Raw genomic sequence first — 57671 nt, 5'->3', positions numbered from 1 at the left:
CGTGCCTGGTGCTCGTTGGCGAAGATCAAAGACGGCCAGGTGGAGGTGACTTATGTCAACGAAAACAGAACGAATTGAGCGCACAGCGCGAAAGATGAGTGTCGAGAAGCATCGGCTGGGCATGGGCTGGCACTTTGTGTGTCGGTATAACCCGCCGATCGTCCATCGTCTCCAGCGAGATGACGGAACGAGCTACGACTGGGAAGAGGAAGGCGAGACCTCCGAGGGCTGCATCATGTGGCTCGCGGACCAGTTCTGTCGGCGGGTCCTCGGCGGCATGGCGGCGCATGAGGTCTACCGACTCGCATACCGGGACCGCGACGGTGACGGCTTCGATGACGAGTGGCTTGAGACCGACGCGCTTCGCGACGCGTGGGCAGAGTACACGATTTCGCCGAAGCGTTGGACGGCAGCGGCAACCCGCAAGCTGTTCGAGGATCTCGAAGACGTCAACTACCACAGTTTTCTGGAAAAGCTGCTTGAGCTTGTTGAAGAACGGGCACCGCTTCTCGCCCGCTCCGTTAGCGCTTGGTGCGTGGAGGTGTCCCGATGAGGCGCTGCACGGGAGTCATCGTCGGGATGCGCCAATGCGGCGGATGTGTCGAGATTGTAGTCGATGGTGCCGAGCCCGGTGCATTTCCGATCGACAACAGCTGCTTTCGGATGATCGCAAGCTGCGAAGGCACCGATTGGATCGGCCGGCCAGTCGAATACGAGGACGCCCACATGCGGTTCCTGGACTCGAATACGGAGGATGAGGATCTGGAGATGATGCAACCTGCATCGGACGGAGATGCGGCGCGAGGCATGGGCGCTGCGACTCTTGATCAACAACCATGCCGGAGGACACGAAAATGAAGACCATCCGAGCGAAAGTTAACGAACGTTTGCTCCAAAAGGCGAGCAGGCTGTTCAACGGAACGCTGGAGGGCCGCGTGATCGAGATTCTGCAGAACGCGCGGCGCGCCGGCGCGACCGAAGTGCACATCACGAACCAGGACGGCCTCGTGACCGTCCGTGACAACGGGAACGGAATCGGGGATTTCTCCAAGCTGCTCGACCTGGGCGGCACGGGCTGGGACGATGACTGCGATGTGAGCGAGGACCCTGCCGGGGTCGGGATCTTCTGCCTGGCACCGCGCGAGGTGACGATCCGGTCGAACGGCAAAATGGTCGTAATCAGGGAGAACGGCTGGACCGGCACTCCGATAGAGATTATCGACGATCCTGAGCACGTCGGAGGCACGGTGCTTCAGTTTCGTGACGATCCATGGGATTCGGCCGCGGTGGACCGCAACGCCGTGTTCACCGGGCTGCGTGTGACGGCGGACAGCAGGCAGTGTCCGAGTATGCCCTTCGTTTCAGACGCGGCGACACATCATTCGGAGCTCGGCTGCCGAATCGAAGTGCGCCCGTCGGAACAGCTGAATCCGTGGCACCACTCGGCGAAGCGCGAGCGCTGGATGTGCACCAACGTGTTGGTCAACTTCCACGGCCAGGTCGTTGCGTTCGACGATCATCCGGTGAGCGTGCAGCGCTTGCACTACCTGGTGGACCTGACCGGCGAACCGACCGGCATCCGGCTGATGCTGCCGGCGCGGACATGCCTGATCGAGAATGAGGCACTCGATTTGCTCAAGTCCGCGCTGGAGCTCGAGGCCTTTCGATTCGTGGAACGCCAAAGTGAGCACGAGCTGCCGTACAAAGAGTATCTCCGGGCGCATGAACTGGGCATCAAACTGCCCGAGGCGAAGCCGGTCTACTTGATCGGGCTGCTGTCCAGCGATGAGCCACCGGAGCCGGTGGAGGTTCAGGTGCCAAAGGGCTTTCCGCTTCAACGCTGCTACCGCTTCGACGCGGACCGCGCGAAGGAAGACTCAGACGAGGCCAATGTCCATCTGTTGGCGGCGCTTGGTTCACATGAAACGCCGTTCGTACCGGTCGAGATTCGAAAGGCCTACGACGGGTACTCTTGGGCAATGATAGGAAGAATCGAGAACGTGGGCGTGCAGGTCGGCAAGGTCCTCCATGAGGACTCGGTGTGGTCCGAATGGCTCGTATGTGTCGAGTCGATTCGCATTACGGCGCGAACGAGCGACGGCTCGGTGTTTGAATCACCGGTGTGCATGGGCCTGCTACCCGGAGATGAACAGAACCAGTGGTCATCGAACTACAAGGTATGCGTGACGCCCGAGGCTCGGGAACGACTGATGGCCTCGGAGATCTGGCATCACCTTGGCGGCTGGTGCGAAGACGGCGACACCTACGATACACAGGCGGAGCAGGTTGAGCAGGAGTTGGATCGATTCTGGCGCGACATGGTCGGACCGGACGAACATCTTCGCGCAGCACTGCTGGACGCCACATATCGCATCACGCCTGAATGGCAAGTCGTGACCATCACTTCGAACGGTACCGTCGACATTCAATTCGCAGACGGAACAACGAAAGCGATCCAACCACCACCCGCCACCCCTTCGTAGCCTGCCTTCAGGCAACCCGACCGTAATCAGAAGCCCGGCGTGACTGAACGACGTGGATTCCCTGCGCGCGCAGGGTCCGTTCGGCCGCCGGTTCTTTTTCATCAGGAGTATTCTCATGGCAGATCAATTGAAGTGTCCGCTCTGCGGGCGATCGGAGAAAATGACGCTCATTCCGCACTTGCGGAACGAGCACAACGTCGAACCCGAGGCGATTCAGGCGCAGTTTCCAGAGCAAGCCCTGGCGACAGGCGAGTTCGGGGCGTTCTTGCATGATCGCAACGTCAACCGAGTTGCCGGTGTCTTGCGTTACCAGATTGACGTGGCCGGCGCCGCAATGACCGCGAGCTTCGGCATCGAGCACCCTCTTGTTCCGCGGGAAGATCCGACATTCGTGTGGACGGAGCCCTGCCGAGACGTGGCGGAGGCGGTCGAGCACAACGAACGCGTGTTCATCTACGGCCCGAGCGGCACAGGCAAGAGCTCGCTGGTTCGGCAAATCGGCGCGCTCACGCAACGACCGGTGCGGCGGGTCTCGCTCAACGGCGAGACCAGCGTGGGCGACTTCATCGGGCACTGGACCGTCAATGAACGAAAGGAGACAGTTTTCGTCAAGGGCATCCTGCCCCAGGCATTGGAACAGGGTCAGATCCTCCAGTTGGACGAAGTCGACGCCATGCAGCCGGAGGTGGGCTTCGTTCTACAGCAAGTGCTTGAGCCCCGTGGACACCTGCTACTTACGGACACTGGAGAGGACATCGCTCCGCATCCGGATTTCCGGCTGGTGGCTACAGCCAACACGTTGGGATTCGGATCCGACTCGGGGCTTTATTCCAGCGGAACGCACGTGCTCAACTTCAGCTGGCTGGATCGCTGGGACGTGGTAGTGCGTATGGATCACCTACCGCCCAAGCAAGAGATCGAGCTGCTGCGTGCCCGACATTCAAGGCTGAACAAGGACCTGATCAAGTGCATGGTCAAATCGGCCGGGGATCTGAGGAAGGCGCACGCCGAAGAGCAGCTAACCACGGTGCTGAGCACGCGGCGCTTGCTTGCGCTCTGTGCTCGGCTGGATCGCGGAAACGACTTCGATCGGGCCCTTACGGTTTGCGTGCTCAACAAGGTCCCGCCGGAGGATGTCAAAGTCGTCCGCGAGACCTTTGATCATCACGTCGGTCCCCTGGCGCAGAAGGTCACCGCTTCTTAAGCGCCAATCGAAGACTCTGAATCACAAAGGGTTGCGCCCGCAATGGCGATGCGGCGGGCGCGGCCCTTTTTTTAGCGCATCGCAAGGAGCAAGAGAAAATGAATTTCAATCTCTTCGAAAGCCAGCTCGAACGGCTGGCTCGAACGTTGACTGATCAGTTCGGTGTTCGCGTGATCTGCCGCGGCGAGGAGGCCTGGACGGACGGGAAACAAATCGTCCTGCCGTCGCTTCCGGAACCGATGGACGAGGCGCTCGAGCGTATGGTGGTAGGGTTCTTGGATCATGAGATGGCCCATGTGGCCTTCTCCGATTTCGGGGTCGTGAAGCGATTCTCGCAGCGACATCCCGGATACGAGGCTATGCTCAATGTGGTCGAAGATGCGTTGATCGAACGCCGTGCGATGGAACGGTGGCCCGGCGTGCGTGCCAATCTGGATGCGATGTTTCGACAGATCCGCGATCGAATCGTGCGACTCGTCGGGCAGCGCGCCGCGTTCGGCAAGTTTTGTACGGCGGTCTATTTGAAGCTGTCGCATCACAAGGACATGCTTAGCCTGGAGGACCTTGTCGCGGGCTACGACGACTTGTTCGCGTGGTTCCCAGCAATCCACGACACCGATGGCGCTGCTGATCTGGCAGGCCAGCTCCTCGATCGTTGGTTGAAGCAACAGCCGCCAACTGAAGCAGGCGCGCCAGGTGAATCCGGTGGCGACAATCGTGAAACGCCCGGAACGGATGACGGCGGGGCCACTCCGAGTGATCGGACTGCGTCAAGCGAAAGCGGATCCGAGTCGCCCCCGCCTGAGTCATCAACCGAATTCGACAGAAAGGAAGAAACCAGCGGCGAGACGCGTGAAACGTCTTCGGATGATTCTGATCCGGGCTGCGATGGCGAGCCGGAGGATGATTGCTCGACAGATGACGCAAGCGGCGCATCCGCATCTGAGTCGGGTTCGGCACAGGAAAATGATACCGAATCGACTGACGGTTCTGGAGAGCTACGCAAGGTCAACCACGGCAGTTGGATCGGTGAAATCGCAGCCAAAGCAATCGCGGAGCACGTCGCTCAGCTCAACACAAACTCCGAGTATCGCGTCTACACCAAGGAGTTGGATCGCATGCAGCCGATTACTTTTGCCGGCGAGCGTGAGGTGGCCGAGTTACGGAGCCGTCATACGGATGTGATCCGCCGGCTGCGCCGAGGTCTCGCCAATGCGCTGCGTTCGCAGGAGAAACGTTGGTGGCGCGATGAACAGGAACGAGGGCGGTTGTCGCCCAAGACACTGCACCGGCTCTGCATGGACAGGCCTCGCGTTGATGTGTTTCGAACGCGCGCCATGGTACAGGGTCGCTCGACCGCTGTTTCGATATTGATCGATTCGTCGGGCAGCATGACCCGAAACAAGATGGAAGTCGCCCGTGATGCGCTGCGGGTCCTGCTGGAAGCACTTGCGGAGCTGAAGGTCGCCACGGAGGCGCTCACCTTCACGACCGGCCGAGACTTTGACTTGTTCAAGGTCGCTCAGGAGACCGGCCAGGACCCGACCGAGATACGCACCCGTTACAGCCGCTTTGCGAATCTGGAGATCGGCCTGGTCAAGCAGTTCAACGAGCCGGTCAAGACTGGCCTGCGCCGCTTGCCTACGATCAGCGGCACCGGCCTAACGCCACTGGGCGAAGGCATGCAAATAGCCGCACGCCGTCTGATTCAACGACCGGAGAGCCGGCGAATTCTCGTTGTGTTGACCGACGGCCGCGCCGGCTGCGAGGCCTGCGATGACGCCGCCGTTCGGCACGCACAGTTTGTGGCGCAACAAGCCATCAAAACAGGGATTGAGCTGGTTGGCGTCGGGATCACTGATGAAAGCTTGCGCGCGATCGTGGCGGACACGATTGTGGTTCATCGAATCGAAGAACTTCCGGCTGAGCTGTGCAAGCTGCTGAGCCGCACGCTTATGAAAGGACTTCGCCATGTTGGATGAACGTACAAAGCTAATGTTGGATGTCGCGAGCGAGCTTACAGCGGCCGACATAGAGTTTCTGAGGGCTGGCGTGCTCGCACAGTCACCGCCTCGTGCGATTCCCCAATCTGATACGGAGAGGCAAGCACGTGGCCAGGCTACGAGCACATCGTGGCAGACGTCATCGAGTATGTCCGCAGGTGAGTATGAACGGGGCCGCACTCGCGAGTCCAAGATCTCCACGGCCTGTGTAGGCACCGAGCGCGTTAAGCACGCCTGGTGGCCAGTCGGGACGGAGGTGGTCGGCCGAATTGGAAGTGAGGAATTCACAGCGGAAGTCGTTGAGAACCCGCAGGTCAAGAGCGGACGAAGCATCCTGCTCACGTCCGGCTCAGCGAACGGACGGTTGTGTATCACGCCAACGCGCGCCGCGCTCGAAGCGACGGAAGCCTATCGGCAGGCCAATGGCTTAGGCCGCGGCGGTGGCGTGACCAACGGATGGCTGTTTTGGCAGCCGAGGGCCTGACATATGGAGGGAAGCACACGCTGCGCGCTGCGGAGCGTGTGCTTCCAGCGGAATGAGGTGAGAATCATGAAGAATCAAGCAAGAGAGGCGATTCGGATCGTGGTCTATGTAGACGGCGGGATCGTTCAGGATGTCTTGAGTGACACCGCTGGCGTACAAGTGATGATTGTGGACTACGATAACGAGCGCGCAGGCGACCCGAAATCATCGCGATCCTTTGAATCGGTTACTGTGGATGAATCGATGATCGAGCGCACGGTCAACGGAACGGAGGGCTAATCCCAACCCCGGTCTCCGTACACCGTTTCTTTCTCCCTTCCTTTTTTCGCGGCCGAGCTTGTTGGCCGCGATTCCTCCCTCGAGCTAGCGCCAGCTATGTCCACCGATCCGCGCTAGACAGGAGCAAAAAACGAGTTGCTCACTTGCGCGGGCGCCCAAGGTGCGCTATGCTTGAAGTAGTGGCGTTGTCTGGGAGATAGTTTCATGAGTCTGACCATTCGGAAGTTGGCCGTTGCGGTTTTCATCACGGTCGTCCTGATGCTGGCCAATGCGGCAGTGATCACGCGGTGGCTGCAGGAGGCGGGCATCGTCCCATGGGCGCAGCACATACGGGAGGCGTACTTTCCCGGCCCGACGCTCACGATCGTCGTAACGCTGCTCATCCTACTGCCTTCAGGGGCTGTGGCAGCAATACGGGTACGGCGCTGCAGCGTCTGCGATTGTATCATGTTCCGCCGCGGAAGATACTGCAGTCAATGCGGTAGCCGGATCAACATGAGTGATTGCCCACCGAGTACCGACAAGTAGTGAAGCTCATGACGGCATGGCACGGCCCGTAAACTGGATGGGTGAGCGACCGGCCATACGGAACCGGCGCGTCTCGCACGATACATCCCGCTCGATTTCACGGCACGTCGTGTCATCAAGAAGTGTGATCGTAGTTTGCGATCCGGGACGCGTGTCGAATCCCCATCCGACCATTACCCCACCTCGGTTTGTCAACATGAAGCGATCATGCAACCGATCGGTTGCCGAGGTATTCCCTCTGAGGACACCGCCTTCCCATAAGTATATCTCTGCGTTTACATTGGCGGGAATGAGCAGTTCGATCTGCTCGCGACATTCATCGGCAAGGTAGTTGTGCAGGCCGTCAAAGCTGTTGGTCATGTGCAACTCGACCAGTTTGAGATCTGGCGGCGTCTTGTTCGCTTCAAGGAGCATGGCTCTTAACGGTTCCGTGAACGAACGACTGCCGATGTCGAAGTTCGGCTCTATTATCACGACTTTCCGTGCCAGCTGGAGCATAGGGCGGAGAGTCTCGACCAATGCAGGAATGGTCCGTTGTATCGTCACCGACCTCGGCGGGTTCCACAGGGTTTCATCAGAAAGATCGTCCTCGACGTTCAACGTAACGGGCGAATCGGTAATGCGTTGATTGGAGAGAATCGCACGGAAGGGTAGCCGGGCATGTTCATCGAGTGCCGCTTGGATCCAGGTGATAGTCGCAGGCGCTTTTCGTTGACGGTCGATGAATCGGCCTCGCTTTATCGCAGCGTCGATCAAGATTTCAACGCGCTTTTGCGCGTGTGGTCCACAACCAGCGATCGCACAGGCCTTAACCGCCGCGTTAAGCCAACCACCGCAGGGCATGTGCGACACAAGGCGCGGCGTATCCGATCCACACGCAGCCATAAAACGTGCGACTCTGTCGAGGCTATTCATAGCCGCTGGGTCGATCGCAAACTCGTGTAGCATCGCGGTACGTCACACTTCAGGTAGTCGTTCCTCGAAGAACCCCTGCGGCCAACGGTCAATGAACTCGCCCGTTTCATCGATGCGAAGACTTGTAACTCGGATACCGGCATCCGATAGGTCAAGAAAAACAACCGACAGGTCCGACGGCGACAGGCCGTGAACATCCGGCGGAAGTGCATTCTCTCCCGATTCGCGAATTCGGCGGAGAAGGCGGAGGAGTAGATGTTCGCTATGCGTTTCAAGCACGACCGGGAACTCTCCGCGCTCGACGGCCTCGATCAAAAGGTCGCCGATACCCACCTGTACGGCGGGGTGCACGTGAAGCTCGGGCTGTTCCACGGCGGTTAACGGTCGGTTCTGTTCCAACAAGGCTACGACGACGGGAACAATCTGCGAAATCCCCTCTCCTACATCGTGCGGCAACAGCGCGACGCCGGACTCTCGGTCAACCAAAAACAACCGCCTACGAACGGGTAGCTGCTGCAAGTACTGTCGGGCCTCCTCCAAATCGGTGTCATCGAACGCGTGGCCGAGCATCAATTGTGACATCAACGGATTGTCAACCTCGAGCTCCTTGTATTCGGTCATCCTTAACCAGCAGCCGGCCGCCAAACGCGACGGTTCGGACAACCACTCACCCACTTCCTCCAGAACATCGCGGTTTCCATTGTAGAGCGTGTCCCAAGCGGCGATCCCGGTTGTCCATCGTGAGGGATCGGGAAAGCGAGGCGCCTCGAAGGCACGTGGCGGCTTCTCTCGTAGCGGCCCGATGTACCGAAAGGCCCGCAGAACATCTCGAACGAGTTTGCCAGGGCCGAGCACCATGCGATTTACGACGTGCATCATAGATTCTGCCAGTGGCTGCTTCTCCAACTCCACGTCCTCGAAGAGCTTCGGGCAAGATAGGCCGGAATCGAGACTCGGCAGAGCCTCGTGTCGCGCCTCAACGGGCAACTCAAACCACTTCGGGGGCGCATCGGGGAGCACATCGTCCACCATCTGCCGCCATTCTGTCGGCGTGTCCGGATCCGCACTGTCGGGTTGCGCATTAAGCCACGGGTGCAAACGCTCAACCAAGAGCATCGCTTGGTGCGGGGTATCCGGCGTCGCAGCGAGCGTGCCAACGCGCGAGCCATCAATATCAACGAGATACTGCTTAACATATGGTCGCTCAGCAGCCCGGCTCCATGCGATTACAATCTCCACCTCGGCCGTGCGAACGTGATTCAGAAGATCAAGCAAGGTCTCGCCATACGGCTGCTCTGACGATCGACCAAAGTACGGAAGCATCTCACCCTCAGGCAAACTGAGGGCAAAGCGCAGGTGGATCTCGCGGTCCAAGTCCCTGTTGTGGACGAAGTTTCTGAATCCTCCGAGGTCTATGAACTCGCCGCCCGCCTCTGTCCGGTCGGCGTCGAGATTCTGGCGTACGAGAACCTCGCGTGCGTAATGGAGGGCGTGGATGATCGTGCTCTTTCCCGAGCTGTTGGCACCGAACAGTAAGGTGATTGGCTTGAGATCGATGCGAATGCGGTCCGCAATCCCCTTGAAGTTTTCGATTTCGATGGCTGTGATCATGCGTTCACCGATCTAGAAAAAGGCCCGAGCCTGCGGGATACATCACGATCACGTGCTTCGTGACGCGTGGTACTCGCACATACGGGTATATCGATCTGCAAGTTTCTGGTCGGCGGCCTCATTGAATCGCTCACGTTCCTGATCCGCGAACGCACATGCTCCATCGCGAAGCATGTTCCAACTATCCTTGTTCGTGGCAAACTCAACAAACCCGCGCCCCATGTAGTCGAGAATCCTGTGTTGATCGAGGTCGATGCCGATCAATCTCAGGCATGTCTTCGCGATTTCACGATTCGTTTTCGATTCCCGAGAATCCTCGGGATCTGCTGCCTGGGCAACAAGGTACTCGTGAAGTCTATCTCCAACGAGAATCCGGGGATACTCGGCCACCGTGCTCTCAAGGTTATGGACGGAGCCGAGAACTGGCCCGTAGATCCCTGCCTCGTCGATCTGCCCAGCCATGCCGATTTCGATGGCGCCGCGGAACGCGCAATCCTGGTTGAGCGCCGCCAGCATCAGGGTCCCACAAGTAAACAAATGAGCTAGGACCGTCCCGCAGTTTGCGTGGCCGTATTGATTGACGATCGGCGAGTAGATCACAATCGTGTCGGAGAATTGCATGAAGTCCAGTGTGGTATGTGCAAACTCACGATACGCGCGACCCTCGTCAGGGAGTGTCTTCGCAAACTCAACCGGCAGCGACCGTGATTCCAGCCAGAGATTGAACTTCTCGCTGAACTGGTCGCGCCAAACGGTTACCTTGCCGAATGTTGCGCGCACCGCTGCGACAAACTCGTCCGTGTCGTACTCAGTTTCGGGAAGAAAATCCCATTTCTCAAGTTGCCTTTGCTGGCCCAGGAAGTCGATCAGCGTGACGATGTGATGCCCGAACTTGACTCCACCGGTTTGATTGTCAAGACCTTGATCGCTTTTGTCGGTCATCAGGTTAATCTCTCGAAGTTTGTGGCGGGCGCGGGATCGTAGATCATGGTCATGCATTCGCCTCAAGCATCAACATGTCCATCCCCTGAATTTCCGGGAGGGATCCGCCGATGATGCCCTGCAAATCGCCGTACATTCCGGCCGTGTTAGCCACCGCCTGCTCGATCTGCTTTTCCCGTTTGGCCCAGTGGTTCTGGATCGCCCGCTTCTCTTTGTCCAGATCCTGCTGCATCGTGGCGAACGCCTCGGCAATCCCGGCCACGCGGTTGCGAAACTCCGGGCTGGCCAGGTAGTTGTACACCTGTTCCATCTTCCCCTGTTGCCCGGCCAGCGCTCGGCGGGCCTTGGCCGTCTCAAGCAACCCACTGCGCAGTGCCATCGCCAGGCTCACAGCGCACGGCCAGCTGCAGACCCACACACCATCAATCTGCGAAAAAGTCTCCACGCCGTCGGGCAGGTGCGCACTAACGATCACGGTGACGTCAGCCTTCGCCTCGCGTTGATCCTTGCGCAGCTTCGGCAGCCACTCCTTCTTCCAGCTCTTCGTTCGTTTTGATTCCCAGAGGATCGAGCCGGCATCGACACCGGCCGACGTCCGCACACGCTGCATCACGTCGGCGCCGGCCACGCCTTTGCCGATCTCCGCAAAATCGTCAGCGGGGAATCGGCTCGCAAGCATCTCCTCAAGCGCCAGCTCCTGGATCTCGCCCTGCGACTGCTGAGAACCCTGCTCGGCACGACGCTTGGCCTCGTCGAGCTGCTTCACCAGATCGGTGATCTTCTTGTCCTTCTCGGCATCCTTCAATCGATGATCCTCATCCGCCTTCTTGAGCGCTTCGTCACGAATCTTGTCGCGTTCTTCAGTGAGACGCCGTTGTACTGAAAGCTCCAGTTCTTCCTTCTCCGCGTTCAGGGCTCGTTCGCGCTTCCGCCATTCGAGTTCCTGCTTGTTGGCCTCGTCGAGTTTACCGCGCAGCTCGGCCTCGCGTTCATCACGATCCTTCATTTCGACGGACAGCTCGTTCTTCGCTTCGGCCTTGGCCCGGTCAATCAGTCCTTGTCGCGCAGCGTCGAGCTTCTGGCGAGCCTCCTCCTCCATCCGGTCCCGCTGCTGGGCAAGCTCACCTTCCCGATCCTTAAGTTCCCGTTCCCTCTTGCGAAGAGCTAGCTCCGTCTCCTCGGCGGTCTTCACCTTGTCGCGCAGCTCCGTGATCTGCGCGTCCCGGTCCTTCAGTTCGACACCCAGCTCCTCCTTCGCTTTCGCTCTGGCACTCGCCTCGAGCTTATCGCGCTCGGCAGCGAGTTGCTTGCCGACCTTCGCGTCGATCGATTTCTCCGCCTCATCGATCTCGAGCTGGCGTTTCTCGATCTCGCGTTCCCGTGCCGTGAGTTGTTGCCGCTTGACGTTGACGTCCTTCTCCAGTTCACGGCGAATTTCGTCGCGAAGCTGGGCCGACATGACTTCAGTAATCTCGATCTCGTTGTCACAGTTGGGGCAGGTGATGGTGCTGCTCATTTTATTCTCCTTGCCATCGTGTCAGTCATCTTTACCTGCCTAAGGGCAACCGCCGTGCCACTCCGCCACCATGACCACGGGAACCCTCCAGGGCCTCGCAGGCCCATTCGTGCGCATCTGCCCGCGAGCAACAGCACAAGGCGACTTGTCCGGATGCAAGCCTGTTTGTACACGTCAGCTACCGCTGCCTTTCTCCTCGTCGGGTGCCGGCGTTCCTTCGCGCAGTGCTCCGAGAAGCAACAGGGCATGAAACACTCGATCCGCTATGGGTGTTCCAATCTGTGCCCCTGGTAGAAGGCCATGGCAGATGTTGTTGCGTGCGTTCCAGCCGCGCTGGTCGGTGAACAAAACGCGCAGATAAACTGACACGCGATCAGTTAGCGCGGCAGTCAATCGCTCATCCCGGAGCAGCTTATCGAGGTTTCTCAGATTCATTCCTCCATGGCGACCGCGTTCGAGTACCGGCCCGCCAAGTCCGCCGACCAAGTTCCTCACGGCGCCCTCGATTTGCGGCACCAGAATGTGTACCGCCAATGCGCACTGGCCGTTAAGGTACGCATCGACCCCAGCGCGAATCAGGTCGCGCCGATCCTCGGTGAGCGCTGGCGATAGATATAGAAAATCAAGAATGTCGTCCGGAGAAACAGCGTACTTCTCGCCCATCTTCTCGATGGTCGCCCGAAGGAACGGGACCCAGAAGCCCATACTTTCTCCTATCTCGTGGGCGACCTGTCCCTCCATGTCGTTCTCTGGCGATCCGACATCGGCGATGACTCTCCCGTCCCAATCGATGATCCGCTTGGTGAAAAGTGAAAAGAGCGGAGACTGTTCGGCAGTATCGAGCACCTGCTTCTTGGCGTCCTCGGGATCCGGCAGGAATTGGACAGCGATGCGCGCCAGGGTCGTATGCAAATCACCGGCGGTCGTAGCATTGAGGAACTCATCAACCTCCTCTTGGGTAAACTGGACGCTATGACGAATTGTAGCCATATTCTCGTGCGACCTGCCGGCCAACTTCCGGAGTCGAACCTCCAGGGCGTCTGCGTCTTGTTTCCGACCGAAGTCGAGCAGCACCTTGTGGACCTTCTCCAGCCAAGTGGCGCCCAGCATCGGCCAAGCCTCGCTCGAGATGCGAATCCATGCATCGGTGTAAAGGCGTAGGACGCGTTGAAGGTCGTCACCGCGCTTTTTGCGCCGATAGTAGTGCGCGAGCCGCAGTGCCGAAGATTCGGTGCCGAATGGGTCAAACTTCGGCGGCTCACCTGTCGCTACGCACACGAGGTGTTTCTCGAGTCCAGCGATCACGCCCGCTTCCTGTTGCTCACTGAGCTTCACCTTATGGTCGCCTTCAACAAGAAGGTCGAATGCAAGACCGCGAGCCGCATCACCGTCGTTATCTAAGCTCTTCTCCTCACAAGCGATAATGGCGTCGCACACTCGCTTGATTCTCTCCTGGTCGTTGAGCCGGACGGCAAGATCTAAGGCTCGTGTCAGTTTGACACGGACATCACTCATGAAATGAAATAGCCGTTCCTCGACGAGTTGAACTGTCTCGTCAATAACCACGTGTGCAAGCTGGTAGTCCGGCTTCTTGCCTGTGATCTTCTCTGTAAAATCAAAGATCAGATCTGCGTATCTGGCTCGAAGTCGCGGGTGCTTCGCTTTCTCGAGGCGACACTCCCAGTACTTGAGCATGCTCTCCGACACGCTCTTGATGCTGGGGCGCTCGACGCGTTCCCCGCTCTTGGTCTGCCACTCGTTCTTGGGTCCGTAGTACGTTCCCCACGGTGACGGCTCCTCTGGACACGTGGTGGCAAAGCTAAACGCCATCCCCTCGGCAAGTTCATGTTCGCTGAGCTTTTGAACATCCCCACGCGCGTGCGCCAGGGTCTGTATGGCTTCCGTGATCTCGACTTCGTCGAAAGGCGCGGTCTGCCCGTCGAATCGGTCCAGAACTTCGTCAAGTTGGCATTCGTCGATGTTCAAGATCAGTTCCAGAGCACCTTGGTTACAGTCGGCAAGCACGCGGTCCGCCGCGATTCCATCACCTTAGAAGGGCGCGTTCGGGCTCTCAGGTATTGCTGACAAGAGGACATTGCTCAGCTCGTTCATTCCCAGGAAATCACACGCCGATTCTGAACGCACGTCGATTTGATCATCGTGTCCTTCGTCAAGCTCCAAACGATCCTCGATATCCTGTCGCCTGGCGCGACGTTCTTCCTCGTCAGCACATCGCGCCACGACGATAAGTTTTCTGCTACCCTCATCCCGGAGGCTTTGGGTCAACATCTTGTTGATATGGGCATCTCCGAAGCCATATCCTACAGTGACGATTAGCTTCGCAATCAGCGTGAACTTGCGAAACTCATACGCATAGAACAAATAAGGATCGGCGGCTTCCAGCTTAAAGTCTCGGCCGAAGATCACTTCCATTCGTTCGGGCTCGACGGTTGCGACGTGCTCGACGCGGTAAAGGTTCTTCGTCGCGTCGTCACGCTTCCAGTTGATCGAGCCGTGAAGCTTGTACAGGAAGGCCTGCGGCAAGGGGTTAGGTGACGACTCGCTATCCTCAAACCTTTCCCAGTCCCAGATGTGGCTCGGACCGTACCCTGCGAAACCAGTCTCAATGTGAAACTCAGGTGATTCGAGCCGTTCAACAAGCAAGTCGTAATTCAGCGAGAAGATTCGGAGCGGGTAGTTGAGATCACGTTGAAGCTGCAGTAAGCCCCGATAGTAGTCGGCCGGGGTTGTATCGTCTGGGCATACCCAGCCCTTCAGCTCTCGCAGGATCAAGCTGCGGAGGGAGCGGACACCTGCGAAGTCCCCCTGCGCCAAGGCGACGAGGCGGGAGTTCCAGGAGGCGATAAATGGGTAGAGCGGGTGATCCTCGTTACGCTCCAATTCATAAAGGGTGTTCACCAGGGTCTCAATATTGTAGAGCACGTCCGCGTTGAATTGTCCTTTGAGCCCTGCGGCGTAGTAGATTGCACTCTTCACGTGGTTGTACAGGTCGTAGTACGGCTTCCAGTCATCATGCGACGTGAAGAGCGATTCGATTCTCTCGATCATCTGCCCTGATGTCGGAATACCCGCCTCGGCGCTTGCGCCGGCGCCGAAGAGCAGGATTATGTCCTTAGAGCGAGTTGTCATCACGCGACCTCATAAGAACCACGGACGCAGATCCTGGACAGCCGGAAGTGGCAGGCCACGCTCGTGGAAGTCATGGACGAGATTCGCAACGAGGTGACAGTAAAACACGGAGACGGGAGCACTTTTTGCATTGAAGCCCCTCCAATTCGCTCCCGACAGATTGACCAAGTCCTGAAGCAACTCATTGTCCGTGATCGCATTGTCGTCGCTGACGCGAAGGAACTTGAGGTGCGTAGGACCCGGGAATGCCTTGGTAACGGTAGGCTTATCAGGGAATATGCCCTCAAACCAGACAAGATACTCACCAGGGCCAAGCCGCACAGCGGTGGCTTCAAACGGTACTAGGCTATTGACCGCTCGATTGACTCCGAAGAACCGATGGCGGTGATTGACTTTGACAACGGCAAAACGGCATTGAGTGCGATCCGTCTTGCCGGCCGCCTGAGCGACAGTCTTGTGAATGGCGTCCATCTCGCGGTGGCGAAGCTTGAACGACGTGTGAATCACGACTCGGGAAAAGCGCTGCGACGTCTCCGCCAATACCTGCGCGAGGCTGGTTCGCAGCTGGTCCAGGTACGAAAGCTCGTCACTCGCCTCCCCCAGTATTTGGATCCGCTGGAACAGCCCGCTGCTATCAGTCATGACGGAGAACGCGAAGTACTTCTCGACTGTTATGGATTCGTCTTTTCGGCGCAGTTTGTGTGATTGGCTGATGCCGATGATAACCGAAGGCTCACCCGTCGGGCGCACCTTCCAGGGTTGTCCACCGGCCTTACAAAAGATCTGCAACGCAATGTTCGCGATCGACCACTTGAGCGTGTCGTCATCTTGGATGACGGGAAGCGTGCAGACCTGGGACGGTATTCCTGCATGCACGAACGTGGCCTTGTGCGTCAGATACGCGTTCTCGTCATCATCTGGCAGAACAAGAACGGGCAGCACTAGGCCATCCTCTTCCTTGACGCGTGCGAGCGCGTTAGCCATCGCTGCCTGGGAGAAGTCGGGCAACACGATTGGATCTGAATCGAGCGTTAGGTCCGTCTTGAAAAGGGCACGAAAGCCGGGAAACGCGAACCTCTCCCGGCCACCCGATCCGCGTAGCGACATTGCTAGTTTCCGTGCCGCGGTGCGGTCCTGCTCTCGAAAGAAGAACAGTAGCCGAGGCGATGTTTCCAACGGCTTCATGGGCCCGTGCTCTTTCAGGCCCACGAATTGGCTCCGCGATTCACGTCCGGCGCCGAAGACGTATGAACGCGATCGCAGGCGGAATGCCCGCAAGTCCACGAATTCGTCTGAGATCCGCATGGGCACGGAAGCTCCTGGCACAGAAAGCGACGCGAGGAGGGCCTTCTGCGTCTGTAGGAATGCCCGAATTCGACTTGTTCGGTCGACGTAGTAGTCCAGGTTCCGATGAAAGTTCCGATCCAGGCTGAGGCTCAACTGCTGTACGCGGCGCGAGAACGGAACGTCGTCGGCGAGCCGGAAATGAAAGTCTACAAGATATCCAAAGCGTCCTGTCGCTCGCAGGTAGTACGGCTGAACAACGAGTAGCTCTTGTCCTTCCCGATGCCGCGCCATGACGAAGCTGATCTCGTCCACGAAACCGCGATCTGGAATGTGAAACTCCTCCGACTGGAGCTTCTGCGTTGCAGCATCACGCATGCACCGGAACAGCAAGGCGCGCGTTAAGTCGTGGTTGAACGAGGGCTCCACTGGAACACGTTCGAAGGAATCCGTGGGCGTGAAGCTCACCCAGTAAGATGCTCGCTCTTCAAGGTCTGAGCCCGAGACAGGCAGCGAATGCGACATACTCTCGGAGCTTGGTCTTTCTTCCTGTGGATCTTTGCGGAGCCGGCGGTACACCTCGAAGCTCGGCAGTTCACCGACGATCGGCAAGAAGTTGACCTGGATTTGATAGTCGTCCGCCATTTGCCGTTCTCGCTTTTTTCCGCGTCGTTGCCTCTATAACATCCCTCAGAACACCCGTTGATCGAGCAGATGGATAAGATCACCACCGTCGCGGGATGATCCAAGGTGCCCAGCCCTTGTCGATCGGAGTCCGTCCATCATATTCAGCATCGTTCGCCAGCGGCCTTCATGCATAAGCCTTCCAGAATTTGTGGCCTTTATCCGCGCGATGCTCGACGAATAAGTGCCAAACTTCGCCGTCGCCGCGCACGTAAGAACCTAACCATTCCGCGTTTCGGCGTGGGGGCATCGCTTCATTGGTTGCCAGCAGGAAGAAATCAGCATCCGTGGTTTGTTCCTTATCGTCAACGAGTAAGTAAACACAGGTGTCCTCACCTTCTTCTCGAATGTAGACGGGGCGAATGATCGCGTTAGCTACTTTTGCCGTGGTGGTCAAATTCTCTTCCGGAAAATGTAGCGAAACTCGTTTCACGATTTCGGACATGGGGCAACTCCTACAATATTCATAGCTCTTCACTGCGGCTACTAAAGGTGTCCACAATCCACTCGTCCCAATTCTCGAAGTCGCTCGCATTCTCCGGCGCCAGCCGTACGGCCGATGCGATGCGATCGACCAGAATCTCAGGCAGCGTAAGTTGCTCGTCAGTGACACATATGGAGAACTGATCACCCGGCTCAAAAACGATGTCCCGCGGTATGCCTGCCTCGTGGGCCAGCTCGCAACGGATGAACGTGTAAAGGAGTTCTTGGAGTGGCCACATTTCGCCTCTGAATTTCAGATTGAAGTTCTCCGGCCCGCCGATCAGGCGCATCTCGTCATGCACGAATTGAGTAAAGGCGACGCGGTCACCTCTGGGTTTCTTCAGCCTGTTTTCCTTGTCGGAAGATGGCCAGTATTTGCCCATTTCCATGTTTCCATGAATGTCGGAAACATTGGGCTTGTGCGGTGGTGCTGCGTTGGTCTTTGACCCTCGGCCAAAGAGCCCGTTGATCGCTCTCCGCACTAGAGAACGACGCCGATCGTAAGCGTGCCGCCCCTTAGGATAGCGTTTCCGCGATGTTGCAGCCGCTGCGACAAGCGCCGAGAGAAGGGCGCCCTCGCGCCGGCCAGTGTGCCACAGCACAACTGCATCTTCGATCCTTGCCCGGATGCTCATAGCTCTCCTCGAGACGCTCGCTGTACAAGCGAGTTGAACGGTTCCGTGGCCGATATCCAGTCAATCGCCATTTAATGCGCCCCCTAGTCCGGCCGGCGCGGCGCTACTCAATACGAATCTCGTGCGGCGTTTGTCGATCTTCCCGTTCACTTTCATGGCCGCGCTGCCTTCAGCAATCGCTCCATCAGCTTGATCAGGTCCTCGCCGCGAAGGTGCTTTAGCTTGTTGACGATCTCGTCTTGCCCCAGATCATCCTCGCGGCCAAAGTAATCCTTTGAGAGTTCAGCGATGATCTTACGTCGTTCCTCATCCGGCATCTCAGCCAAGTATGGGCTCAGGGACGCCAATTCCAGTTCGATGCGGCGGTTTCGATGCTCATTTCTGCGGTGACGCGTGGATTCGTGCGCGCAGTACCATGCCGGCGCTCCGAAAGCGATCGCCGCGAGTAGACGGAACAGCGCTATTTCCCAGTTGAAGTCCTGCGCGGTGATGTTTCGCACGATGAGAACGACACACACAACCATCACCAACATGCATCCTATGGCGATCCAGCGAAAGAGGTCAGCGATCTTCTTCTCCGCGTTCGCCACGCGCTGGTAGTTTCCAGTTAGGCCCGTGTTCCCGATCAGCCCCACAATCTTGGCCGCTTCTTCGAGATTGACCTTGAGCTCGTCGAGCACCTCCTGGGATTCTGAGCGATGCTCTGAAACAAGCGTATCGAAGGCGGTGCGCTGTTCATCCAAGAGCTTCTTCGCCGACTCGCGGATTTCGTTCGTTACTTCTTTGTGCTCAGTTTTGAACTGCCCGAATCGCTCGGCAAACTGCTGCGCCCGCTGGCTCTCGGTTTGCTCGAATCGGCCATGTTGCTCGTTGAACTTGGTGTTTCGTTCTTCCGCCCTCTGAGAGAACTGCGTGGTTTGCTCATTGATCAGGGTGTCGATGCGTTTCTTCTGCTCAACGATCTCGCTCTCGAAGGCACCGACCTTTTGACCCAATTGGCTGACCTTCTGGGCGACCTGTTGATGCTGTTTTTCGATCTTCACGGCACCGGCGCGCAAACCATCGACTACGGATTCAGCGGCGCCTTGTAGCTTGGCGATTTGCTCGGCATATGGCCTATCGCCATCCGCCAGCTCGTTTCGCGGCAGCAAGTGGAGGACGTTCAGGAGTTGGTCGGCCGGTTGGTTGAGGTGGTTCCAATCCTTCTTTTCAACAAAGGCATCGAAATGGGCAGACATGTTCGAGATGGCGCCCTGCACCTGATTGAGCGCCTGCTCTGTAACAAGTTCCGGATCGACGGTCTCAAGTACGCCCTTCGCGAGACTCACGATCTTGCAGAACCGGGCGTATCCTTCGGTTTGCGCGGTATCGTCCAGTTTCAGCTTGGCGGAATCGATCTTCTGTTGGAGCTCTTTCAGAGAGTTCTGCAGTGCGTGGTTTTGGAACCTATTATCGAAGTGGCTCATAGCTCTCCCCGAAATGCCCGCTGTGCCAACGAGTTGAAGAGGTCATCGCCAGCATAGCATATTTCAGCGTGGCGGCCCTGTATTTTGCGGATGCCTTTCACTTCTTTGGCAAATGCCTTCTGCAAGGCTATGGGAGGCAGCGGGACAGGCAAGTCTCGCAACTGAGTTTTATTGATGGTCGCGAGATTCGATGTCTTCTTTGCGCATCTGAGAAAATACGCCTTGCCAAGGTGGCTTCGGATGTAATGCGCAAAGTACAGCGGCAGAAGTAAGTTCCTGTTGCACCGAACGCGAAAGATATGGTTCTGATGAATGCAATCGGGAACATCATGTTCCCAAATCGTGCCACGCCCGAGCTTATCGAAGTCACCACCTTCTGTCATAAGGACATCGCCGTGTTCGAGCCGCAGCGATTCAACATCGGATGGCAGGACTTCTATTGTCTTGATCTCCGAAAGGTCGAGATACCCGTCCTGTACATTTGCGACGCGGATGTAGGGAACGATGACAGTCTGCTGACCATTGAATCGACGCCCCTTCGTAACGCCGGACGCGATATCCGCAAGATCTTCGTCGCCGAGCCTGCGCATCTCTTCGACAGGCGCACGGAGCCAGTCGTCGAAGGTCGTGTAGAATAAGCTCGGGATGAGGTCACCGGCCAGCTTGGCGGCTTCTTGGCGCTGTTGCCGGATGGCGTCGGCCTTGTCGAGGATCTCCGCGATCCGCTTCTGCTCCTTTAGACTGCGCTTCGCATCATTCGGAAATGGAATTGGGATCTTGAATTCCGCGACTGCGGTCGCGGGAACGCGCTTTTGGCCCGCAGAGCCTGTGAATCGCTGCTCGGCGTAGTGCCTGAACGCTGGATTCCAGACCATGTAAAAGAGGTATCGACCGTCAAGCGTCGGGCCGGGACGAAGAACGTGGAATTCGGTCGAACCGAACGCGTGTTTGTTTTTCAGCCGGGTCACGTGCGCCGCCTTACCGTTTTGCATGCACGGCGTGATCTTCGCGACTAGCACGTCGCCCTCAGAGAAGTACGTATAGCCCTTCAGTAACTCGCCGACTGGGCGCTCCTGGCCGTTGTGAAGACGACCATCCTCTCCGACATCAGTCATTGGCACGAAACTGACAGGGAGCTCAGGGCGCTCGCTTAGTTCCCGCGGTGTCGAAGGGTTTAGCTCAGTTACGTCTTGCAATGCCGCCATACGCATCACTTCAGCATTCCCTCCAGCTCAGCAAGCTCTTTGGCCTCTTGTTCGTTCAACTTGGCCAATCGCTTCAAGATTGCTTTCGGCGGGTCGAACTCGGGCTCCTCGTAGACGACCTCCTTGTAGCGGTTGATGGAAAGGTCGTATTTGGCTTCGCGGATATCCGAAACCGGAACGAAGAACGCTTTGTTCTTGCGATCGGCGAACGATTTCTTGCCATTACCGTTACTCCACCTATTCCACTGCGCCATCACATCGGGAAGATCATTCTCGTCGACGGGCGTGCGCTTATCGTCCAGGCTGAGCCCGTCGGCCTGCACATCGTAGAAGAACACGTCGCCGGTCTTACCCCCCTTGGCGAAGTACAGAATGGCCGTCGATACTCCGGCGTAGGGCTTGAACACGCCAGCCGGCAGCTTGATCACCGCGTGCAGCTCATTGTCGTCCACGAGCATCTGCTTGAGATCGCGATGGGCCTTGGACGAACCGAACAGGACACCGTCCGGGACGATAACTGCACATCGCCCGCCCGGGTCCTTCAGCATGCGCAGCATGAGCGTCGGAAAGAGCAGCTCGGTCTTCTTCGTCTTGATCTTGCCCGTTAGTGACGAATGCACGTCACTGTGATCGAGGCTGCCCTTGAACGGCGGATTGGCCAAAATGACATCGAAGTGGTCGGAGGCCGTCTTCGGAAAGCGCTCGGGAAAGGAGTTGCTGAGCGCATCCTGGTAGTCGATGCTGGGATTATCGACGCCGTGGAGCATCATGTTCATCACGGCGATGCGCAGCATGGTGGCGTCGAAATCGAAGCCGTGGAACATGTCGCGCTGAATATGTTTGCGGTAGGGTTCAAGTTTGTCGCCGGTGTAGATGTACTGCGGATTGCCGCGATCGTCCTTGACCGGTCGGCCGTCTTCGTCGAGTTGTTCGATGCGCCCGGCCTTGGACGTGTATTTCTCCAGCAGATAGGTCATGGCTGCGACAAGAAACCCGCCGGTTCCACAGGCCGGGTCGCCAACGGTTTCGTCCGGCTTGGGATCGACCAGTTCGACCATGAGGCGGATGATGTGGCGCGGTGTGCGGAACTGGCCGTTAATCCCGGCGGTCGTGAGTTTGCTGAGGACGTATTCGTACAGATCGCCCTTGGTATCGCCCTTGTCGAGCGGGAGGTTGTCGATCATCGAGACGGCCGAGACGAGCAGACTCGGCTTTTGAATCATCAGCTGGGCGTCCTTCATGTAACGCCCAAAGGTCGATTCCTCGCTGGCCATGTCGCGAAAATGGGGGAACACCTCGTCGCGGATGCGCTTGAGCATCTCCTCGCCGCCGAGGCTCTTGAATTGCGACCAGCGAAGGAGTTGCTGCTTCTTGTTGAATGGCGTTGTTGCCTTCTTGCCGGTGCGAGCTGCCTTTTTTTCTTCCCGGGCTGCCGCGAGATCGAGCAGCCGGAAGAACATGAGGTAGGTGATCTGCTCGATGACGGTCAGCGGGTTACTGATGCCGCCAGTCCAGAATTCATCCCAGAGCTTGTTGATATCGCTCTTGAGTTTGCCGGTAATCATTCGCTTTCGCCTCCTTGCGCGGCCGGGTTGAAGGCCCCGATGATGTCAATGAGTTCCTGGATCGTCGCCTCGTCGGTGAACACGCCATCGATGCCGTCGCTGTGGAGCGAGGTGAACGGATCTTCGTAAAGCCGATCGACCGTAATCGAGCCGTAGCTGGCGATGTGGTTCTGTAGCATGTCTAGAAAACGAATCTGCTGCGAGTTCAGCGACGCGTGGGTCTGCACAAACGTCTCGAATCGCCGGCGGACGGCGGCGCCATCCAGGCCGATGATGTTGCGGATCGCCAGGTCCAGGTGGCCGGCGGTCTCGGGGTAGTACTCCGTCAACTCGGAAAGGTCGAGTTCGGGGTCCTGGGTCAACACAAGTGAATTCAACGCGCGTAGATCGTCGTCGGTGACCGGCTCGCCCCGTTGGATGCGTTGCAGTGTCGGGTTTTCATCGAAGAGTTCCTTGAGAACCTGCTCGACGCGGGCGCGGTAGGCCGCGAGATCGAGCCCTTCCAGCTTAACCTTGTGCGGCTTTCGTTCGATCAGCGCGTCATCCTCGACGACGTCGATGACCTTGGGTTGGTAGGCTGTCGTCGTCGACGGCTGACGGTACTTCATGATTCCGCGCAGCTCGCTACGGATTCGCTCAAGGTCGGATACAGTCGCGTTATCCCAGAAGGCGGCACTGCGCGCTTCGTTGATGGCCGACGCCCTGGCGCGGACCTGGCTGAGGTTCATCTGAAGCTGCTCGATCTGGTTGCGAAGATCGTCCCGCAGGTCGCCGTACCGGCTGGCGTTGTCCAGCCGGGCTTTCTGGGCCATGCACATGTTCAGATCGAACTTGTACGCGGCCTCGTGGCCCGCCACATTTCGCCATTGCATGAGCGGAGCGATTTCCTGGAAAAGGACTCCCTTGGTTGCGGCATCGAACTGGCGCAACAGTTCTTCGCGTTCCACGATTTTGATCTGCTTCCAGTGTTCGCGCACGGCGATGGTCTTGTCGGGGAGGTCGGCGATATCCTGCCGAATCAGCGAGATCGTTAGGTCGAAGGCCTCGGTGTCTTGCTGCTGTAGCGCGGCTTCCGCCAAACGGATGCGGGCCTCGAAGAGTCGCTGAGGCAATGATTTCGGCAGGCTCACCTCCGCGGCCTTGTACTGTTCTTCGAAGTACTCGAAGTTGCCCCAATGGTCGAAGATGAGGAACTTCGACTTGTTCTGGCCGCGCCCGAAGAGATCCTCGCAAAGACGGGTGCCCCGGCCGATCATCTGCCAGAACTTGATGTACGAGTAGACCGGCTTGGCGAACACCAGGTTTACGATTTCGGGAACGTCGATGCCCGTGTCGAGCATGTCGACGGAAATTGCGATCGTCAGATCCGGATTCTTGCCCTCGCCCTTGAAATCGTCGATGAGCTCCTCGGCGCGTGGATCGTAGTTGTCAATCACGCGGCAGAAGTTTCCACCATACTGTGGATACATTTCATCGAAGAGGTTCTGCAGCAAGACGGCATGGTTGTGGTTGCGCGCGAAGATGATGGTCTTTCCGACCCGCGTGCCCGATGCGTCACGGATGCCGTGTTCCATCAGGTTCCGAAGGATCTTACGGTTGGTGTCCTTGTTGAAAATGTGCTTGTCAACCTCACGCTGCTCGAACTCTATCGCCTCCGGCATCACTTCGTCTTCCTCGAGCTGCTCGCGCTGCTTGGCCGTCATCTCGGTGTATTTGATGCCCTTGCGCAGGAACGGCGTCGTAACCTTCTCGACCTCGAACCGACTCAGATACGGCGGGTTGGCATTGATTGCATCTTCGTAGCTGAAGTAGGCCGTTGGAACACCGTCGTCGCAGCCGAAAAGCTGATAGGTATTGTGTGAGACCAAGTCACTTCGCGGCGTGGCCGTCAGCCCGAGGCACAGGCCATCGAAGTATCGAACGAGATCCCGGTAGCGGTTGTAGATGCTGCGATGGGACTCGTCCGCGATGATGAGATCGAAGAAGCCCACGTCGAAGCTCTCGAAACACTTCATCATGGCAGGGTAGGTCGCAAGGTAAATGCGCTTGTCGCGATCCTGGGCAGTTGTGGCGCTGACGTAGACGCGCGGCTCGCCGGGCAAGAACCGTTTGAACACGTTGTGGGCCTGTTTCCGTAGCTCCCGTCGGTCGCAAAGGAACAGAACTCGTCGGACGCGCTTCGCATTAATCAACGCCGCGCACAAAGACACGGCCACGCGCGTTTTGCCGGTACCGGTTGCCTGAACGAGCAAAGCCCTGGAGTGTTTTGCTGCGTAGCGTTCCACGACGCGGTTGATGGCTTCCATCTGGTAGAGTCGGCCCGCGATCTGCGCGTCGGGTTTGACCACCGACGGGGCCATTGGGTACTGTCGCTGAAAGTGCTTGTACTGCAGGCTGTCCTTGGAATAGAAGCCGAAGATTTTGCGTGGTGGCTCATGTTCGGCGTCGTTCCAAATCCAGATGTCGAACCCGTTGGTGTAGAAGATGACAGGTCGAGTGCCTGACATCTGCTCAAGACCGTCTGCATAACACTTGGCCTGGGTCCTCCCGGCCTCAGCGTCCTTGGATGTCTTCTTCGCTTCGATTACTGCTAGAGGTGTCACTTCATCTTCGTCGTAGAGCACATAGTCGGCGTAGCCGATGCCGGAGTCGGTGGGCTGATGCTCGACTTCGATCTCTTGGCCTACTTCCGAATTGCTCTGACGGTTTCGGCCGACGTCCCAGCCGGCACTGATGAGCATGGAATCTATGAGCGCATGCCGAGTTTGTTCTTCGGTGAAATCGAGTACGTTTGCCGCCTGAGTTCCGGCTTCGAGTGTGGAACGTAGTTCGTCAGCGCTGGCTTCCGCCGTCTGGGCCGCCTCACGCGCCGCTTCCAGTTCGGCGAGGAGCTTTAGCATCTCCGCTTCTTGTGCGGCAAGCTTCTCGAGCACTGCACGCTTTTCTTGCTTGAGTTGATCGGCAGATGGTTTGGCGGATGGCGGTGATGGCTCAATGAAGTCTGGGCAGTCGTCCTTACTTCCGGCGCCTGATGCGACGAGGAGCCAACGCCCGAGCTCAAAGGCTTCGCGAAGGAGCCACTGCGCGGTCGAGGCGGTCACTTTTTCGCCGTGCGCAGCCTTGTTGCCGTGGATTCTCAGCGCATGGAGCTTTGACACGACAACACGCGGCACGACTTCTCGAAACGTATCGTTGTTCAGCTTATCGTTAAGGTTGGCTTGGAAGAGCTTTGGAAGACGAGCGGTTTCCCAGATAAGCTCAACGATTTGCTCGGCGTAGGAACGAAGCTTGACCGCGGCACTTGGAGGGTCAGGATGAACGTAATGCTCGGCGAACCCGCCAAGGCCCGCGAGCTCCTTCCATCGGCCGCGTAGAAACTCGAAGTTCGCCGATTTCATCCTGTCGAGCTCCCGGCATGGTCCCGTGAACCGCCCGGCCTGGCGCGCACCGGTAACAGCGTTTTGGGACTGCACCGCTCTTGTCGATTCGCTTTGCATCGCCCGTACTTATGCAGGGGCCGTGCCAGCAAGTGGAGTCGTTCCATTTCACTCTACTCCTAGCCGTTTGAGCTGTGCGTCCAGCGTCTGGTAATTCTTCATTCCAAGCAGCGACGCGGCTTGGGTCTTCTTGCCGCCAGCCTCGCTCATTGCCCGCCGCAGATAGTGCTTGTGCACGAATTCCAGGTGCTTTTCGAGGCTAAACGTGCCTCCAAGGGGCAATTCGAGAATATCCCGGCGGTTCTGTTGAGGAAGGTCCGTGACGGCGGCGGCGAGATCGGCGCGGTCGATTCGCTCGGTCTCGGACATCACAGCTGCCTGAAGAAGGGCGTTGTACAACTGCCGGACGTTACCGGGCCAGTCGTGCTGTTTCACAAATGCTTTTGCACTATCAGAAAGGCATTTGTCCTTGTAGCCCGGTTCGTCCGACATCGCTTGCTGGTTGATCGTCGCCATCAAGTGCTCCGCGAGCAGGGGGACATCGGATCGGCGATCGCGTAAGGCCGGAAGTGAGACGGTGATGACGGCAACCCGATAGAACAGATCCTCGCGGAATCGGTTTTCTAGCACCTCGTTGGCAAGATCGCGATTGGTCGCCGATATCAGCCGAACATCGGCGGCTTTGTCGGCCGTCGCGCCGACCGGTCGAAAAACGCGGTCGCACGGGCCCGATTCCGGTGTGGGCTGGAGAACGCGAAGCAGCTTCGCTTGCATTGCCCCATCGCACTCTCCGATTTCGTCCAAAAACAACGTCCCGCCGTCTGCCTGCTCGAATGCGCCCGGCTTGCTCTTGACCGCTCCGGTGAAGGCACCCTTGGCGTATCCGAACAATTCGGCTTCGAGCAGCTCACGTGGAACCGCCGCGCAGTTGATTGCGATGAACGGGCCGTGTCGCCTGGAGCTCGCAGCGTGAATCGCCCGTGCGAACATTTCCTTCCCGGTTCCGCTTTCTCCGAGCAGTAGTACCGGCACACTGCGTATTGCAGCGCGCTGTGCGCGGCCGACCGCAAGTCGAATAGCCTTGCTGTTGCCCACAATGCTGCCGAAGCCTTCGACTTCTTCCGGACCCTTCGCGGCCAGATGCTGAAAATGGGCATCCGGTTGCCTTAGCAGTTTCGGCACAAGATCGAGGGTGATGTCGAACGGGATCTCCGTGACCCAGGACTTTCCCTTGTGTGTTTGATAGAAGGTTGCGGGGTACTGTGTCTTGCCGAGAAGGACCCAGATCGCCGTCATCGCCGGTGTGCCGGGGCTCAGGTGGATGCACAATTCGTCGTCTTGGTTGACGCCACCCGTTGTCAGCGATGCAAGCGAGTTCGAGGCACTTTCGTAAATGGCCGCGTAATCCGTCGGGTTGCGGAGGGAGACTCTGTGCACTTCACAATTGCGACCAATCCATGCGGCGAACCTCTTGTTCCAGCGAGAATCGTAGTTGCTTAGCAGATGGATCGAGTCAAAACGTTCGGCGCGAACCAGTGACTTGATCGGCCCGTCTGGATCCGTGGGAACGGCTCCGACAATCTCCGACAACGCGTTTCTCTCGCGAGTCGGCAGCTGAGCGGCGAGCGCCCGAAGGTCCGCGTGCCCGACCCACGATACTAAGGTTCGCGTCATGGCATTTCACATCCGCCTTTGTGCAACATACAATAGGAATTGTATCGGCGCGTGGCTCCGCGCCAAGCGCAAACGTGGTCGTCAGGGTCTCGGTTCCCTCCCTGGTCGCGTCCGGGACGGTGCTGGTATCATGTAGAGGGCGGGGAACATCCGACTGTTAGCCCGCATCTTCAAATTGCCTAGTTTGACATGAGCTGCTGCCTGACCGCCTTGAGCAAGCGTCTGCCGGAAGACATCGAGCTTATCGCTCGCCGGCCCTGGCCGTCGCCCAGCGCTCCGGCACTGTCCACTTGGAGGGACTCAGACAACAAATCCGAACGACGCCCATCGAGAGTCAACTCTCTACAATTCGAGATCCTCTGCGGAGACGTTTCGCCGAGTACTACGGAGCAGCAGCTGGTTTCCTGAAACCGCCCGCAACCTCCATCCGCTGATCCCTATGACGGGGCAGACTTCACGAGTAAGGACTGGGACGACGTGCTGACGGACACATAACCGGCATACGACAACAGGGAACCGAAACATGCATTCAAACGACGACTTCATGCCGCAACGCAGGGAGCTTTCAGATCTAATGGCCGATCGCGGTCCCTCCGGCCCGGTCGGTGGGATCGAAAGCCTGATGGTCGAATCCGCGTCGCAAAGCCACCCCTACTTCGGATTGCCGGTGAGCGATCCTTATGCCGGCGACGTGTCACCTTGGCCGCCGTATGATCCATACGAGCCGGAACTACCGGCAGCGGAGCGCTATCAGCGGCTGGCCCCGCCGCCACCTGCCTACGCCCCAGAACCCGAACCGGAGCCGGTCCGGTACGAAGACGGCCGTATGACGCACGAGCTCTTCGATTGGAGCATGCGTAATCTACCGGAACCGCCGACGCCGTTCGACGAATTGATCTGATTCGCCGCCGAATTCGAACCAAGCCGGGTCAATCGGATCGTGAACGGATCCCCGGCGTTTCGCGTGAGTTCGTCGGTCCGCCTTCAAGCGAGAAGCGCGCGGACCGCTGACGCTCCGTGCCCTTGACGTCGGCGCTGTCGCGGGGGCTAATGGCGTGTGCAAGCGGCGGCGAGGCCGCGGGTCAAGGATCCATCTAATCGGAGCCATGGAATGGCCACGAAGCGAACCCGCTCCAAACAGACGGTTCGAACCGGAGGCACTGTCCACCAGCTGAAAATTACCCTGCTTGAGGTCGATCCCCCGATCTGGCGTCGGGTGCTAGCCCCGTCGGAGATCACCCTGGGCGAATTGAACTTCATCCTGCAGGCGGCCATGGGTTGGACGAACAGCCACCTCCATCAGTTCACGATCGACGGTGTGGAGTACTCCGATCCGCGGTTCGAGATGGACGACGCGGATGACGAGTTTGCCGTGACACTTGCGGAGGTCGCTCCGGCGGAACGCCTGCGATTCAATCTGCTTTACGACTTCGGCGACGGCTGGGACCACGAGGTCGTCGTCGAGAAGATCCTGCCCCGCGAAGCCGACCAGCGGCTCCCGTGCTGTCTCGCCGGAGAGCGAGCCCGCCCGCCCGAGGATTGTGGCGGCCCCTGGGGTTACCAGGACTTTCTGGAGGCGATCGGCGACCCGAAGCACGAGGAGCACGACGCCATGCTCGAGTGGGTGGGCGGGGCCTTCGACCCGGAAGCCTTCGACCTGGCCGCACTGAACAAGCGCCTGCCCGAGGAAATCAAGCTGATGGCCAGCTGGCGGTAGCATTCGAACTGAGTCGGGACGGCCGGATTAGGAGCGGGGAGCCTGTTCCCAACGCGGATGCAAGTCCAAATCCCGCGATCCGACTGCCCCTAGACCGGGTAGGGCTTTGCGTGCACCAATAGCGGCCCAGCCGCGACAGAAGTCGCCACCACGGAGGCGGGCCGCCGGCGCCGCTACGGCACAGAAGCCCTTCAAGGTTGAGGTGCGCCGAGGTTCCGATACGCTATCCTTTGTGACGTCGCGGCAGGGTCTTTCGGGACGATTCACAACGATCCGAGCGTGCTTCGACGGCAGCAAGGATATCCACGCCGAGCCGGCGCGTACGAGGCCCCCGTCGGTTTGGTGGACGTTAGTGGATCGGAGCTATTGGCTTGACCGGTCGGCGAGCCATGGTAGCTGGCATGAGCCCGCGGGATTGTGCTGATCATCGCGGGTTGTGCTCGATCCGGGGGACGATGTAGGTGAGTGTATTCGCGGAATTCGCTGAGCTCTGTGCACGCTCCCTATGGGCGTGCCAGTATGACGGTCACCTCGAACACCATCTCCACGACTGGGTGACGGCCGCTGGCGAGGCGAATAGATCGGCGGCGCGACGGATGACCCGGGCCCTCGGTTTTCGGCTGCTGGTGGAGCTGCGGAGGATGTTGTGGGATCCCGAGAACGATCGCACCACCGTAGTGGAACTGATGCAGAAGCTGGTCGATGGCGCAATCCGTGAAGGGCTGACCGGGAGGGTGGGACATCAGATAGTACCCGCTGACTGCCCATGGTGCTCTGGCCCCAACAGGGGCCCCGACCTTTCAGACCTTCGAACCGACGAGCGGAAACGATTCGGCGGTGGAGAGTTGGCACGAGAGGCCTTGATCCAAATGGTCGACATCACGGCAATCGCAACTCACCAAACGAATGAGTACGTCGGTGTTCTGCGCCTTTCCTGGAGCGAGAAACAAATAGAGCACCGCGTAGAAGAAGTTCTCGCACACCCACACTTTGAGGCCGGCTGCTATTCGAAGGCGACAGGCAAATCCCTGGAGCGTTGGCCTCGCCTCCTGAAAGAACGGAACCCTGACGTGGATCATATCACTTTGGGCAGTATTCGCCGTCTTGTAGCGCATCCAATTAAGAGGCCGGAGAGTCCCATGACGTATTTCGGGAGGTTCGGTTCGATCGTGAGAGACTGTCTTCAGGCCATGAAGAAGGAGACCACGGGAAAGAGCCACCTCGTTCAAGAGGCTGAAACACCCGTGAAACGCAACGCCCCGATGGCAAACCTCATTGAGTCGGTACTGGAGGAGTATCCGGTTCGCCACCGTAGAATCCTCTCCAGCTACGTGTCGCTACGCAAGAACCGCATCAAGAAGAAAGAGGCAGTGAGTAACGTCGCACGCGACCACTGCACAACGCAGAGCCTCGTCTGGGACTTGGTCAGAGGTTTTCATGATCGCCTGTGAGGCGAGTGACTACAATGCCCCATGAAGATATTACAATCGATGATGTAAGACGCTTCGTCAGACTGATGACTGGTGATTCGGAGCATGAAAGTGCGCGGTGGATATCGGATCACACCGCGAGGATACGCTACTGTACGGAATGCGCCACACGTGCTCGTGAGACTTATATGTTTCTGCTGCCGGAGCAGTTCGAAAACGACGACCCCACTTTGGTCACGGATGACTGCCTCAATGTTGACGACATCGTGGAACTGGAAGAGGGATCGGCCCATGCGGAGCACCTGCGCCACTGCGCGGCTTGCCAGCTGAGATACTACGAAGCGTTAGCGCTCTCAGCGATCGGCGCGGAGGAGTTCAATGCGAACTCGACGGATGGTTTTGAGCCCGCGATAGTCTACTCGCTCAAACGATCGTCAGCCGCGGCGAAGATGGCCACTCCGATCCTGGCGGCCGGATACCGTATTGCTGCCAGCTTCGGCGCGCTGATTCTCGGATCAGACCTCATCAGTGGTCTGCTGGGCCCGGGGGAGGACGAACCCGTCGCAGAGGCTGTCGTACGAGAGGGTCACGCGCTGAAGGACGTTCGGATTGAACTGGACGCCGAGGGGCAGACACTGGTTGTCGCGGCGCTACCCGCAACATACCCGGTGCACCGGCTTCGTCTGCGCACTGAAGATGAACTGTTAGAGCCGGCAGCATCGTCGCCTTCGGAGGCGCGATTCGACTTGAGCGGCGCCTGGGACGACGGCGACCACAACTTCGAGCTGGTCCTTGTTGAGCCTTAATCAGGCGCTGGCCGTCCGGTTACGATAGACCGCCAAGGCCGAGCGGGGGATGGAGCTTGGGCACGCTGAGCCGGAACATATCGAAAGGCGGCACGGGCTTCGAGAAGATCAGGCCGGACCGTGGCCCTGATGGATCGATCCCAAGTGGCGCGGGCTCCAGGCGAGAATATGTCTCGCGGCCACCCGGCTTCCGGTTTGCTTCCAGGTCGAGTCTTGGCACGGACGAGCCATGGCGGAGTGTGATCGTGCCGGGCACCGCTGCTTCCTTACTCCGAGGGTCGCGGAGTCCACGTCCAGGTGTTGACGCTGGGCCGCCGCCACATGTGCCCCCGTCGCCTGAATCGTAGCTCGCGGAGGATACGAATCGCATCCCTTTCTTGAACCCGTCCGCGCTACCTGCGTCATAGCCGGTCTGGAACCCAGTCCAGTAGTCGATGTGCGTCATCGTCATGCTCCTTGATGATGTTCAAATCGTTTCGATCACTGTCTGCGCGGAACTCTTGCGGCCCGGCCTCGGCTGGCGAAGCCCCACAGAGCGCGATCCGCAATTCCGTGCGCGGCAAAGGTCCACGTCGGGCGCCACGCACTCTGTTATTCGCAATGCTCCATGGGTACGGCGCCGCAATTCTGTTAATCTTCTGCCAGGATGTGCCGAGGCGTGAACGGTCGCCCGAGTGGCGGTGACTCGCGGTTCGCGGGTGGGGAGCCGCCGCGTGCTTCAGGGCGGCGCCGGCGCCCGTGAGCCGAGAATGGACTCGAGCGAGGCGTTGAGTCGACCTCCGCGCGCCCAGATCCGGCTGCAGACTCCAGCTTGGGCTAACCGGTCCTGGTCTGTCAGCCAGACGAAATCCGACGGCCGCATGTCCCGCACCAGGCGACAAACCGCCGCGAGTCGATCGGCCGTGTGCGTCACGAATAGAAGACGAAAACCGCGCAAGTCGCAACTCCACGTCTCCTCGTATCGTTTATATCGCTCGCTGCGGAAGTACTCGCGATAGTTGAGGATCTTCTGTCGTAGGTCGCGCCGACTGCGTTTGGGGCTTGCGAGGGTCTCGGTCCCCATGTCGACCTCCAGGAAGAACAGGACGGTTCGTCGCCGCTGATCGTCTGAGATGGAGAAAACACCGTCAGGAGTGAACCAGAACCTCTTGTCCGTACAGCCGCTCACGGACACGTGGTCGGAGATGGACGGATAACCGTCGGAGCGCAACGCAAGGAACGGGGACGTCGGCGACAGAAACCGCACGCTGAGCCCCGGGACCACTTGGCCGACGCGGGCGAGCTCGATGCGGAACGAATTGACCAGCAACTGATGGTCCAGGCATCGAATCGCCGCGGACATGACCCGATCATTCGAAACGCCGGGCCCGATTGCGCCCTTCGAACGCAACACGCCGATACCTTGCTCCGACAGCGAAATCAGTTTCTCCGGCCGGCCGCGCCCGCGACCGTATCCTCGTGAGGACGCAAGGACCAGGCCTTCGTTTCCCAGATCGGCGAGACGCCGCTGGACGACCCTGGTGTTCCTCGACATCAACCGTGCAATCTGTCTGACGGTCAGCACGCGGTATTCGGCGATGGCGGCGAGCAGTTCCCGGTCGGTGCGAGTCAAACGTGCTGCCATCCTTTGGTGTCCCGTACCGTTGCGTGCCTCACTGATCCGTACGCCCTTCCACCCACTCAGCGGTGGCCGAGGCCGTTTCGTTTCACGACCCGTCACGTCCTGCCTGGGGCCAAGCTCACCGGCGCGCGGCAATTCCACCGATTTTTTTGGCGCAAACCCCGGCGTCAATTGCGATTGGTGGGGTGACAGGGAGGCTCAGGGCCAGGACAGCGTCGTCCGCTACGAAAGCGCGGTCCGGGTCGCCGATCCGATCCAGGGTCGCCACGAAAGGGGCAAGGTATGCCACGACCTCGCAAGAAACGCGCGAAACAGACCGAGCACGATCGATACTTCACCACTTGGCAGTCGGTGCTTCAGTGCATTGCAGCCACATCCGCGGCCTGGACAGATCTTGAGACTGGGGGGTATCTCTATGGGTTATGGACACATGCCGGGCGAGCCGTGGTGCTGTTTGCCTCGAGTCCAGGACCGAACGCTGTTCACGAGGCAACGCACTTCGCTCAAGATGTCGACCACTTCAAAAGAGTCACCCGGTTCCTCCAGGAGACATACGGGATCCAGCTCGTCGGTCGCTGGCACAGCCATTACTCACTAGGATTGGATCATCTTAGCTCCGGCGACGAGCGGACGATACAATCGCTGAGCCAACGAAACGACCTTTCGCGCTTGGTCGAGATCATCGTCACGCACGAACGCGGCGCCCCAAGAGTGGACCGCTCCGCCGGCTTGATCTCGACGTGCATGCAGCGCGCGTTCAACGGCGCGCAGTTGCTCGCATCGAGAGCACGTCCTCGCCCTGATCAAGAAAACACCATCGTAAGGATCAACTCCTTTCATCACACCGATCCCCAGGCAGCCGAGTACGAGCGATGTCCGATCAAGACGATCCCAGGAATCAGTCCCGTCGGGCTGACGATGAGCCTCAATGACCTACTTAACGGTGCGGGCCCAGGCGTGGAGAATCGCGCGTTCCCCATGAACCGCCTACTGTTCGATCCCCACGTCGAGAGGGACGAACCAACTACGGATATTCCTGAGCATATCGCCCAGCAGGTTGCCGCGCTGCCCGAGTCAATCCTCGAGGATCTGAGTTTGCACATAGAGGGCGAAGTCATCATCCTCAGCTTGTCTCTATCTTCTTGGCGAATCCTCATCGCCTACGACGCGACACCGCCCCACGAAGTCCGCTCAGTCGGTCTCACAACGCCGGAGCAGTGTGACGTCCGCGACATTTCGTGCGCTGTCCTTCCCGATGGACCACAAACGGTCATCAGCACGATCTACGCTCGGGCCGAGTCCCTTGTCCATCACGGCAAAACCAAGTGTACGACAGATCTGCCCAAGCAGGACGGTCGCGACGAGGCTTCCCGAGCAACCGGCGGACGTGACGGGCAACCGGGTCGAGGACGCATGCTCGAGTGGTTTGGAAGGTACCTGTAAACGAAGGAACACACGCATGTGGTCACCAGATGAACGCTACCGCTTGGCGTTAGAGAAAAAGCAGCTCCAGCGTACGATGCCTCAGTTTGAGTTCTTCAACCCAGCCCGCGACACGTATGTTGAAGGACCCGTTACGCCAACGGCGGGATCTGAGGTGTACCGCCTGAGGTTGCTGCTCACTCCCAACTATCCGCATGAGAAGCCCTTTCTCATCGTGGCGAGTCCGCAAGTTCTCTGGAAGCATGGAAACCTCTCCACGATCAACTCGCTTGGTGCATCCCACGAGTTTCACACGGCTAGCAAACACCCCAGTGGTTGTGTGGCGATCTGCTTTATGAGCGGTTGGGATGCACGCATGACCATGATTGCGATCTTTATGCGTGGAATGCTCTGGATTGAAGCGTATGCGGCGCACTTGCGTACGGGTGAGAGCATTGCGAAGTTCATAGATAAACAAAAGGAGAGAATCCAAAATGCAAACTGAGGAAGCTAGGATTCGTGAGGCCATGGACGATGTACGTACCGGCAACACCGCCGGCGGGCGGATCGTTTACAGTAAGGACCTGCGCAGGCTCGTAAGAGTGGACGACGCGGAAGTCACGGATGGCAAGGACCCGGACAGGTACCTGTCCGTGAAGCCGGAGGACATGGACGTGTTTGCGGATCCGGAGGAGCGCGTCCCGTTCATCGTACTGCCCGGTGAGCAGATTCACACCGTGCTTAGCACGCGCGAGCCCAGGCGTTTGGCACTCCAATGCAGGGACGGCGGCAAGGTCTACAACGGGATTGCGAAGACAGACCTGTCCAGAGCGCTTCCTGCAACGATCCAGTGGGCCCCGCCCGGGCAGGGGATCGCCGTCACCGAGATCGGCGCGCCGACCGATCGCGTGAGGGTCATTGTCTCTCCGCGGACGTCACCGTCCGGTGAAGCGATGGGGCAGTCTCCCCACGAGATCCTCGGCTTCGTTCGGACGGGCGACGGCTGGAAGGCAGCGACGGTCTGCGTGATTCCGGTGCGTGAAGAGCTGTTCTCGCGTGCCAAGGGTCTGCTGGAGACTGACGCACTCGCGGATGCAACAGTCTTCGTCGTCGGCCTGGGATCGGGCGGGTCTCCCATTGCCTGGGAGCTGCCGAAACAGGGAGTCATGCACTTCGACATCATGGATCACGATCGGCTTGAAACCGGTAATGTGGTCCGGCACATGGCGGGTATCTCCGACGTGGGACGGCTCAAGACCGACGTGATGCGGGAGATGATCCTGGAGAAGAACCCGTTCGCCGAGGTGCGTGCCTGGGATTGTAAAGTCTCCTGGAACAACACGGAGTTTCTTCGTCGCATCATCCGCAGGGCGGACGTCGTCGTCATCGCTACGGACAACCGCGAAAGCCGAGTGATCCTAAACAAGCTCTGCGTGGAGGAGAACACGCCGTGCATCATCGCGGCGGCCTTTCGGCGTGCGCACGGCGGGCAAGTACTCAGGGTGCGGCCGCATGAGTCTCCCTGTTACCAGTGCTTTCTGGGGGCCCTACCCGAGCAGGCGGCGTATGAGCGGGTATCCAACCAGGAGCAAGCAGATGAGGTAGCGTACTCGGATCGTCCGGTTGCCGTCGAGCCGGGGCTCTCGACGGACATCGCCCCGATCAGCCTCATGGTCGTCAAACTCGTCATCCAGGAATTGCTGAAGGGCAAGGAGACAACGCTGAAGTCACTGGATGAGGATCTCTCGGCCCCATGGTACATCTGGTTGAATCGCCGAGAAAAGGATACGGACTTCGAGAACCTCGAACCGCTGGAGTGCAGCGTCGATGGCATGCATGTCCTTCGTTGGTACGGCGTCGACCTGCCGCGTAACACCGGATGTCCGTGCTGCGGAGACTACGTCGGCGAGACGGCTGCAAGAGACGGCGTGGAGGTCAGCGGCGACGACGCGGCGGAGTTTGCCGAGCAGGCGGCTGCGATATGAAGCCACACGTGTTGATCTACCGTGTCGGCCATCTTCCGGACTCGGCCTTCCCGCGCTACCGGCTGCTCGCTCGCGCTGACGTGCCCTCGGCGGTTCGAGGCGCGCAGGAGCACCTGCTGCGGGTTGTGGCGTCCAGAGCGCCGCAATCTGTGGCGGTGTCCGTGCGGTTGGCCTTCACTCCGGCGCCCAAGTCCGGAAACGTGCAGGATCGACTTGCTATCTTCCTGATCATCAACGCTCCACGGAAAGAGACGGCCTCCAGCTTTCGAGCCCTTATCGAGTCATCGGCGTTGGTGGAGCTTTACACCCTGCAAGCCGTTGAGGAATGCAGCGTACCCTGGGAGGTGTTTGCGGCGGCCCATGACATAGCGCGGGCTGAGGGGGCGGTCGATCCCCTCCACTCCGCGGAATTCAATCCGCGGATCCCGCCTGTATACTACACTATCGATCCGTTCACGCCGACCCACAGTAATGATGGCATGAAGCTCGACTCCGTCCTAAGCCGCCTCAATGAGCCGGCACTGATCGACATCTGTGTCGAGCCGACCTGCGTCCGAACCGAGCGAACCGAACATACCCGGGATCTGGCCAGGTTGCAGGCCATCAACCGCTCCAGTGATTTCAACGACGCGGAGGACGGCGCGGAACCCGACCCGTTCTGCCCAGAAGACCGATACGCACGACGCGGGCGATCGACCGTAATGCCCCTGCGCTACAAGGATCCTCTCGCTGACGACATCCTGCGGCAGCGCCGCAGCTTTCACGAGACCCTGTCACAGCCCCATCTCGCGTTCCACGCTCGTGTCCTGGCGAAGACGCCGGAAGTAGCGCATCTTCTGGTGTCGACTGTTGCGGAATCCGCGTTTGATGGCGGCAGTTATAGGCTTTTTGCATGTCGTAAGGGTGAATGTCTCTTCGATCAGGCCCTTCAGGCGGTTCGGGACCACCAGGTACTGGGCTTTCCGACACACGACCTCGTCTTGGGTGTACACGCCTCCACATATAGCGGGCTGTCGCGTCTCGGCCACGTCGCGACCGTAGACGAATTGGCCGGAGTCTGGTGTCTTCCGGTCGCATCGTACGGATCGCCGTGCTGCATCCGGCGCAATACGGACCCACCCCAAGTGCCGCATGATCGGCTCATCACCGTCGGATTCGATGGACAGCATATTGGCGCCTCGGAATCGCGCGTATTGCGCGGCATTCGCGATAACGGCCTGCCCAAGCACTGGTTCATCAGTGGCGTTCCCGGCAGCGGCAAGACCGTGTCCACGTTTAACACCCTGCTGCAACTGTCTCGTCGCGGCACGCCGTTCCTGGTTATCGAAACTGCGAACACGCAGTATCGCATTCTCAAGACACTGTCGGGAAGCCACGACGCCGGCGCTCGTGAGCTGGCAGAACAACTCAAGGTCCACACGCCCGGTGTCGAGATCGTTTCACCGTTTCGCCTTAATCCGCTTTGGCATCCGGAGGGTATCGCTCGCGATGAACACATCGAGAACCTCTTGGTCTGCTTCCAGGCGGCCATGGCGATGTCCGGCCCCTTGCCGGGGATTCTCGGCGAGGCGCTGGAGCGTGTTTACGACGAGCAGGCGGATCCAGATACATTCCCGGTCATGCATGATCTGTGCGCTGCAGCGCAGGCCGTTCTATCTGAGAAAAGCTACTCCGCGGATCTCAAGTCCGACCTGGCGGCGGCGTTGGAAGTGCGTCTCGGGAAGCTCATCCGTCGAACGATTGGCCGGATGTTCCAGTGCGGAACCAACGTCCCGGGAATCGACGAGTTGATGCGGTCTTACTCCATCCTCGAACTCGACTCGCTTCCGCCGGAATTGAAATGCCTAGTGACCCTCTTTCTCCTCACCGCCGTGCGCGAGCACGTTCGGGCCCATCCGCGATTCTCCGGCGACACACGGTTTGTCATAGTCATTGAGGAGGCGCACAACGTCGTCGGTCGTAGCGGCGATGCGGCGCCCTCTGAAGACAACCCGGATCCCAAAGCCTTCGCCGCCGAGTACATATGCCGGATGCTGGCCGAGTTGCGCGCTCTCGGAGTTGCGATCATCATCATCGATCAGCTGCCTTCGGCCGTCGCCCCCGAAGTAATCAAGAACACCGGTAGCAAGCTCGCCTTCCGCCTGGTGGACGCCGACGATCGGGAGATCGTGGGTAGCGCGATGCTCTTCGGCCCGGTCGAAACGGAAGAGGTCGCCCGTCTAACGCCGGGCGAGGCCTATCTGTATACCGAGGGGTACCACGGTCCGCAGCGGATTCGAACGCCCGACCTGGCCACCACCCTGAAGCTGGAAGCGCCGCCGACAGATCAGGAACTCGCAGAGCTGATCAGTCGCGAGGACTGGTTTGTCAAGGCCACCGTCCTTCGCAGCGCTGACGAACTGGGCCGCTTGCGCAACGCGATGGATCGATTCGAGGAGGACAAGCGGCGTGTCCATGACGGACTCAAACGAATAGACAGGGACCGCGAGCGGATTCTAAGCGCCACCGGCAATGGGAACTCCTCTTCCCGGCACGCCGGGTTGGCTCGGTGCGCCCGGAGCCTGCGCGATCGGCTCGCCGCTTCTCTTGCCGGCCTCCGGCGCGGTCCGTACCGCAACCTCCTCGGCGCGGGACCACCGTCTGAAGGTGATGACTGTGGCACCGGTCAGCTTCGAGCCGCTCTCGTGAGCCGTTTCGAGACGCTTATCGAGCCGCAAACGGCGTCGCTGCTTAACCGACTCGAGGAGTTGGCAGGTCGCCCCGATCGCGATCAGTGAACTGGATTGTCGTGGTCGTCGGTTTTTTCCGTCGCCAAGCTGCCTGGCATTTGCGATTAGGTCAGTGAGCACGGAGTCAAAGGAGATTCAATCATGCGCAAGCGACGAACGGATGCTCCCACGCGGAGCGACCTGACCAGAACGGTCGATGACCGAAAGACGGAATTCGATGAGAAGACGGATGCCCTGGAGAAACACGCGGATGACGTCGAGACGGAGCGGGAGACTCTGGAGAGTCTCGACTTGACCGGGACGTCCGACGCGGCGGAGGCCGTCGAACAGGCGGTCGAAGCGGCACAGGAGACGAGTGTCCGGGAGTTCGAGGAAGACGGCGAAACGCTGGAACAGGTCCAGAACGAGGGCGAAGAGTTCGAGAAGGAGCTTCACGAGCGATCCGACGCGGCCTCATCGGATATGGGCAAGATCGCGGACGGCGAGAATCGCCTGCACAGCGACGAGGCGAAAAGCGAACTCGAAAAGGCCAAGATGGAAACGCAGCGTGACATCGAACTCCTCGATGAGCATGAGCGTGAAGCCCAAGAGGCCCGCCAGGAGAGCGAGCGCCTTCACGAGGAACAACGCGCGCGAATTCAAGCGGCGGGGAGATCGTAGCATGCCGCCGTCACCTCCCGCTCAGGAATCGTACAGCCTCGAAAACGCCACCCAGCTGCTAACCAGAGTTGACGAGTGTATTGAGGAACTGAAGAGGATCGCCGGTGTTCCACCGAGGCTCGGCTTCGATGGTGTCTGGGAATGGCCGTATATCGGTGAGCTGAACGCAGAGAGGGCCCGCCTGCAAACGCTGGACAAGGAACTGCACGAGTATCTGGCGGCCTCGGAATCCGAGATCGATCGGCTTTTCCGCAACCGTGAGCTCATCGCGGACCACTGCGCCCGGCTCCATGGCCGGCAAGCTGAAGACCACTATTCCGAGGCCGAGGACCAGCTGAATGCCGAACACCGGGAACACGTTGCCATGCACTCGCAAATCGAGCAGAAAATCGCGTCTGCCGAAAATGCGCTGCAAGATGCGGTCGCCCCCGCGTTGCCGAGCAGCCTGCCGAGACCGCCGGTTCAACAACCGTGTGACCCGCTGCTTACGTCGAGTCCCGTGACGGCGCCTCCGCATTGCCTGTTGCCTTCCGGACAGACGGAGCTGGACGGCCTCTTCGAGATTGACCGTCTGCGAATGTGAATTGCCACACCGTCGTTATGTTGCGTGGAATTGGATGCAGTCCCTGATGGTGAACAAGAACGGCCAAAGTGTGACATCCAGTTTGCTCCTTGGGACCGGAGGTTCCAGTCCCGGGCTGATGATGTTGTGCCACGCCGGGAAAGACTCCACGAGGCTGCTTAGCCTGCCTGCGGGCCATAGCATCTACGCAATCGACGTGGACGAACGGGGCGGTGTTGTCGCGGCAGGATCGCGTCACGGCACGATCGATATCCTCCGAGAAACTGCGCAGCAGGCCCGCGCGGACCGGCTTGAGCGGTTGTCGCTCGTTCAGGGTGCGCCGGTGCTGTCGGTCTGTCTACTGGACGGTGGATTGCTGGCCAGCAGTGATATGGCCGGTCGATGCCTGCTCTGGCCCCCGGGACACTCGTCGTTTGACCGCCCGCGCTGCTTGGAACGTCGCGAGGGTAAGGTCTGCTCCCTTCTGGCTCTCCCTGACCACAGACTGCTGGGACTTTCGTCCTCAGGCAAGGTGCTGCTGCTGCGCCTCCCCTCCGGGGAGTTGGCAGACAACGTCGACGCCCCGGTTCCGCCCGTCACGCTTGGCCTGGTTCAATTGCAGCACTGGCCCGTCTGCAACTCCGCCGTGTACGCCTCCGCGGACGGAGAGCTGGTCCTCGTGGACCTTGGCGACTTGCGGATCAGCGTGTGCCCGGCTCATGGCGGCAACTTCAGCGTTGCGATCACCGAGGACGGCCGGCTCTGCACGATCGGACGAGAAGACGGCCTGCTAAGAACCTGGACGTGGTCTTCGAACAGCGCTGGTCACGGCACCGTTACTCGGGTCGCAGAGGCGAAGGGCCCGTGCGGCGTTGTGTCCGCGGCGGTTGTGCCTGATACCGGGCCGTTGAAGCTACTGCTTATCCACGAAGACGGCACGGCGGCCATCTGGGCGACTGGCACGGAGCGACTTCAGCCGGACTGTCGTCTCCCGGGAAACCACTACCGCACTGTCGTCGGCCCGCCTGCTCTGGTGCGTCATTTAGCGCGCCGAGAGCGAGAGGTCAGCGAAGCGCGGGCATTGTGCTATCGGATTCAGCAGGGCATCCATTCGAGACGCTTCGAAGGACTGGAGGAAAGCTACCACAAGCTTGAAAAACGTGGCTTCGAGGCGGTCATCTCGGGCCTGCGCGCTCACGAGGCTGCTGCGAAAAACGACTCTTTGGGTGAACTCAAGGCGCGCCATCGCCTCATACAGTTGCTGCCGGCTGGTGATCCGCGCTCCACCCGGTCCATACTTCGCTACGCGGAGATCCTCGAACAGATCGGCCTGTATGCTGAGGCCCACAGCGCTTGCCTCCGGAACCTCCAGCGCGCCCCTGACGATTCGGAGACGTTCGAGCGCCTGGCGAGGATCGCGAAGCTGCTCAAGGAGAATAGGTGCGTCATCGCAACCTCGGCGCCCACGGAGGAGAGACTCGCTTTCGGGATTCAGGCGGCAGCGGTACTCGACATGAAGTTCCAAGGTCTGTGGCTGCTGGAGCGATCCAAGCCTGTGCCGTGCCCCGAGGCCGCCCTGACCGCCGAGAAGATCGCCGCCAAGTTTGAAGAGATCCGCGCCGAGGACGGACGGATGGGCCTGTCGCCGGCCAGGGTTCAGGCCCTCTGGTGGATAACAGATGGGAGAGTACGCGAGACCGAAACGGTTGTGTTTGGAGGTGATTCGCGTTCTCGCCTGCCGAGGCTCTGTTCGACCATCGAGGCCTTTCACGATGGGCTGCAAAATGTACTTGTCCGCTCGGTCCTCTTCGATGCCGGAACAGGTGATCCCGGCCATACGCCTGCGGAACATAACCGGACGCTGCTTGAGGCGTTCGACGGACTTTATCGGCACGAAACGAGCAATTCATGGCTGCGTGGCTTGAACCGAGTCATCAACCACACCTTGCAGCGTCTGCGCACCGAAGCGCTCGCGCTTCGACCCATCTGAGGAGGGTCCGCGATGTCGCAGAACATATTGAGTCTGACTCCGAGAATCGGCAGACCATTCGATTGGGGTCCCGGATCGTGTAACGGGTCGCAGTCTGTTCGGGGAGATGGCCCGTTTCTCTCTATGGCGCACGGACACGCCCATCGTGCCCCTTCACTATCGCGCAACACGCAGCTCGGGCGGTTTTGCATCCACAGGCACATCGGCAGCGGGAGCATCGGCGAGGTCTACGCAGCCCGTGATACCACGCGTGCGCATGATGTGGCGATCAAGGTCGTGGACGTAGGTCCCTCCGGTTCGGAACACACCGCACGGGAGCTTCAGCAAGAACAGGATCTTTACGATCGCGTTCAAGATCACAGGCACGTTCTCAAAGTGTACGATCTTCACGTGGTGCCGTGGCATGGCACGATGTTGATGGTCCTTTCCATGGAGCATGCGGACGGCGGTGATCTGCGGCAGTGGTTGCTCAACCGACGGTCTGATATCGAGGCTCGCCAGACCCGCGGCATTGAGATGTTCAAGGAGATTTGCCGCGGCGTCGCCGCCATCCACGGCGCCGGCGTTGTGCACCTCGACCTGAAGCCGGAGAACTTCCTTCTTGTTCGTGGCGTCGTGAAAGTGGCGGACTTCAGTCTGTCCCGGTACCTCGAGAGCCTGGCGCCCAATCCGGAAAACGGGTCGTTCAGCGCGGACGACAATCCTTGCCCCGGTACGCCCGCCTACATGAGTCCGGAGCACTTCAACGCGCCGCATCCGGATGATCTCGACGCCCGCTCCGACGTTTACAGTCTCGGTGTCGTACTATACGAAATCCTCAACCCGAAGGGCAGGCCTCCATTCGGAGGGAACTTCGAACGGCTCCGTTATCTGCATACTCAGGTCGCAGCGCCACCGCTGCCGGACGTAGCGAGAAACGTCGCGCACGTCATCAACCGCTGTCTGGCGAAACACAGCGCTCAGCGCTACGTGCGTGTAGCGGACATCCTCGACGACCTTGAATCTCCCACATGCCGCCCGCAGGCCGATCGACCGGTCGCCAACCCCGATCCGCAAGACGAATCGTGGGACCAGGCATGCCGCATGGTGGAGCACGGTCGCTTCGACGATGCGCTGAGGCTGTGTCATCACATTCTTGAGGAATGCCCAAACAACACGGACGCCAAACACATGCAGGAAGCGATCGAAGATCGTTTTCATCAGGCCGAGTGTTTGTACCGCACTATTAAGGACGGAATGAACGAGTCGGGACTTGAGGAGCTTCTGGGAATGCTCGCGGAAGCCGCCAGACTGTATCCTGAGCATCCCTCCGCACGGCTGATCCAGGTCCAGGTGACATTCCGGGCCCGACTGTATCGAGATGCGATGCAGCAGGGACTGGTAAACGCGGAAGACGGCAATTGGGAAAAGGCGCTGTCCTGTTTCGAAGAGGCGGAGCGGCTCTCCCCCGGAGGCACGGCTGTTATGCCGGCCCGGCGACAGGCGGCGAAGGTCGTGGAGTTCATTCGACGGGAACGTGTGCGGATCGACCAGGCTGTCGCCGCGGGTGACCGGGACCGTGCTCTCGCTCTCGCTCGGCGGGTGGACCGACGCGTCGCCCAATGGACGGCCGCGCTGCGGTCCAGGTCAGTTGGAGAGCGGTCATGACGTCGCTCGCGGCTCACCTACGGCATTCCCGCGCGGACGATCACCGCCCCCTTCGTGCATCTTCGCTCCTTTGCCTGATCGCTTTGATCTGCCATTCCGGCGATCGGCGGGCATTGGAGGAATTCCATGGATACCGGCCTGTGTTTCGATTTCGCGGTGGGCCTCCCTCGCTTTTGGTCAAACTCCTGGATTCCCTTCGCCGGGAATATGCCACCCGGAGGCTGTCCGGGGATGATCCAAGCGTAGCCGATCGGGGTTATGACATCACCATCGACAAGTTCACCAACTTGCCAGGCGCGCCCCGGCAAGGCGCGCCGGTGAAACAGAGTGGTTCGGACTGCCGCTTGTACTTCGGGACGGTGCTGCGCCACGGCGAGGCTTGGAGACGATCTCATCCTTCCGCGGATGATTTGCAGGAGGAGACAGCCATTGCCAGGTACCTTCAGCGCCTTGTGGTGCGTCACTTCTACCTCTCTTGTCTCGACGCAAAGCGGAGTCTCGATCGGACAAGAACTCGCTACGCCTGGTCAGTCGGCGGCGGCGTGGTCTATGTCTGGCTCCCTTCACGGTTGCCGGGCAATCAGCGCCGGGCGTGGTTGGAGGCCAACATCGACGATCCGGATCCCGCACGACCAGGTGAGACCAAACGCGTTCAGAGCATCGTCAATCTACGGTTCGGCTGGGCCTCGACCCTACCCCTCGGTAGCAAGGTCAACAGACTCCCCACAGACCGCGCCGAGGACGCGCCGCTCCGTTGGTTGCTGGAAAGAGAGGTCAGCATCCGTGGCTTGGCCGAAACGGTGGCCGACGAAAAGGCCAACAACCTCGCGCGCCAGCGCGATGCAATCCGTGCCATCGGCTGTCACAACTTGCGTAGACTGATTCTGCGTGTCTTCGAAGACCTGAGCCGGGGGTGCTACCGGGACAGCGCCGTGGCCAGTGCATTCGACATCAGCAAGGCTACGTTTAGCCGTTTCGCAGGCAGCCGTTGGCAAACCAATTCGAAGTCCGTGGTCCCGGACCTGTGGGCCAATACCGCGAGAGTCCTGGCCCATCATTCTGAATTCGTCGAGATGGCCAGAGAAGCCGGCGTGTGGCCCAAGATCGAGGTGATCGTGCGCGCTGATAACCGGAGGTGCTCGCCGTGAACGATCGCCTCTTTTTCATCCCGATTGTTGTCAATGCGTTCGAGCAGCCCGATCCGAAGTCCGCGCTTCGAGAGGCGTTTGATCGGATCACGAGAATCGGCCCTTCCAGACAAACGGCAGGCTTCAGGCAGTTCCGTCGCTTCATGGACGAAGTCGCTCGGGAGTACTCAAGAACGGGATTCACCGGAGAATCGTCGGTCTTGGATGATGTTGTGGCGTCCTGCGTGAGACGCCTGACCGGTTCGGAGGGGGAGCCGGGGGTCACCCAGACACCGGGCGATTCAGGCCCCTCCGGAGATGACGAGATTTACCAGACGTTCTGTGGCGGCATCCGCTCCGCAGCGGACCGCCCCTCGATTCGTGAGATCATCGTGGAGCGGAATGGAGTGGTGATGGCCGGTTTCGCCCTGGGGCAGGACAGCGACGCATACAGTATTCACGACGTCACGCCGGGGCACTACCGGCTGCGCCTGGAGTCCGGCCGCGTCCTGTGGGAGCGTACGCTGACGGCCGAAGACCTCATCTGGTCCGTGGGGTTTCCAGAAGATCCGCTCCCGATGGCGGCCGATAGCGGGGAGCCGGACACCGAGCCGGCCTTCCAAGCGAGTCTCATCGGAAATCGCCTGATTCTTCACGTACATCCAGGCCTCGAATCCGGTTCAATTGCGATTACTTGGAAGGGGCAGGAGACTCGAACGTGACCAAGACCGCACCGGAAACAACCGGCAGAGCGCGAGCCGCACTCGTGTTCGGCAAGGGACCGGACGCAAGGGCCGTGGTGACGGCTGTGGTCGCCAAGTCGCGTCCGAGATCCGCGGGCAGGCGGTTGACGGTTGCGGGCTCGGTAGCCTTCAGACCGCGGGTGATCGAGCATCTGGTCGACACGGTCCTGCCGGTTGTCGATCGAATCATGCAGCTACTGTGTCTGCCGAGGCGGTCATTCGAGGTTTCCGTCGTTAACATCGGCGCGGCTTCGACGGCGGATCTGGGCGTGAGCGTGTCCGGATTCTCATCGGATGCGCCGGTCTTTCTCGCTCTGGTCTCCGCCGGGTTGAAGATGCCTCTGCGCCAGGACGTAGTCACGACCGGGCACATTGCCTCGCCGGACGGGGACATTCGTTCCGTCGAAAGCATACCCGCCAAACTGGCGGCGGCTGCGGAGCTGCCGGATGTGTCGCGGTTTATCTACCCTGGGTCGGACGCCGATACGTCGCTCGAGTCGCTCAGTCCTGTCGCAAGGCAACACATCGCTGATTCCATTGCGGAGGTGTGCATTCGAATGCGCCCGATCGGGGTACACGATGTTGCCGATCTGTTGAACGAAACAACATCCGATGAGGCCCGCGCGCTGGGCGCCTTACGCAGCGGGTTCTTCAGCGCTCCGCTGGAGTCGGTGGAGGATCGGGGCATCCCGGGTCGCGCAGCGCAGCTGTTGGGCCAAGGCAACGAGCTTCGACTCTGGCGAGCACTGGAATCGCACCTGCGATCCGGGAAGAGCCGCCCCGCAAAGCTGCTTCTGAATACGTGGGTGAGGCACCACCTCCAGCGCAAACATTACCCAACAGACTTCGGGCTTAAGCTGAGCCACCTGATCGGATCCCTGCCGCAGGCCACACGGCGCATCAGGGTGACGTTCCCGTTACTCTCCGCCAGAACCTGCGTGGCATTGAGCCGTTTCGCCACCAAGGAAGATGACTGCGACGTTCGGCGCCTCTTCGAGGCCTCCGCAGGAAAGGGGCTCATCGACCGCCACACACCGACGGCATCTTCATCGAGACGACGAAAGGGCGACGCGGCGACGGCAGTCGACGTCGTGTTGGCAGAGATCAGCGCTGATGCGCTGGCTCAGAAGATCGGGAATCCTATTGATGCGGTGAGGGCAAGACATGTTCTTCCGCATGTCATCGTCGCCTCGCATGAAGAGTTCTTGGATACGACCTGCGCCTTTTACTCCGCCCTGGTGCAGGCCGATGTTGTCACTCCTCCAAGTGAACGAGCCGACGATCTGGCTGGAGGGGCACTCGCACTTGTCGCTAACGCATTCGCCGACAGAGGAGGGCCGGAGGCGGCGGAGACCGAGGCGAGGTACGGGATCCACGGCGGCATGCGGTTCGTCCTTGACCTGATGACCGAACAGCACAAGGCCAGTCAACAGTCGCTTCACGTCCGGCGGCTTCTGAAAGAGGCTTTGGACCCTCTGGACTGGGACGCAAGAGTCGCCTTCATGAGGGCGTTGCTCGAGCGTATCGGTTCGGCCTTGCCTGAGGACATACGAAGTGCGCCGCCGCATCGATTCGTTCGAAAACTCGAACCGATTGTCCTTGCTTACGTGCGGTCCGTGGACCGCGTCGGAGAACTACTTCGCACACTTTAGACAGAAAGGAACGCCACGATGGTATCGATTAACGCTACGCTGGCCGCGCTCGATGAGCGTGAAATCGCGAGGCGCGTGCGCGGTCGCCACGATGAGGCGCGCATGCGTTTCGCGCTTAACGGAAACACAGTACGCAACTTCGAGGAGTTCTGCGAAGTCATCGGGGACTACTACAACCATCACTTTTCCTACTGCGTCACTGATGGTGCACGGTTATCAGAGTCTGAGGCCACCGGCCGTGCCAAGGAAGCTCTCGAAAGTCAGCTGCGCCGCCGCCGGGCCACTATTATGGACGCTTACAATGACGCGGCGGATGGAACCAACGGCGGTCTTCGAGTCGTTCTCGACACGATTGCCCTTGCTTTCATCGACGACTCCATCGAGCGATATGTCCGCGGGGTATTCGATCGGCAGGTTGCGCCCAATATCTGGGAAGACAAAGTCGAGATCATCAGACAGTTCATCCGTCAATGCGGAGCGAATCTCTCCTCGTCTATTCACGCCGATCAGCCTGAACGGTACGCGCACGACTTCTCCGAATTGATTCGTTCGTACGTCGAATCCCTTCAGAGGACCTCTTCGATCTTCCGGCGCTTGTAGTCAAAACGATGATGGCCGACAGCAAACTAGCTGTGCTCTTGGAGCGTATCGCTGCTGATCGGACGCTGGACGAAGTAGACCGGCGCGTCGATGCGGCGATGAACTCGTTTTCGTACCCGGCGGGCCGAATCACGGATGTCGGAGAGTTCCGCCGATGCGTTACGGACTTCCTCGGTCATGTCGAGGCTCGCGTGTGGCGTCTTCCCGAGCCGGTGGCGGCAAGTTTCGGATTCAACTGGGGGCGATGTTTGCCGCTACTTTTGAAGGAATACGGACCCAATGGAGAGAAGGCCGCTTTTGAAATGGCCCGAACCGGTACCGAGGGAGGCGTCTACCGCGTGCTCAAGGACCTCGCGCGGAGGCTCGCCGGTCAATACGCAGAGAACGAGGTGGCCGCGAGAATAGCGCACTACTGGAATGGCCTGTCAACCAAAGAGAAGCTCGCCGCCCCGGACGAGTACCTCGAACGCTTCGGGCATCTGCTGCCTTCTGAATTGACCGAAGGCTCTGCCGGCCGCCTACGCGCTGACTTCCCAAGGGTGCTAGGCGAGCATCCGGCCCTCATGCAGCGTCTCTCGCGAATCGGCCGGAGTTGACGCGTGCGGCCACGGCAGGCGACTGGACTTCGGGCGGAACCCGCACCATCCGAATCCCTTCCTACGATTCCGGATCAATCCCTGAAACGGCGGGGCCAAGTCCGCCGCCTACCCGGATGGAAGAAAGGATGCCCGCGTTATGTCGATCGAACAGGCGCTGGTGGCGCAGCCGAGGCCAAGCATGTTGGCGGCGAAGCTGCGAGATACCTACGCCGCAGAGGTTGTCAAAGGCTGCCAGCCCGAGATCGCTCCACATCCGGTGGCGCTCGAGCCGGTGTACGTCCCGCTGGGTGCCGCGGGACCATCTGAGTGTGCCCCCGCAGATGTGGCATGGATTGCTGCGCCAAAGACACGGCCGGACGATCAGATGAGACTGAAGGTATGGGTGTCCCCGGAACAGTCATGCAAGTGGCGGCGGTCGGAGCTGTTCCTGAAGCAACTTGGCCGCGTGCGCCACCGTGTCGGCTTCGAGATCGTGGGAAACGGGGCCCTGATCGAGATCCTGCTGCTATGCCAGCGGGAGGATCTTCCCGTGCTTCAGGCGGCCTTTTATGGTCAGTTCGACCGATGCAAGCTCACCTTGCACGGCGACAACACGCTTGGAGCGCTCTTCCGGTCTGCGCGGAACGACGTCGTTTTTGAAGACTATCTGCCGCCGCCCCCATGTTCGCATCTATTCACGAGGCCGGACGAACTGAACACCTCGCCCTACGGGTCGATCATGACTTCTTTGGCAAACATTCAGTCGCCCGCCGTCGGGTTGTATCAGATCATATTCCAGCCGGTGGCACCGAACCACAACTGGCATCGCAACGTTGAACTGCTCATGCGACTTGAGTTCAGCCTGAAGTCGGCCATAGGACCGTTGCCACCGCAGCGGCTTCCTCAACAGATGCCCGACGGCGAGCTGCGCGGCATGGCGATGGACACCGAAGCCAAGGCCCATTCAGACAAGCCGTTCTTCGCTGCGGCCATGCGCGTCGCCGTTATCGGCGCCGGAGCGTTCTCCGACTATGCGCTTCGCGCGTTGACCACGGTCAGTAGTCTCATTCAACACGGCGGTCGACCACTCGACCGGCTCACTGAGGCCGATTACCGATCGCACCTGCCAGAGAACGAAATCCGCCGAATGTTTCTTGAGGGTAGCACCTATCGGCCGGGCTTCCTCGTCAATTCCTGGGAGTTGACCAGCCTGGTCCACATCCCGCCGGCGGATGTCGGCGAACATCGCCCCACGTCGATTGAAGTTCTCGAAACGCTGCCGCCTGATCCCTCGGTGCAGACGGGTACACCGATCGGGATTTGCCGTGTCGCTGACCGCGATCTGCCGGTGTGTCTCCCGACAGTAGTGCGCAAAAAGCACACTCATCTTGTCGGAGGGACAGGCACCGGAAAATCGACGGTCATGCTGCACATGATCCTGCACGACATAAACGAGGGGCACGGCGTTGCGCTCATCGACCCGCACGGCCCGCTCGTGCGGGAGCTTTTGCTTCGGATCCCGCGGCGCCATGTCGACCGCGTCATCCACATGAACCCGGGCGACAAGGACTGGATACCAATCTGGAACCCTCTTCATTGCGGCGCGGAGGACGTTCCGGGCCGTCTCGCAGACGACATCGTCGGCGCATTCCGCGCCTTCGTGACCGGCTGGGGACATCGTCTCGAACATCTGCTCCGCCAGGCGATTCTCGGCGTTCTCCACCTGCCGGACGGAAACTTACTCGATGTGGCGGATCTGTTACGCAAAAAGTCTGAAGAGAGTAAGGAACTGCGCGAGCGTGTCGTGGATCTCGTGGAGCACCGCCTTACGAGATCCTTTTGGCAGAAGGACTTCGACGGATACGGCGCCGCGGATTTGACTCCCCCTCAGCACAAGCTGAGCCGGCTTCTGACCGTGGCGAACGAATCGCGAATGCTCTCACAATCCGACAGTTTGTTCAATTTTCGCGAGATCATGGATACGGGAAAGATCCTACTCGTGGATCTGTCTACGATCGGTTCCGAGGTTCGTGAGGTCCTGGGGTGCTTCATGCTCGCGCTGCTTCACCGGTCCGCGATCGGACGGGCGGATGCGCCGGAAACAACGCACAAGGCCTTTCACATCTACTGCGATGAGGCGCACCGGTTCATCACGGACGCGATCGAGGATTTGATCTCCGAAACGCGCAAGTACGGTGTCTCGCTCACTCTCGCGCATCAGTACATGAGTCAATTCGGTGCACGCAAGTCCGACGCGGTGTCGAGCGTAGGATCCACAGTCATCTTCCGTGTCAACAGCACGGATGCGTCGTACCTCAAGAAGGATCTGCAGGACAAAGTGGAGGTAGGCGATCTATGCGGTTTGCGGCAGTATGAGGCCGTCGCCCGGATTGGCACGGAGATCGCCAGGCTCAAGACGCGCGAAGCGCCGAAAGTCCCCAGAAACCACTTCCGCGACCTCATCATCGAGCAATCGCGGCGGCGTTACTGCCGTCGGGTCGACGAAGTGAAGCGCGCCATAGAAGACCGCCACTCTCGACGGTACGGGACGGCCGCGCAGTCCGTGTTGGACGCAACCGGTGTCGCTCATGTGTCCGAATTGATGGAAAGCCCCGGGACCGACGAGACCTACGATTATGAACAGCTCTGAGTCGGGGCAATGCGAAGCAGACACCATGATCGCCCGGATCGCCGCCTTGCTTGACGAATCGCTCCTGGCTCAACTCATCGACCGACCGATCAATAACGCGGTCGAGTCGTTCTCATGCGGCGTTGAGACGCCGGAGTCGCACTTACAAGCGCACGACCTGGTCACTGACTTTGTTATTCACATGCACGCGCAAACGGCATCGCTACGCGGCAGATTCTCGCGGGAGCGAATGAAGGACGTGGCCGTCGCACTGCTGGAACAAGGTTATTCGGGCTTTCGTTCCGCAGCATATGATGAGGCGTTGAGGGACGCGTTCGACGAATCCCAGGACGGCATGAGAATCATCATCGCCCGCCTGGCGGAGGCCGCCAAACGGCGCCGGCGGCAGGAGTACACGCGCTGGGTGTTTGCCCGACACATCGATCCGCTGGACTGGGAGACAAGGTGTCTGATTGCGAAGCTCCTTCTGGCACGGGCAACGCCGCTCCTTCCGCCACCACCCAAGGGTTACACGTATCGTCCAGAGGAACTCGTCGACAACATCCCGGATCTCATGGAACGCCTGCTCGAAACCGAGCGACAAGCGCGCCAGACCCTCTCCGATCCTCTTGCCGCTCTCGCCTGAAACCAATCGCCCGCGCCCACCGCTTCAAAGGTTAGAGGGACAAACCGGGCGGTTTAGCCGGCAGAGGCGCCGGCTTCCGCTGGTCCCCCGGCTGCGCTATTGTTGGAGCGGACACGGTGGCCAAGACAGCCCCGCCAAGACACACACACGAGAAGGTCACGCTCTTCCGACAGTGCTTCACCGGCCTGTTGAACGTCTACGGTACGTACAATCCACGCAACGGGCGCGTACGACAGGTCAAAAAGCACGTGTCAGATGCCGTCATTCTGGCACATCTGCGAGGACGTCAGCCGTACGGAGTCTACTTGCTGACCGATGATACGACCCGAGCGATCGTAGCGGATTTTGATGATGGGGATCCGACTCCGGCTCGAGGTTTTGTTCAGCAAGCCGGGCACTATGGCATCGCGGCCTACCTCGAACGCTCAAAACGCAAGGGCTGGCACGCCTGGATCTTCATGCAACTGCCCGGCGCCAGCGCCATGAAGGCAAGGCTCGTTGTCAAGATGATTCTCGAGGAGATCGATAGGCCCGCTACGGAGATCTTCCCCAAGCAGGACAGGCTGGTGGACGACACGCGCTTTGGCAATTTCATCAACGCGCCGTTGTATGGCGCCCTTGTGCCGCGAGGGCGAACCGTATTCGTAGATCCGGCCAATCCGACCAAACCGCTCCCAGATCAATGGGGCCTACTGAAAGCGGTAAGACGTGTGCCAGAACGGCTACTTGATGAGATCATCGAGATCAACGGACTCGCGGTACCAAAAAGCCCGCCCGCGTCGCCTTCGCCGTCGTCCAGCGATCATCGACGTTCGTTTGGTCTGCCACCGTGTGCGCAGACGATGCTCGCCGACGGTGTCACAGCCAACCAGCGTGTCGCGTGTTTTCGGCTGGCGGTGAATCTCAAGCAGGCGGGGCTACCCTTCGACAGCGCTGTCGCTGTTCTCAGGGACTGGGCCAAGCGCAACCGCCCGACAGGTGGCAACCGGACGATCGTGGAAGATGAGATCATCGCGCAGGCAGCCTGCGCCTATGGCAAGGACTATCGCGCATGCGGATGCGAGGACCCGGCGGTGAGGCCGTATTGTAGAGCCGGATGCTGGGTGAAGTGACAGGTGTCGCGTGAGGTCATCAACGCCCACGCGCACGGCTGATGGAAGAACAGAAAGAAGGGAGCATGACCATGACTCAGCAGACACAAGCACCGATCAAGGAGTTCCGAGCGGGATCCGTCAGGGCCGCGATCTGGCGCGAAGACATACTGGATCAGGGACGCCCAATCGTGAAACACAGCGTGAAGATCCAGAAACGCTACTTCGACAAAGGAACCGGAGAATGGCGAGACACGGACTACTTCTTTCCAAACGACCTTCCGCGTCTGCGACTGGTCGCCGAGAAGTCGTTCGAGTACATCGCTCTGCACGAATCCAACCAGGACACTCCCGCGGATCGACAAATGTGAGAGGCTTTGGCGTTAGGCGAGGAATGACAAATGGTCCATGATGGGGCTATACAACGAAGAGACATCTGTAAGAGCGATGGGTCCACGGAGTCGTCCGCCTCCGAAGATGGTGCCAACATCCGGAACGGCGTCGCGAATCATGCGGCGGTGGTACCGTGCATGTGCTGCGGGTCTCCACTGGAGCCCTGCGGTTTGAAGATCGAGTGTCCGGCATGCGGGTACCTTCAGTGCGTGGCGTGTGACGGCTGAACGCCGGGATCACGGCGGTCATCCCGCCGCATACGGTATATCACCCTCAAGTCACGCTGACGACATCCGGCGTACATCTTCATCTATGACACCGCGAAGACGAGAGCCTCAGCAAGGGAGTAAGCGATGACCCCGGCAGGTGCGGAGTCCCAAGTGAACCCAGGAGGAACGATGCTCATCGACGCCCGCGAGCTTGCAGGACTTCTAGGGCTGTCACTCCGCAGCGTCCGCCGGCTCGATTGTGCCGGCAAGCTCCCGCAGCCGGTGAGAATTGGCAGCGCCGTCCGTTGGCGCGTCCAAGAGGTGGTCGCTTGGCTGGAAGCCGATTGCCCGGATCGCGCGCAATGGGAGACGCTCCGGAAAGGACGCCGGAAGGCGAATTGACAACAGGCTTGCGCCCGCTGCAAAGAGCGCTATACTGATAGGAGTAGCGATAGGAAGCAGAAAAACCCGGAAAGGCAAGCAACGATGGCTCGAGTATTCCGGCACACGTATACGAAGAAGGGACTCGACGGCCAGCGCGTCCAACACCAGACGAAGAAGTGGTACATCGAATACCGCGATGCGCAGCGCGTCGTGCGACGCGTGCCCGGCTTTGTGGACAAGCGTGCCACTGAGCAACGCGCAGCGGAGCTGGAACGTCAGGCGGAGCGCGAGCGCGTTGGGATTGTCGAAGTCCCGATTCGCCACTTACAGGCATCGCTGCAAGAACATATCGACGCTTGGTTCGACGATCTGGCAAGAGCCGGACGTGCGTCAGAGTATCGCCGGAAGCTGAAAGCCAGGATCGACCGCCTCGCTGACGAACTGGGTTGGGCCACGCTGGTGCGCGTCACGCCCGACGCACTCGCACGATGGCTGGCGAAGGCCAAGCGCGACGGCCTGAGCGACCGTACGGTCAATCATTACCTGGACACCGCCAATGCCTTTCTGAACTGGTGTGTGACGACCCGGCGACTCGAAAGCAACCCGATTGAACACCTCGCGCGCGCGGAGCTTGTCGAACCGACCTTCGAGCGTCGTGGTGCCCGACCGGACGAGTGCATGCGGTTACTGAAGCACGCTCCGCCACATCGTCGCATCGTGTACCTGACGGCGATGCTCACAGGCCTGCGGCGAAAAGAGCTCAAGTGCTTGCGGTGGTCCGACATCCATTTCGGGGGTGACACTCCGCACATTCAGTTGCGTGCGGTCACGACGAAGTCCCGGCGGTCCGACACGATTCCGCTGTCGCCCGAACTCGCACAGGAGCTACAGGAGATACGCCCGGCCAACTTCGGTCTTACGGACACGGTCTTCAGAAGTGTGCCGAAGATCGATACGTTCAAGAACGATCTTGAGAAGTCCGGAATCAGCTACGTGGACGAAGCCGGGCGTCGGCTGGATTTCCACGCGCTGCGCGTGACCTTTGGAAGCATGCTTGCCGCCAGCGGAACCGCCCTCCGCACCGCCATGGAGCTCATGCGACACACCGACGCAAGGCTGACCACCCGCATCTACACCGACCCGAGGCTCCTCGACACAGCAGCTGCGATCAACGCCTTGCCGCGGCTCGTGCCGTCTTCTGACGATCGAGAAGTAGACCAGAAGCGCGCCACGGGCACGGACGACATTGCGGCATCCGTGGCGGGCTCCAAGAGCAACTGCGATCAGGACTGCGACCCCGAAAGCTTGGTGTCTGGCTTGGTGTTTTCCTTGTCGGAACGGGGTTCATCGATTGGTAACCGGTTGGCATCGGATGGCACCGAGACGGGTGAGAACGAGCAGATTGGGAAGGGCGTAACTCCTTCAAAGAAAGGCACTTACGACATCATTCAACACTCGGTGGCACCGCCTGACACGCCCACAAAAAAGCCCGCCAAAAGGCGGGCAAAAGTGGAGGCGGGGGGAATCGAAATCGTTGCCGAAAACCGGGAAAAACCGCGTTCTTGATACCGAAATAGCGGTTTTGCAAGAGCTTACGTGAAAAACCGATCTGACCACTCGTGACCCGTTCGGACCGTTCAAGGCCGTCGAAAACGACTTTTTGCGTGTACTCATCGTGTATTCGTTTCTTGCGGTTTGCAGCTGCCGCTGCCACCGCCCATAGATTCACTGATCCCGGCAGCGCGTTCGTTATGGACCCGAAAGCCACCTCTTCAGCTTCTTCCATCTGATTACCGCCAGGGCAGCGTTCAGCGCGTTAAGTTCAGCAATCTGTATATTGCGCGAATAATCGTTTGCGACGGCACCGTCAGAGAACGAAAACCTATTGCGGACATGTTCTCGCATTCGCGGTGTGCTGACGGTCACACGAATCTGGCCACGCAGTCCTTCCTCGGCCAGATCGACGCCTAGAGCCTCGAGACATTGGGGCGTTGAACGGAGTTCCACGAAAGCAAGGCGGCGATCCGGTTCTTGACCATCGTGCGAACCCGGATCAGGAAGCACCGCTGGCGCAGCACGCGCTTGACCCTGCGCGTGTCGCGGCTCGGCACGTATGCCGTTGGAATCAAATCCGCTCTGAGCAGGTGTGCCAGTACGCAAGCGTCGAACTTGTCGGTCTTGATACGTGTGTCGGCGATGGCACGAACCTTAAGCGGGTGAGCCAAGACGACTTCGTCGGCGAACTCGTCGAGCCAATGGTGCATCGGTTCCCAAGCATACGACGCTTCGAGGACGGCCTTGATGGGCCTCTTGTACCGTCCGAGCGTGTCGGCAACGCCGGGCCGCGAACTTGGGATGTCGACGCTCTTGAGAAGCGTTTCATCGCGATCCATCACCGCGACGTGGCTGCGTTTCCTTTGGGCGTCCACGCCCTCGTACAACGTGTCCTGTATCTCCGGATCTCCTTTCTGGCCCGTCCGTGGGCCGTTCGGTTTCGCGGAGTCTACAGAACTTTCATCAAAACTTTATGTAGGGTTTGTCGTAACTCTTCAGCCATCTGCAACGGCCCGCGGCGGAGGAGTGGTAAAATAGGTAAACTTGCGCCCCGTGCCTTGCGCTGGTATGTCGGGCCGCATGAAGCCAGGGACGGCGAAAGAACTCCAGGCAATCCTCGACGCCGCGCTGCGTGGGCAGCTTGACGAGGCGTTGGCACGCAAGCTTCACGCGCTGGGGCCCGAGGCCGTTGCGTTTGCCGCACTGGCCATGAGCCGACACATTGCCGCGCTTGAGGGTAAGGGCGGCGGTGCAGCATCGTCCCCCTCAACGCCTTCCGGCATGGTTCCGGTCTATGCCAAGCCCAACAAGCGCCAGCGACGCAAGAAGCCCGGTGCCCGCGACGGACATCCGGGCCGAATGGCGGGCGTTCGCCAAGAAGCTGCGGCGTCTGCTGCGCGACGGCATTCGGCTGCGCAAGCGGAGCGACTTCGCGGTGGGCGCGTTCCCGGATCGGATCGAGCGATTGAACAAGCGTCTGGCCGACCTCGCTGCGGCAGAGCCCATCGACGGCGATACGCGCAGGTTGACGAAGCGACTTCGCAGGTACGCGGAGTATCTCTTCACGTTCCTCGACTACGACCATGTGCCGTTCGAGAACAACTTCGCCGAGCGTCAGATTCGCCCGGCCGTGATCCTGCGGAAGAACAGCCAGTCAAACCGCTCGGAGCAGGGCGCCGCGACCCAGGCGGTGTTGATGAGCGTCTACCGAACCCTACGCCTCCGCGGACTCGACCCCACCAAAACCATCGCCGACGGCCTCAAGATCTACCTGACCACCGGCCAACTGCCACCGCTACCAGCCTGATTCGTTGCACATGGCTGAAGAGTTAGATGCGCCGGTCAAAACCGGCAAGGAGAAGCGAATGAAAGAGTCGCACGGAAAAGGCCCAGCCAGCCATTCCGGCCCCGAGTCATGTAGCGTCGATCGCGAGGTCGCCGCTGAAGC

47 protein-coding genes are annotated in these 57671 nt (G+C 59.6%); 31 read left to right on the top strand and 16 right to left on the bottom strand.

Features of this window, described 5'->3' with window-relative positions; translation table 11 throughout:
- Positions 1-52 precede the first annotated feature (52 nt).
- The 7 genes from J5J06_15905 (at position 53) to J5J06_15875 (ending at position 6981) form a co-directional block, all read left to right on the top strand.
- Positions 53-553, top strand: coding sequence for a hypothetical protein (locus J5J06_15905; protein ID MCO6438576.1), 501 nt, complete (start codon positions 53-55; stop codon positions 551-553).
- Positions 550-858 carry a hypothetical protein gene (locus tag J5J06_15900; protein ID MCO6438575.1) on the top strand — a complete coding sequence of 103 codons (309 nt, stop codon included), beginning with the start codon at positions 550-552 and terminating at the stop codon, positions 856-858. Before J5J06_15905 ends, J5J06_15900 begins: the two co-directional genes overlap by 4 nt.
- Entirely contained in the window at positions 855-2483 is a 1629-nt protein-coding gene (locus J5J06_15895; protein MCO6438574.1) for an ATP-binding protein, read from the top strand. The genes J5J06_15900 and J5J06_15895 overlap by 4 nt, the downstream gene beginning before the upstream one ends.
- A 115-nt stretch (positions 2484-2598) precedes the next feature.
- Positions 2599-3687 (top strand): AAA family ATPase, encoded by a 1089-nt coding sequence (locus J5J06_15890; GenBank protein ID MCO6438573.1) that lies wholly within the window; start codon positions 2599-2601, stop codon positions 3685-3687.
- A gap of 98 nt (positions 3688-3785) precedes the next feature.
- Positions 3786-5669 carry a VWA domain-containing protein gene (locus J5J06_15885; protein MCO6438572.1) on the top strand — a complete coding sequence of 628 codons (1884 nt, stop codon included), beginning with the start codon at positions 3786-3788 and terminating at the stop codon, positions 5667-5669.
- A 571-nt stretch (positions 5670-6240) separates the two neighbouring features.
- Positions 6241-6453, top strand: a complete 213-nt coding sequence (locus J5J06_15880) for a hypothetical protein (GenBank protein MCO6438571.1) — start codon at positions 6241-6243, stop codon at positions 6451-6453.
- A 204-nt stretch (positions 6454-6657) separates the two neighbouring features.
- Positions 6658-6981: a hypothetical protein gene (locus J5J06_15875; protein ID MCO6438570.1), complete on the top strand. Its 324-nt coding sequence runs from the start codon at positions 6658-6660 to the stop codon at positions 6979-6981.
- A 6-nt stretch (positions 6982-6987) separates the two neighbouring features.
- Here the strand turns inward: J5J06_15875 and J5J06_15870 are convergent, their stop codons facing one another.
- The 14 genes from J5J06_15870 to J5J06_15805 all read right to left on the bottom strand — a co-directional run bounded on the left by J5J06_15870 (position 6988) and on the right by J5J06_15805 (position 27548).
- Positions 6988-7896: a hypothetical protein gene (locus J5J06_15870; protein MCO6438569.1), complete on the bottom strand. Its 909-nt coding sequence runs from the start codon at positions 7894-7896 to the stop codon at positions 6988-6990.
- 42 nt (positions 7897-7938) lie between these two features.
- Positions 7939-9507, bottom strand: a complete 1569-nt coding sequence (locus tag J5J06_15865) for an AAA family ATPase (GenBank protein MCO6438568.1) — start codon at positions 9505-9507, stop codon at positions 7939-7941.
- Between the two features lie 48 nt (positions 9508-9555).
- Positions 9556-10449 (bottom strand): hypothetical protein, encoded by an 894-nt coding sequence (locus J5J06_15860; GenBank protein ID MCO6438567.1) that lies wholly within the window; start codon positions 10447-10449, stop codon positions 9556-9558.
- Between the two features lie 49 nt (positions 10450-10498).
- Positions 10499-11965, bottom strand: coding sequence for a DUF2130 domain-containing protein (locus tag J5J06_15855; GenBank protein MCO6438566.1), 1467 nt, complete (start codon positions 11963-11965; stop codon positions 10499-10501).
- A gap of 174 nt (positions 11966-12139) precedes the next feature.
- Positions 12140-13951 carry a DUF4209 domain-containing protein gene (locus J5J06_15850; GenBank protein ID MCO6438565.1) on the bottom strand — a complete coding sequence of 604 codons (1812 nt, stop codon included), beginning with the start codon at positions 13949-13951 and terminating at the stop codon, positions 12140-12142.
- Between the two features lie 63 nt (positions 13952-14014).
- Positions 14015-15115, bottom strand: coding sequence for an SIR2 family protein (locus tag J5J06_15845; protein MCO6438564.1), 1101 nt, complete (start codon positions 15113-15115; stop codon positions 14015-14017).
- Between the two features lie 9 nt (positions 15116-15124).
- A complete protein-coding gene (locus J5J06_15840; GenBank protein MCO6438563.1) occupies positions 15125-17044 on the bottom strand; it encodes a piwi domain protein in 1920 nt (639 codons plus the stop codon).
- 166 nt (positions 17045-17210) lie between these two features.
- Positions 17211-17528 carry a hypothetical protein gene (locus tag J5J06_15835; protein MCO6438562.1) on the bottom strand — a complete coding sequence of 106 codons (318 nt, stop codon included), beginning with the start codon at positions 17526-17528 and terminating at the stop codon, positions 17211-17213.
- Between the two features lie 19 nt (positions 17529-17547).
- Positions 17548-18201 carry a hypothetical protein gene (locus J5J06_15830; protein ID MCO6438561.1) on the bottom strand — a complete coding sequence of 218 codons (654 nt, stop codon included), beginning with the start codon at positions 18199-18201 and terminating at the stop codon, positions 17548-17550.
- A 152-nt stretch (positions 18202-18353) separates the two neighbouring features.
- Positions 18354-19667 carry a hypothetical protein gene (locus tag J5J06_15825; protein MCO6438560.1) on the bottom strand — a complete coding sequence of 438 codons (1314 nt, stop codon included), beginning with the start codon at positions 19665-19667 and terminating at the stop codon, positions 18354-18356.
- Positions 19664-20881 (bottom strand): restriction endonuclease subunit S, encoded by a 1218-nt coding sequence (locus tag J5J06_15820; GenBank protein ID MCO6438559.1) that lies wholly within the window; start codon positions 20879-20881, stop codon positions 19664-19666. Before J5J06_15820 ends, J5J06_15825 begins: the two co-directional genes overlap by 4 nt.
- Positions 20878-22437, bottom strand: coding sequence for an SAM-dependent DNA methyltransferase (locus J5J06_15815; GenBank protein ID MCO6438558.1), 1560 nt, complete (start codon positions 22435-22437; stop codon positions 20878-20880). The genes J5J06_15820 and J5J06_15815 overlap by 4 nt, the downstream gene beginning before the upstream one ends.
- Positions 22434-25835: a DEAD/DEAH box helicase family protein gene (locus tag J5J06_15810; protein MCO6438557.1), complete on the bottom strand. Its 3402-nt coding sequence runs from the start codon at positions 25833-25835 to the stop codon at positions 22434-22436. Before J5J06_15810 ends, J5J06_15815 begins: the two co-directional genes overlap by 4 nt.
- Positions 25836-25982: 147 nt before the next feature.
- Positions 25983-27548, bottom strand: a complete 1566-nt coding sequence (locus J5J06_15805) for a sigma 54-interacting transcriptional regulator (GenBank protein ID MCO6438556.1) — start codon at positions 27546-27548, stop codon at positions 25983-25985.
- Positions 27549-28071: 523 nt separating this feature from the next.
- Between J5J06_15805 and J5J06_15800 the strand changes: the two genes are divergently transcribed.
- The 4 genes from J5J06_15800 to J5J06_15785 all read left to right on the top strand — a co-directional run bounded on the left by J5J06_15800 (position 28072) and on the right by J5J06_15785 (position 31501).
- Positions 28072-28449 (top strand): hypothetical protein, encoded by a 378-nt coding sequence (locus tag J5J06_15800; protein MCO6438555.1) that lies wholly within the window; start codon positions 28072-28074, stop codon positions 28447-28449.
- 210 nt (positions 28450-28659) lie between these two features.
- Positions 28660-29265, top strand: coding sequence for a plasmid pRiA4b ORF-3 family protein (locus J5J06_15795; GenBank protein MCO6438554.1), 606 nt, complete (start codon positions 28660-28662; stop codon positions 29263-29265).
- Positions 29266-29942: 677 nt separating this feature from the next.
- Positions 29943-30716 carry a hypothetical protein gene (locus J5J06_15790; protein MCO6438553.1) on the top strand — a complete coding sequence of 258 codons (774 nt, stop codon included), beginning with the start codon at positions 29943-29945 and terminating at the stop codon, positions 30714-30716.
- Positions 30717-30883: 167 nt separating this feature from the next.
- Positions 30884-31501 carry a hypothetical protein gene (locus J5J06_15785; protein ID MCO6438552.1) on the top strand — a complete coding sequence of 206 codons (618 nt, stop codon included), beginning with the start codon at positions 30884-30886 and terminating at the stop codon, positions 31499-31501.
- Positions 31502-32219: 718 nt separating this feature from the next.
- On the opposite strand, the gene J5J06_15780 is transcribed toward J5J06_15785, so the two are convergent.
- On the bottom strand, positions 32220-33113 hold the full coding sequence (locus J5J06_15780) for a replication-relaxation family protein (protein ID MCO6438551.1): 894 nt from the start codon (positions 33111-33113) through the stop codon (positions 32220-32222).
- 291 nt (positions 33114-33404) lie between these two features.
- Here J5J06_15780 and J5J06_15775 point away from each other — a divergent pair, with 291 nt between their 5' ends.
- The 19 genes from J5J06_15775 to J5J06_15685 all read left to right on the top strand — a co-directional run bounded on the left by J5J06_15775 (position 33405) and on the right by J5J06_15685 (position 55735).
- Positions 33405-34565, top strand: coding sequence for a hypothetical protein (locus J5J06_15775; GenBank protein ID MCO6438550.1), 1161 nt, complete (start codon positions 33405-33407; stop codon positions 34563-34565).
- A gap of 16 nt (positions 34566-34581) precedes the next feature.
- Positions 34582-35049, top strand: coding sequence for a hypothetical protein (locus tag J5J06_15770; protein MCO6438549.1), 468 nt, complete (start codon positions 34582-34584; stop codon positions 35047-35049).
- Positions 35050-35071: 22 nt separating this feature from the next.
- On the top strand, positions 35072-36529 hold the full coding sequence (locus J5J06_15765) for a ThiF family adenylyltransferase (protein MCO6438548.1): 1458 nt from the start codon (positions 35072-35074) through the stop codon (positions 36527-36529).
- The gene (locus tag J5J06_15760; protein MCO6438547.1) at positions 36526-39306 is read left to right on the top strand and encodes an ATP-binding protein; all 2781 of its coding nucleotides are present in this window, start codon (positions 36526-36528) and stop codon (positions 39304-39306) included. The genes J5J06_15765 and J5J06_15760 overlap by 4 nt, the downstream gene beginning before the upstream one ends.
- A gap of 93 nt (positions 39307-39399) precedes the next feature.
- Positions 39400-39918, top strand: a complete 519-nt coding sequence (locus tag J5J06_15755) for a hypothetical protein (protein MCO6438546.1) — start codon at positions 39400-39402, stop codon at positions 39916-39918.
- 1 nt (position 39919) lies between these two features.
- Positions 39920-40501 (top strand): hypothetical protein, encoded by a 582-nt coding sequence (locus tag J5J06_15750; GenBank protein ID MCO6438545.1) that lies wholly within the window; start codon positions 39920-39922, stop codon positions 40499-40501.
- 46 nt (positions 40502-40547) lie between these two features.
- Positions 40548-42470: a hypothetical protein gene (locus tag J5J06_15745; GenBank protein MCO6438544.1), complete on the top strand. Its 1923-nt coding sequence runs from the start codon at positions 40548-40550 to the stop codon at positions 42468-42470.
- 12 nt (positions 42471-42482) lie between these two features.
- Positions 42483-44117, top strand: coding sequence for a serine/threonine protein kinase (locus J5J06_15740; protein ID MCO6438543.1), 1635 nt, complete (start codon positions 42483-42485; stop codon positions 44115-44117).
- A complete protein-coding gene (locus J5J06_15735) occupies positions 44114-45265 on the top strand; it encodes a hypothetical protein (GenBank protein ID MCO6438542.1) in 1152 nt (383 codons plus the stop codon). The genes J5J06_15740 and J5J06_15735 overlap by 4 nt, the downstream gene beginning before the upstream one ends.
- Positions 45262-45966, top strand: a complete 705-nt coding sequence (locus J5J06_15730; protein ID MCO6438541.1) for a hypothetical protein — start codon at positions 45262-45264, stop codon at positions 45964-45966. The genes J5J06_15735 and J5J06_15730 overlap by 4 nt, the downstream gene beginning before the upstream one ends.
- Entirely contained in the window at positions 45963-47639 is a 1677-nt protein-coding gene (locus J5J06_15725) for a hypothetical protein (protein ID MCO6438540.1), read from the top strand. Before J5J06_15730 ends, J5J06_15725 begins: the two co-directional genes overlap by 4 nt.
- A gap of 18 nt (positions 47640-47657) precedes the next feature.
- On the top strand, positions 47658-48239 hold the full coding sequence (locus J5J06_15720) for a hypothetical protein (protein ID MCO6438539.1): 582 nt from the start codon (positions 47658-47660) through the stop codon (positions 48237-48239).
- 8 nt (positions 48240-48247) lie between these two features.
- On the top strand, positions 48248-48835 hold the full coding sequence (locus J5J06_15715; GenBank protein ID MCO6438538.1) for a hypothetical protein: 588 nt from the start codon (positions 48248-48250) through the stop codon (positions 48833-48835).
- A 139-nt stretch (positions 48836-48974) separates the two neighbouring features.
- Complete coding sequence (locus J5J06_15710) at positions 48975-51467, top strand: ATP-binding protein (GenBank protein ID MCO6438537.1); 2493 nt, start codon at positions 48975-48977, stop codon at positions 51465-51467.
- Complete coding sequence (locus J5J06_15705) at positions 51454-52092, top strand: hypothetical protein (GenBank protein MCO6438536.1); 639 nt, start codon at positions 51454-51456, stop codon at positions 52090-52092. Before J5J06_15710 ends, J5J06_15705 begins: the two co-directional genes overlap by 14 nt.
- 116 nt (positions 52093-52208) lie before the next feature.
- Positions 52209-53204: a hypothetical protein gene (locus J5J06_15700; protein ID MCO6438535.1), complete on the top strand. Its 996-nt coding sequence runs from the start codon at positions 52209-52211 to the stop codon at positions 53202-53204.
- 71 nt (positions 53205-53275) lie between these two features.
- On the top strand, positions 53276-53554 hold the full coding sequence (locus tag J5J06_15695) for a hypothetical protein (protein MCO6438534.1): 279 nt from the start codon (positions 53276-53278) through the stop codon (positions 53552-53554).
- Between the two features lie 375 nt (positions 53555-53929).
- Positions 53930-54187, top strand: a complete 258-nt coding sequence (locus J5J06_15690; protein ID MCO6438533.1) for a helix-turn-helix domain-containing protein — start codon at positions 53930-53932, stop codon at positions 54185-54187.
- A gap of 84 nt (positions 54188-54271) precedes the next feature.
- Complete coding sequence (locus J5J06_15685) at positions 54272-55735, top strand: site-specific integrase (GenBank protein MCO6438532.1); 1464 nt, start codon at positions 54272-54274, stop codon at positions 55733-55735.
- A 401-nt stretch (positions 55736-56136) separates the two neighbouring features.
- Here J5J06_15685 and J5J06_15680 read toward each other — a convergent pair whose 3' ends face one another.
- Positions 56137-56610, bottom strand: coding sequence for a transposase (locus tag J5J06_15680; protein MCO6438531.1), 474 nt, complete (start codon positions 56608-56610; stop codon positions 56137-56139).
- A gap of 407 nt (positions 56611-57017) precedes the next feature.
- Between J5J06_15680 and J5J06_15675 the strand changes: the two genes are divergently transcribed.
- A complete protein-coding gene (locus J5J06_15675) occupies positions 57018-57530 on the top strand; it encodes a transposase (protein ID MCO6438530.1) in 513 nt (170 codons plus the stop codon).
- The last annotated feature ends 141 nt before the right edge of the window (positions 57531-57671 follow it).

This window comes from Phycisphaerae bacterium (genome assembly GCA_024102815.1).
GTDB lineage: Bacteria > Planctomycetota > Phycisphaerae > UBA1845 > UBA1845 > JAGFJJ01.
This window is presented reverse-complemented; position numbering and strand designations above follow the sequence as displayed.

Coding starts and splice junctions, on each gene's coding strand:
- J5J06_15905 (MCO6438576.1), top strand. CDS start 53: ATGTCAACGAAAACAGAACGAATTGAGCGCACAGCGCGAAAGATGAGT.
- J5J06_15900 (MCO6438575.1), top strand. CDS start 550: ATGAGGCGCTGCACGGGAGTCATCGTCGGGATGCGCCAATGCGGCGGA.
- J5J06_15895 (MCO6438574.1), top strand. CDS start 855: ATGAAGACCATCCGAGCGAAAGTTAACGAACGTTTGCTCCAAAAGGCG.
- J5J06_15890 (MCO6438573.1), top strand. CDS start 2,599: ATGGCAGATCAATTGAAGTGTCCGCTCTGCGGGCGATCGGAGAAAATG.
- J5J06_15885 (MCO6438572.1), top strand. CDS start 3,786: ATGAATTTCAATCTCTTCGAAAGCCAGCTCGAACGGCTGGCTCGAACG.
- J5J06_15880 (MCO6438571.1), top strand. CDS start 6,241: ATGAAGAATCAAGCAAGAGAGGCGATTCGGATCGTGGTCTATGTAGAC.
- J5J06_15875 (MCO6438570.1), top strand. CDS start 6,658: ATGAGTCTGACCATTCGGAAGTTGGCCGTTGCGGTTTTCATCACGGTC.
- J5J06_15870 (MCO6438569.1), bottom strand. CDS start 7,896: ATGAATAGCCTCGACAGAGTCGCACGTTTTATGGCTGCGTGTGGATCG.
- J5J06_15865 (MCO6438568.1), bottom strand. CDS start 9,507: ATGATCACAGCCATCGAAATCGAAAACTTCAAGGGGATTGCGGACCGC.
- J5J06_15860 (MCO6438567.1), bottom strand. CDS start 10,449: ATGACCGACAAAAGCGATCAAGGTCTTGACAATCAAACCGGTGGAGTC.
- J5J06_15855 (MCO6438566.1), bottom strand. CDS start 11,965: ATGAGCAGCACCATCACCTGCCCCAACTGTGACAACGAGATCGAGATT.
- J5J06_15845 (MCO6438564.1), bottom strand. CDS start 15,115: ATGACAACTCGCTCTAAGGACATAATCCTGCTCTTCGGCGCCGGCGCA.
- J5J06_15840 (MCO6438563.1), bottom strand. CDS start 17,044: ATGGCGGACGACTATCAAATCCAGGTCAACTTCTTGCCGATCGTCGGT.
- J5J06_15835 (MCO6438562.1), bottom strand. CDS start 17,528: ATGTCCGAAATCGTGAAACGAGTTTCGCTACATTTTCCGGAAGAGAAT.
- J5J06_15830 (MCO6438561.1), bottom strand. CDS start 18,201: ATGAGCATCCGGGCAAGGATCGAAGATGCAGTTGTGCTGTGGCACACT.
- J5J06_15825 (MCO6438560.1), bottom strand. CDS start 19,667: ATGAGCCACTTCGATAATAGGTTCCAAAACCACGCACTGCAGAACTCT.
- J5J06_15815 (MCO6438558.1), bottom strand. CDS start 22,437: ATGATTACCGGCAAACTCAAGAGCGATATCAACAAGCTCTGGGATGAA.
- J5J06_15810 (MCO6438557.1), bottom strand. CDS start 25,835: ATGAAATCGGCGAACTTCGAGTTTCTACGCGGCCGATGGAAGGAGCTC.
- J5J06_15805 (MCO6438556.1), bottom strand. CDS start 27,548: ATGACGCGAACCTTAGTATCGTGGGTCGGGCACGCGGACCTTCGGGCG.
- J5J06_15800 (MCO6438555.1), top strand. CDS start 28,072: ATGCATTCAAACGACGACTTCATGCCGCAACGCAGGGAGCTTTCAGAT.
- J5J06_15795 (MCO6438554.1), top strand. CDS start 28,660: ATGGCCACGAAGCGAACCCGCTCCAAACAGACGGTTCGAACCGGAGGC.
- J5J06_15785 (MCO6438552.1), top strand. CDS start 30,884: ATGTTTCTGCTGCCGGAGCAGTTCGAAAACGACGACCCCACTTTGGTC.
- J5J06_15775 (MCO6438550.1), top strand. CDS start 33,405: ATGCCACGACCTCGCAAGAAACGCGCGAAACAGACCGAGCACGATCGA.
- J5J06_15770 (MCO6438549.1), top strand. CDS start 34,582: ATGTGGTCACCAGATGAACGCTACCGCTTGGCGTTAGAGAAAAAGCAG.
- J5J06_15765 (MCO6438548.1), top strand. CDS start 35,072: ATGGACGATGTACGTACCGGCAACACCGCCGGCGGGCGGATCGTTTAC.
- J5J06_15760 (MCO6438547.1), top strand. CDS start 36,526: ATGAAGCCACACGTGTTGATCTACCGTGTCGGCCATCTTCCGGACTCG.
- J5J06_15755 (MCO6438546.1), top strand. CDS start 39,400: ATGCGCAAGCGACGAACGGATGCTCCCACGCGGAGCGACCTGACCAGA.
- J5J06_15750 (MCO6438545.1), top strand. CDS start 39,920: ATGCCGCCGTCACCTCCCGCTCAGGAATCGTACAGCCTCGAAAACGCC.
- J5J06_15745 (MCO6438544.1), top strand. CDS start 40,548: ATGGTGAACAAGAACGGCCAAAGTGTGACATCCAGTTTGCTCCTTGGG.
- J5J06_15740 (MCO6438543.1), top strand. CDS start 42,483: ATGTCGCAGAACATATTGAGTCTGACTCCGAGAATCGGCAGACCATTC.
- J5J06_15735 (MCO6438542.1), top strand. CDS start 44,114: ATGACGTCGCTCGCGGCTCACCTACGGCATTCCCGCGCGGACGATCAC.
- J5J06_15720 (MCO6438539.1), top strand. CDS start 47,658: ATGGTATCGATTAACGCTACGCTGGCCGCGCTCGATGAGCGTGAAATC.
- J5J06_15715 (MCO6438538.1), top strand. CDS start 48,248: ATGATGGCCGACAGCAAACTAGCTGTGCTCTTGGAGCGTATCGCTGCT.
- J5J06_15710 (MCO6438537.1), top strand. CDS start 48,975: ATGTCGATCGAACAGGCGCTGGTGGCGCAGCCGAGGCCAAGCATGTTG.
- J5J06_15705 (MCO6438536.1), top strand. CDS start 51,454: ATGAACAGCTCTGAGTCGGGGCAATGCGAAGCAGACACCATGATCGCC.
- J5J06_15695 (MCO6438534.1), top strand. CDS start 53,276: ATGACTCAGCAGACACAAGCACCGATCAAGGAGTTCCGAGCGGGATCC.
- J5J06_15690 (MCO6438533.1), top strand. CDS start 53,930: ATGACCCCGGCAGGTGCGGAGTCCCAAGTGAACCCAGGAGGAACGATG.
- J5J06_15685 (MCO6438532.1), top strand. CDS start 54,272: ATGGCTCGAGTATTCCGGCACACGTATACGAAGAAGGGACTCGACGGC.
- J5J06_15675 (MCO6438530.1), top strand. CDS start 57,018: ATGCCAAGCCCAACAAGCGCCAGCGACGCAAGAAGCCCGGTGCCCGCG.